This window comes from Blastocatellia bacterium, assembly GCA_025055075.1.
In the GTDB taxonomy this organism is placed as follows: Bacteria; Acidobacteriota; Blastocatellia; order HR10; family HR10; genus HR10.
On sequence record JANWYV010000016.1, the window covers coordinates 1 to 57671 of the forward strand.

Annotated in this window: 51 protein-coding genes and 2 tRNA genes (1 of these 53 running past the window's edge); 26 read left to right on the forward strand and 27 right to left on the reverse strand. The window is 62.1% G+C overall.

Annotation, left to right across the window (positions count from 1 at the left end; genetic code table 11):
* Positions 1–106 precede the first annotated feature (106 nt).
* Both NZ746_04500 and NZ746_04505 read left to right on the forward strand, forming a co-directional pair.
* Positions 107–661 carry a hemerythrin domain-containing protein gene (locus NZ746_04500; protein MCS6816626.1) on the forward strand — a complete coding sequence of 185 codons (555 nt, stop codon included), beginning with the start codon at positions 107–109 and terminating at the stop codon, positions 659–661.
* A 42-nt stretch (positions 662–703) separates the two neighbouring features.
* Entirely contained in the window at positions 704–1501 is a 798-nt protein-coding gene (locus NZ746_04505; protein MCS6816627.1) for a YwiC-like family protein, read from the forward strand.
* A 10-nt stretch (positions 1502–1511) separates the two neighbouring features.
* Here NZ746_04505 and NZ746_04510 read toward each other — a convergent pair whose 3' ends face one another.
* Both NZ746_04510 and NZ746_04515 read right to left on the reverse strand, forming a co-directional pair.
* Complete coding sequence (locus NZ746_04510; protein ID MCS6816628.1) at positions 1512–2597, reverse strand: sugar phosphate nucleotidyltransferase; 1086 nt, start codon at positions 2595–2597, stop codon at positions 1512–1514.
* 31 nt (positions 2598–2628) lie between these two features.
* Positions 2629–2868: a hypothetical protein gene (locus tag NZ746_04515; protein MCS6816629.1), complete on the reverse strand. Its 240-nt coding sequence runs from the start codon at positions 2866–2868 to the stop codon at positions 2629–2631.
* Between the two features lie 77 nt (positions 2869–2945).
* Here NZ746_04515 and NZ746_04520 point away from each other — a divergent pair.
* From NZ746_04520 to NZ746_04535, 4 genes are all read left to right on the forward strand, one after another.
* Positions 2946–3022, forward strand: a tRNA-Arg gene (locus NZ746_04520).
* A gap of 77 nt (positions 3023–3099) precedes the next feature.
* Positions 3100–4452 carry a threonine synthase gene (gene thrC / locus NZ746_04525; GenBank protein ID MCS6816630.1) on the forward strand — a complete coding sequence of 451 codons (1353 nt, stop codon included), beginning with the start codon at positions 3100–3102 and terminating at the stop codon, positions 4450–4452.
* Between the two features lie 15 nt (positions 4453–4467).
* Positions 4468–5295 carry a pyrroline-5-carboxylate reductase gene (gene proC, locus NZ746_04530; GenBank protein MCS6816631.1) on the forward strand — a complete coding sequence of 276 codons (828 nt, stop codon included), beginning with the start codon at positions 4468–4470 and terminating at the stop codon, positions 5293–5295.
* A complete protein-coding gene (locus NZ746_04535; GenBank protein ID MCS6816632.1) occupies positions 5292–6386 on the forward strand; it encodes a M20/M25/M40 family metallo-hydrolase in 1095 nt (364 codons plus the stop codon). The genes proC and NZ746_04535 overlap by 4 nt, the downstream gene beginning before the upstream one ends.
* On the opposite strand, the gene NZ746_04540 is transcribed toward NZ746_04535, so the two are convergent.
* Entirely contained in the window at positions 6374–6910 is a 537-nt protein-coding gene (locus NZ746_04540) for a GNAT family N-acetyltransferase (protein ID MCS6816633.1), read from the reverse strand. The two genes, NZ746_04535 and NZ746_04540, sit on opposite strands and share 13 nt — an antisense overlap.
* Before the next feature lie 193 nt (positions 6911–7103).
* On the opposite strand from NZ746_04540, the gene NZ746_04545 reads away from it, so the two are divergent.
* The 5 genes from NZ746_04545 to NZ746_04565 are packed head-to-tail and all read left to right on the forward strand — an operon-like array spanning position 7104 to position 11175.
* Positions 7104–7325, forward strand: coding sequence for a zinc ribbon domain-containing protein (locus NZ746_04545; GenBank protein MCS6816634.1), 222 nt, complete (start codon positions 7104–7106; stop codon positions 7323–7325).
* Positions 7310–8872, forward strand: a complete 1563-nt coding sequence (locus NZ746_04550) for a methylmalonyl-CoA carboxyltransferase (protein ID MCS6816635.1) — start codon at positions 7310–7312, stop codon at positions 8870–8872. Before NZ746_04545 ends, NZ746_04550 begins: the two co-directional genes overlap by 16 nt.
* Positions 8873–8906: 34 nt before the next feature.
* Positions 8907–9419 (forward strand): hypothetical protein, encoded by a 513-nt coding sequence (locus NZ746_04555; protein MCS6816636.1) that lies wholly within the window; start codon positions 8907–8909, stop codon positions 9417–9419.
* A gap of 3 nt (positions 9420–9422) precedes the next feature.
* Positions 9423–10367, forward strand: coding sequence for an ABC transporter ATP-binding protein (locus NZ746_04560; protein ID MCS6816637.1), 945 nt, complete (start codon positions 9423–9425; stop codon positions 10365–10367).
* Positions 10368–10371: 4 nt separating this feature from the next.
* A complete protein-coding gene (locus NZ746_04565; GenBank protein ID MCS6816638.1) occupies positions 10372–11175 on the forward strand; it encodes an ABC transporter permease subunit in 804 nt (267 codons plus the stop codon).
* A 16-nt stretch (positions 11176–11191) separates the two neighbouring features.
* On the opposite strand, the gene NZ746_04570 is transcribed toward NZ746_04565, so the two are convergent.
* Both NZ746_04570 and NZ746_04575 read right to left on the reverse strand, forming a co-directional pair.
* Complete coding sequence (locus tag NZ746_04570; protein MCS6816639.1) at positions 11192–11644, reverse strand: c-type cytochrome; 453 nt, start codon at positions 11642–11644, stop codon at positions 11192–11194.
* 166 nt (positions 11645–11810) lie between these two features.
* On the reverse strand, positions 11811–12704 hold the full coding sequence (locus tag NZ746_04575; protein MCS6816640.1) for a DUF4968 domain-containing protein: 894 nt from the start codon (positions 12702–12704) through the stop codon (positions 11811–11813).
* Positions 12705–13135: 431 nt separating this feature from the next.
* Here NZ746_04575 and NZ746_04580 point away from each other — a divergent pair, with 431 nt between their 5' ends.
* Entirely contained in the window at positions 13136–13435 is a 300-nt protein-coding gene (locus NZ746_04580; GenBank protein ID MCS6816641.1) for a hypothetical protein, read from the forward strand.
* An 11-nt stretch (positions 13436–13446) separates the two neighbouring features.
* On the opposite strand, the gene NZ746_04585 is transcribed toward NZ746_04580, so the two are convergent.
* From NZ746_04585 to NZ746_04595, 3 genes are all read right to left on the reverse strand, one after another.
* Positions 13447–13818, reverse strand: a complete 372-nt coding sequence (locus NZ746_04585; GenBank protein MCS6816642.1) for a hypothetical protein — start codon at positions 13816–13818, stop codon at positions 13447–13449.
* A 215-nt stretch (positions 13819–14033) separates the two neighbouring features.
* Positions 14034–14110, reverse strand: a tRNA-Arg gene (locus NZ746_04590).
* Positions 14111–14333: 223 nt separating this feature from the next.
* Entirely contained in the window at positions 14334–15719 is a 1386-nt protein-coding gene (locus NZ746_04595) for a TolC family protein (GenBank protein MCS6816643.1), read from the reverse strand.
* A gap of 276 nt (positions 15720–15995) precedes the next feature.
* On the opposite strand from NZ746_04595, the gene NZ746_04600 reads away from it, so the two are divergent.
* The 4 genes from NZ746_04600 to NZ746_04615 all read left to right on the forward strand — a co-directional run bounded on the left by NZ746_04600 (position 15996) and on the right by NZ746_04615 (position 19688).
* Entirely contained in the window at positions 15996–16205 is a 210-nt protein-coding gene (locus NZ746_04600; GenBank protein ID MCS6816644.1) for a hypothetical protein, read from the forward strand.
* A 90-nt stretch (positions 16206–16295) separates the two neighbouring features.
* Entirely contained in the window at positions 16296–16469 is a 174-nt protein-coding gene (locus tag NZ746_04605; GenBank protein MCS6816645.1) for a hypothetical protein, read from the forward strand.
* 19 nt (positions 16470–16488) lie between these two features.
* Positions 16489–17442: a hypothetical protein gene (locus tag NZ746_04610; GenBank protein MCS6816646.1), complete on the forward strand. Its 954-nt coding sequence runs from the start codon at positions 16489–16491 to the stop codon at positions 17440–17442.
* Between the two features lie 185 nt (positions 17443–17627).
* Positions 17628–19688: an MBL fold metallo-hydrolase gene (locus tag NZ746_04615; GenBank protein ID MCS6816647.1), complete on the forward strand. Its 2061-nt coding sequence runs from the start codon at positions 17628–17630 to the stop codon at positions 19686–19688.
* On the opposite strand, the gene NZ746_04620 is transcribed toward NZ746_04615, so the two are convergent.
* The 8 genes from NZ746_04620 to sucD form a co-directional block, all read right to left on the reverse strand.
* Entirely contained in the window at positions 19657–20844 is a 1188-nt protein-coding gene (locus NZ746_04620; GenBank protein ID MCS6816648.1) for a hypothetical protein, read from the reverse strand. The genes NZ746_04615 and NZ746_04620 overlap by 32 nt on opposite strands.
* 17 nt (positions 20845–20861) lie before the next feature.
* Positions 20862–23948 (reverse strand): TonB-dependent receptor, encoded by a 3087-nt coding sequence (locus NZ746_04625; protein ID MCS6816649.1) that lies wholly within the window; start codon positions 23946–23948, stop codon positions 20862–20864.
* 111 nt (positions 23949–24059) lie between these two features.
* Positions 24060–24941 carry an NAD(+)/NADH kinase gene (locus tag NZ746_04630; GenBank protein ID MCS6816650.1) on the reverse strand — a complete coding sequence of 294 codons (882 nt, stop codon included), beginning with the start codon at positions 24939–24941 and terminating at the stop codon, positions 24060–24062.
* 726 nt (positions 24942–25667) lie between these two features.
* Complete coding sequence (locus NZ746_04635; GenBank protein ID MCS6816651.1) at positions 25668–26681, reverse strand: glycosyltransferase; 1014 nt, start codon at positions 26679–26681, stop codon at positions 25668–25670.
* A 44-nt stretch (positions 26682–26725) separates the two neighbouring features.
* The gene (locus tag NZ746_04640; GenBank protein ID MCS6816652.1) at positions 26726–27841 is read right to left on the reverse strand and encodes a D-glycerate dehydrogenase; all 1116 of its coding nucleotides are present in this window, start codon (positions 27839–27841) and stop codon (positions 26726–26728) included.
* A gap of 9 nt (positions 27842–27850) precedes the next feature.
* Positions 27851–28096: a DUF2905 domain-containing protein gene (locus tag NZ746_04645; protein MCS6816653.1), complete on the reverse strand. Its 246-nt coding sequence runs from the start codon at positions 28094–28096 to the stop codon at positions 27851–27853.
* A gap of 3 nt (positions 28097–28099) precedes the next feature.
* On the reverse strand, positions 28100–28519 hold the full coding sequence (gene ndk, locus NZ746_04650) for a nucleoside-diphosphate kinase (protein MCS6816654.1): 420 nt from the start codon (positions 28517–28519) through the stop codon (positions 28100–28102).
* A 41-nt stretch (positions 28520–28560) separates the two neighbouring features.
* Entirely contained in the window at positions 28561–29436 is an 876-nt protein-coding gene (gene sucD / locus NZ746_04655; protein MCS6816655.1) for a succinate--CoA ligase subunit alpha, read from the reverse strand.
* 451 nt (positions 29437–29887) lie between these two features.
* Between sucD and NZ746_04660 the strand changes: the two genes are divergently transcribed.
* Both NZ746_04660 and NZ746_04665 read left to right on the forward strand, forming a co-directional pair.
* The gene (locus NZ746_04660; GenBank protein MCS6816656.1) at positions 29888–30877 is read left to right on the forward strand and encodes a M48 family metallopeptidase; all 990 of its coding nucleotides are present in this window, start codon (positions 29888–29890) and stop codon (positions 30875–30877) included.
* Between the two features lie 15 nt (positions 30878–30892).
* Positions 30893–33001: an O-antigen ligase family protein gene (locus tag NZ746_04665; protein MCS6816657.1), complete on the forward strand. Its 2109-nt coding sequence runs from the start codon at positions 30893–30895 to the stop codon at positions 32999–33001.
* A 58-nt stretch (positions 33002–33059) separates the two neighbouring features.
* Here the strand turns inward: NZ746_04665 and NZ746_04670 are convergent, their stop codons facing one another.
* The 5 genes from NZ746_04670 to cofD all read right to left on the reverse strand — a co-directional run bounded on the left by NZ746_04670 (position 33060) and on the right by cofD (position 38519).
* Positions 33060–35183 (reverse strand): protein kinase, encoded by a 2124-nt coding sequence (locus tag NZ746_04670; GenBank protein ID MCS6816658.1) that lies wholly within the window; start codon positions 35181–35183, stop codon positions 33060–33062.
* A 315-nt stretch (positions 35184–35498) separates the two neighbouring features.
* Positions 35499–36170 (reverse strand): NADPH-dependent F420 reductase, encoded by a 672-nt coding sequence (npdG, locus tag NZ746_04675; protein MCS6816659.1) that lies wholly within the window; start codon positions 36168–36170, stop codon positions 35499–35501.
* A gap of 20 nt (positions 36171–36190) precedes the next feature.
* Positions 36191–36943 (reverse strand): coenzyme F420-0:L-glutamate ligase, encoded by a 753-nt coding sequence (gene cofE, locus NZ746_04680; GenBank protein ID MCS6816660.1) that lies wholly within the window; start codon positions 36941–36943, stop codon positions 36191–36193.
* On the reverse strand, positions 36922–37590 hold the full coding sequence (gene cofC / locus NZ746_04685) for a 2-phospho-L-lactate guanylyltransferase (protein ID MCS6816661.1): 669 nt from the start codon (positions 37588–37590) through the stop codon (positions 36922–36924). The genes cofE and cofC overlap by 22 nt, the downstream gene beginning before the upstream one ends.
* On the reverse strand, positions 37587–38519 hold the full coding sequence (gene cofD / locus NZ746_04690; GenBank protein ID MCS6816662.1) for a 2-phospho-L-lactate transferase: 933 nt from the start codon (positions 38517–38519) through the stop codon (positions 37587–37589). The genes cofC and cofD overlap by 4 nt, the downstream gene beginning before the upstream one ends.
* A 117-nt stretch (positions 38520–38636) precedes the next feature.
* Here cofD and NZ746_04695 point away from each other — a divergent pair, with 117 nt between their 5' ends.
* The 4 genes from NZ746_04695 to NZ746_04710 all read left to right on the forward strand — a co-directional run bounded on the left by NZ746_04695 (position 38637) and on the right by NZ746_04710 (position 44753).
* On the forward strand, positions 38637–39332 hold the full coding sequence (locus NZ746_04695) for a TetR/AcrR family transcriptional regulator (protein MCS6816663.1): 696 nt from the start codon (positions 38637–38639) through the stop codon (positions 39330–39332).
* The gene (locus NZ746_04700; protein ID MCS6816664.1) at positions 39329–40534 is read left to right on the forward strand and encodes an efflux RND transporter periplasmic adaptor subunit; all 1206 of its coding nucleotides are present in this window, start codon (positions 39329–39331) and stop codon (positions 40532–40534) included. Before NZ746_04695 ends, NZ746_04700 begins: the two co-directional genes overlap by 4 nt.
* 21 nt (positions 40535–40555) lie before the next feature.
* On the forward strand, positions 40556–43693 hold the full coding sequence (locus tag NZ746_04705) for an efflux RND transporter permease subunit (GenBank protein MCS6816665.1): 3138 nt from the start codon (positions 40556–40558) through the stop codon (positions 43691–43693).
* Between the two features lie 217 nt (positions 43694–43910).
* Positions 43911–44753, forward strand: a complete 843-nt coding sequence (locus NZ746_04710; GenBank protein ID MCS6816666.1) for a hypothetical protein — start codon at positions 43911–43913, stop codon at positions 44751–44753.
* Between the two features lie 28 nt (positions 44754–44781).
* On the opposite strand, the gene NZ746_04715 is transcribed toward NZ746_04710, so the two are convergent.
* The gene (locus NZ746_04715) at positions 44782–45798 is read right to left on the reverse strand and encodes a flippase-like domain-containing protein (protein ID MCS6816667.1); all 1017 of its coding nucleotides are present in this window, start codon (positions 45796–45798) and stop codon (positions 44782–44784) included.
* 193 nt (positions 45799–45991) lie between these two features.
* On the opposite strand from NZ746_04715, the gene NZ746_04720 reads away from it, so the two are divergent.
* A complete protein-coding gene (locus NZ746_04720; GenBank protein ID MCS6816668.1) occupies positions 45992–46564 on the forward strand; it encodes an isoprenylcysteine carboxylmethyltransferase family protein in 573 nt (190 codons plus the stop codon).
* Positions 46565–46566: 2 nt separating this feature from the next.
* Here the strand turns inward: NZ746_04720 and bamA are convergent, their stop codons facing one another.
* The 5 genes from bamA to NZ746_04745 all read right to left on the reverse strand — a co-directional run bounded on the left by bamA (position 46567) and on the right by NZ746_04745 (position 55397).
* Positions 46567–49572 (reverse strand): outer membrane protein assembly factor BamA, encoded by a 3006-nt coding sequence (bamA, locus tag NZ746_04725; GenBank protein ID MCS6816669.1) that lies wholly within the window; start codon positions 49570–49572, stop codon positions 46567–46569.
* A 125-nt stretch (positions 49573–49697) separates the two neighbouring features.
* Positions 49698–52076 carry an ATP-dependent Clp protease ATP-binding subunit gene (locus tag NZ746_04730; GenBank protein MCS6816670.1) on the reverse strand — a complete coding sequence of 793 codons (2379 nt, stop codon included), beginning with the start codon at positions 52074–52076 and terminating at the stop codon, positions 49698–49700.
* Between the two features lie 17 nt (positions 52077–52093).
* Entirely contained in the window at positions 52094–52825 is a 732-nt protein-coding gene (locus NZ746_04735) for an ABC transporter ATP-binding protein (protein MCS6816671.1), read from the reverse strand.
* A complete protein-coding gene (locus tag NZ746_04740) occupies positions 52818–54083 on the reverse strand; it encodes an ABC transporter permease (GenBank protein MCS6816672.1) in 1266 nt (421 codons plus the stop codon). Before NZ746_04740 ends, NZ746_04735 begins: the two co-directional genes overlap by 8 nt.
* Before the next feature lie 24 nt (positions 54084–54107).
* A complete protein-coding gene (locus NZ746_04745) occupies positions 54108–55397 on the reverse strand; it encodes a glucose-1-phosphate adenylyltransferase (protein ID MCS6816673.1) in 1290 nt (429 codons plus the stop codon).
* Positions 55398–55588: 191 nt separating this feature from the next.
* On the opposite strand from NZ746_04745, the gene NZ746_04750 reads away from it, so the two are divergent.
* The 3 genes in view from NZ746_04750 to NZ746_04760 are tightly spaced (at most 37 nt apart) and all read left to right on the forward strand, a layout consistent with a single transcriptional unit that may run on beyond the window.
* Positions 55589–56005, forward strand: a complete 417-nt coding sequence (locus tag NZ746_04750; protein MCS6816674.1) for a ferritin-like domain-containing protein — start codon at positions 55589–55591, stop codon at positions 56003–56005.
* 37 nt (positions 56006–56042) lie between these two features.
* A complete protein-coding gene (locus NZ746_04755) occupies positions 56043–57407 on the forward strand; it encodes an FAD-dependent oxidoreductase (protein MCS6816675.1) in 1365 nt (454 codons plus the stop codon).
* A gap of 2 nt (positions 57408–57409) precedes the next feature.
* Positions 57410–57671, forward strand: partial view of an SDR family NAD(P)-dependent oxidoreductase gene (locus tag NZ746_04760; protein MCS6816676.1) — the 5' end (the start) only. Its footprint extends 620 nt past the window's final position; 262 of the gene's 882 nt are visible here — the first part of the coding sequence; it begins with the start codon at positions 57410–57412; its stop codon lies off the right edge, out of view.

Consider the following 57671-nt stretch of genomic DNA (forward strand, 5'->3'; position numbering starts at 1 on the left):
GAGCGGCGCGAGTTGCTGCGGCGATGTCTCGATGGGCCTCGGCCGTGAACGCGCGCGGTCTTCGGGGCGATGGGGATGCGACGAATTTCGGAGAAGGAGGCGAGATATGCCTGGACCGGTTGAGATTTTGATGCATGAGCATCGGATCATCGAGCGGGCGCTTCGCGCGCTGCGCGGCGTGTGTCAGCGATTGGCGAGCGGCGCATCGGTTCCCGCCGACGTGCCGCTGCAGCTTGTGGGGTTCTTCCAAACGTTCGCCGATCGCTGCCATCACGGGAAGGAGGAGAAGCATCTCTTCCCGACGCTCGAAGCACACGGCGTGCCGCGCGAGGGCGGACCGATCGGCGTTATGCTCGACGAGCATGAGCTGGGGCGTGGACTCGTGCGCGAGATGGCCGAAGCGGCATCAGCTTACGGGCGTGGGGAGTCGGATGCGGCTTCGCGCTTCGTGAGCGCCGCCGAGCGATACATGGATTTACTGGCGCAGCACATCTACAAGGAGGATAATGTGCTCTTTCGGATCGCCGAGAACGTCCTCGAGGCGCCGACGAAAGCGGCGCTCACGGAAGCGTTCGAGCGCGAGGAAGCGGCGCTCGGGCTCGGGACGCACGAGCACTATGAGGCGCTGGCGAGCGAGCTGGAGAAGACGTGGGCGACGTGAAGCGAAACCGACGCTCGCGCCCCTTGAGGAGGGAAGCCGACGATGGGTTGGCGCGGTCGTCTGAAGCTGCCGAAGGAGCATGGAGCATGGGCGATGCTCTATGTCCCGCTCGCGATCGGGACGCTCGCCGCTGAGGGCGAGCGCCGTCCGGTGCTGTGGTTGGGCTTGGCCGTGACATTTCTCTTCATCGCGCGCGAATCGGTGCTCGCGTGGTGGCGAGCGCGTCGTCGCGGTCAGCGGGCTGAGTCCGCGCGAACGTTGACGCTCATCTACCTCGGGTTGGCGCTCGTCTTCGGCGCCCCGCTGCTTTTGGAATATCGGCTGTTCGGTTTGATCCCGTTGGCGATCGGCGCCATGGGCCTACTGTTTGTGAACGCCGAACAGGCCGTGCGACTGGAAGACCGCACGATCCTCGGAGAGCTGCTCGCGATCCTCGGACTCACGATGACGGCACCGGCGGCGCATTACGCGATCCGGCGGGAGTGGGAACCAATGGCCGTGGGGCTTTGGGGAGTGAGCGCGCTTTATTTCGCGAGCAGCGTCTTCTACGTCAAGCTGCGCGTGCAGGCCGCGTATGGACGATCGCCGGAGCGGCGAGAACGCGCGCGGCGACAGTGCGCGATCTATCACGCGTTCCTGATCATCGCGCTACTGGGGCTGGCCTTCACGCACCGCATGGGCGTGTTTCTGGCGATCGCCTTCGCTCCGGCGCTCGGGCGCGCGCTTCGGCATGTCGTTCGACCGGCCGAGCGCGTTGATCTCCGACGCGTCGGGCTCGCGGAGATTGCTAATGCCCTCGTCTTTCTGATCTTCGCCGCTTTGGCCTTTCGCTCTCTTTGATTCCGAAGCCTCAGCACAGCTTCTCGCGGCCCGCGCGTTTCAACTGTTCCGGAAATTGGCGCACGTCCTGCGAACGGGCGAGATCGGCGACGAGCACGACATCGGGCGTGTCCACGATCATGATGCGCTCCAGCCCAAGCGCGGCGATCAGCCGCCCGGTCTGCGAGTAGATGAGTGAATCCCGCACATCAATGAGCAGCGCATCGCCGAGGATCAAATTTCGCGCCTCGTCATGTTCGCGCGCGCGCAATTCGTAAACGGCTTGCCAACTGCCGACATCGCTCCAACCGAAGGTGACCGGGAGCACGTAGATCGGCTCCTCCGTCTTCTCCATGATGCCGTAGTCGATCGAGATCGCCTCGACTTCACCGTAGACGGCTTCCAAGGTCCGCTCATACGTGCCGCTTTGCAAGCTCTCTTCCAGTTGAGCGAGGGCGCGGGCCAAGCGAGGGAGATACCGCGCGATCTCTCGCCAAATGGTCTCCACCGAGAACGCGAAGATGCCGCTGTTCCACAAATACTGCCGGCTGGCGACGTACTGGTGCGCTGTCTGCAGATCGGGCTTCTCCACGAACCGCTCCGCGCGATAGACGGGATGGCCGAGGACGGGATCGCATGGCGCGCCTTTGAGGATGTAGCCATAGCCAGTCTCTGGGCGCGTGGGGGTGATGCCCAAAGTCGCAATCCCTCCCGAGCGCACGAGCATCGCGGCAGCGCGCAGTGCGTCTCGGAAGGCCTCTTCATCGGCGACGAAGTGATCCGACGGCACGGCGATCAACACGGCCTCACTCGCCTCGCGCTTGACCTGCAGCGCGGCCAAGCCGATGCAAGGAGCCGTATTCCGTCCCTCCGGCTCCACGAGAATCCGCACGGCGCGCTCCTTGAAGATCTCTCGCACGCGAGGCTCGTGCCAACGATTGGTGACGATCAGAATGCGCGAATCGTCCACAAGCGGAGCCACGCGGAGATACGTCTCCTCAATGAGCGGGCGCGAGCCCGTGATGTTGAGGAACTGTTTCGGCAACCGCGCTCGGCTCGCCGGCCAAAAGCGCGTGCCCGATCCTCCGGCCATGATCGCAACGTAGATCGCATCCATACGATGCCTCCTTGTCCCACTGAGCAGCCGATCAGCACGGCCACCCGACGTTCTCGAATGCTTCCTCATCCGCGAGCGATCCGGATAGCGCTAGGACGACTGAGAGCGATTCCCACTGGCCCTGCGCCTGAACAAGCTCCACAACGACATCGGCTCGTCGAGCAATCCCCTCCATCACGATGAACGCTGCGGGGGATCCTCCTGTCCTCGACGTGACCTTCTCACTGTACACGGCTTTCGAGCGGGGAGCAACGGCGGGCCGTCGCTTCACGCGGCATGCGAGGCGCGAACGGGCTGGACAGCTTCAGGCAAGCGTGGTATCTTTCCGAGTGCTCGGACGATGAGCGCGCGCCCGTAGCTCAGTTGGACAGAGCGTCGGCCTCCGGAGCCGAAGGTCGCTGGTTCGAATCCAGTCGGGCGCGCCATTTTCTTTGCGTCGGTTGACAGGGGGCGATGGCGATTCCCCTCAAGCCGAGCGCGGACGATCACGGAGAAAGCACCTATGGATGAGGCCAACATGCGCTCGCTCTGGCGCGAGGCGGCGCTCGAATGCCTCAATGACGCCTGTCGCCGACGCTACCCCCTCACGGAGAAACTCTTCGCGTGCCCCGCTTGCGATGATGTGCTCTCGATCGCCTACGAGCCGACTGGCGAAGCTCCCGATGCCGTGCGAGCCCGCTGGCGCGAGCGTCGGCTCTCGAACGATCCACTCGATCAAAGTGGCGTTTGGCGCTTTCGGGAATGTTTGCCGCCGATCCCGCTTCAGCACGTCGTCACCCTACGGGAGGGGAACACGCCGATTTATCGCGCGCGCTTCTCTGCTCAATACGCTGGCGTTCGCAACCTTCTCTTCAAACACCTCGGCTTCAATCCAACGGGGTCGTTCAAGGATTACGGCATGACGGTGGCCGTCAGTCAGGCCCGAGCGCTCGGCGCGCGCGTGCTCGTTTGCGCCTCCACTGGGAATACGTCGGCTTCGATGGCCGCCTATGCCGCGCGCGCGGGGATGCGGGCTGTCGTCCTCATCCCGAGTGAGAACGTCGCCTTGGGCAAAGTGGCGCAAGCGCTCGAATACGGGGCGGTGACGTTGCGCGTGAAGGGCGCCAATTTCGATGACGTCTTGCGCCTGGTGCGCCAGCTGAGCGCGCGGCCGGACGTCTATCTTTTGAACTCGCTCAATCCCTTTCGGATCGAGGGGCAGAAGGCGATCTTCATTGAGCTGCTCGATCAACTCGGATGGGAAGTGCCAGAGCATCTTGTCGTCCCGGGGGGGAATTTGGGAAATTCCGCGGCGCTCTTCAAGGCGATGGAGGAGTTGCGACGTTTGGGATTCATCGCGCGATGGCCGAAGCTGACCATCGTACAAGCGCAAGGGGCGAGTCCGCTCGCGACGGCCGTCGCTCAGGGCGCCAAGCGGATCACGCCGGTCCCGCAGCCGCGCACGCATGCGACGGCCATTCGCATCGGCCATCCGGTGAATTGGAGACGCGCGCTGCACGCGTTGGAAACGACCGGAGGGTTCTGTGTGGCCGTGAGCGAAGAGGAGATCGCGGAGGCGAAGGCGGCCATCGGACGCGAAGGTCTGGGTTGCGAACCGGCTTCGGCGGCGACGCTCGCCGGCATCAAGAAGCTTCGCGAGGAGGGGAAGCTCGCTCCTTCGGAGACGATCGTGGCCCTGTTGACGGGCCATCTCTTGAAAGACCCCGAATACACGATGCGCTATCACAGCGGTCAGCTCGATGATGCGCTCACCGGACGCCCTCTCCGCGCTCGTTTGGCCAATCCCCCGATCTGCGTAGAGCCGCATCTTGACGCGCTCATCCGATGCCTCTACGATGAGGAGTCTTCATCCTGAGGCGAGGAGGCGAGGATGCTGCGGCACCGAAACTTGGCCGTCCTTGGCGCCGGTAAAATCGGCGAGGCGTTGATTCGAGGCCTGCTCGAATCGGAGCTTTTGGAGCGAGAGAACATCATCGCCACGGCGAAGCATCAGAAGCGGCTCGATTATCTGGCTGAGCATTACGGCGTGCGGACGACGCTCGACAACGCGCTCGCTGTCGAGCAAGCGGATCTGGTGCTCTTGAGCGTCAAGCCGCAGACGATGTGCGAGCTGCTGGAGGAGATCGCGCCGGCCGTCGCTCCCCGGCATCTGCTCATCTCCGTCGCGGCCTCGGTCCCCACGGCATTCATCGAGAGCTTGCTGCCAATCGAAGTCCCCGTCGTTCGCGCCATGCCCAACACGCCGTGCGTCATCCGTGCGGGAATGACGGTGCTTTGCCGCGGCCGCCATGCGACGGAATCGCATTTGCAACTGGCGCGCTCGCTCTTCGATGCCGTCGGACGCACGATGATCTTGGACGAGAGTCAGATGGACGCCGTGACGGGATTGAGCGCGAGCGGCCCAGCGTTCATCTACGTCATCATCGAATCGCTGGCCGAAGCGGGGGTGAAGGTGGGACTCGCGCGCGAGGTGGCCACGGAATTGGCCGCGCAGACGACGCTCGGGGCCGCGAAGATGGTGCTCGTCACCAACGAGCATCCGGCGAAGCTCAAGGATGCCGTGACCACGCCGGCCGGATGCACAATTGATGGCCTCCTGGAGCTGGAAGAGGGAGGCTTGCGCGTCACGTTGATCAAAGCCGTTGTCAAAGCCACGGAGCGCGCGCGCTGCTTGTTCTCGAACGGAGGGCGGACATGAAGAGCGATGCCCTCTCGGAACACGCACGAGCGACGCTTCGCGCACGCGTGCGCGAACTCACCGCCGTGCTCGTGGAAACGCCGACGCCAAGCGGGAATGAAGCCGCGCTCTATCCCTTTCTGACTGCTGTGCTCCAAGCTTGTGGCTTCCATGTGGAGCGGCAGATGACGTCGCTCGGACGCGAGAACCTCGTCGCCCGACGGGGACGAAGCACGCTGCTTTTTTCGGCGCACGTGGACACATATCCGGCTTACACGCATCCGGAGCCTTATCGGCTGCGCGAGGAGAATGGGCGACTCATCGGGCGCGGCGCCGTGGATTGCAAAGGACAAATCGCCGCACTGCTCTGCGCCGTCGAATTGATGGACGCGCCCTGCCAGATCGCCTTCGTCGTGGACGAAGAGCGCACGGCGCTCGGCTCGCGCGAGGTGCAAATTGAAGCCGATGGAGTGATCGTGCTGGAACCGACCGAGCTGCGTCCGGTCGTCGCACATGCCGGGGCGATCGAATTGGAAGTCGCCGTCTACGGGCGAGCGGCCCACGGGAGCATGCCGCACTGCGGAGAGAACGCTGTCCTCAAAGCCATGCGGGTCATCGAGGAGATCGCCCGCCTGCCCTTCCTCGAACAGACGCATCCGCTCTTCCCTCCCGCTCCATGGGTGACGCTGGGGAAGATCGAGGGGGGATTCGACACCATGGTCGTCCCCAATCGCTGTACCTTTCAAATGGACGTGCGCGTGCTACCGGGCGTCTCCATCCGCACGGCATGCGAACAATTGTTCGCCCTGGCGGCGCAATATGGAGCCGAGTTGACGATCCTCGATGTCTCGGAGCCTTCCGAGGTTGATGCGCAGCATCCGGTTGTGCGCGCGCTGATGGCCGCTCATGAGGCGATCACGGGAGAGCGCCCGACTCCTTGCGGCTACTACAGCTTCACCGATGCCACGCACTATCTCCAACGGGGTTTCCCCGCCATCGTCTATGGAGCTGGGAATCTCGGCGTCGCCCACTCCGACCACGAGTGGGTCTCGCTCGACGAGCTGGAGATCATGACCCGCGTCCTCGCTCATATGCTGGCTCACTGGGGATAAGCCTCCTCCTCGATCCGTCGGATCATGCGCACCCATTCGCCGAGCTGCACGCCACACTCTTCAAATCCCAAGCTCTGGTACCACCGGCGCGCATGCCAATTGCGCTCCCCCACCCAGAGGCTGACGTATGAGCGACCGCGCTCCCGGGCATACGCGATAGCCGCTTCGAGGAGCTTTCGCCCTACTCCTCGCCCCTTCCAGTCGGGATGGACGCAGATCTCGTGAATCTCGCCCGTTTCGCCCAAGCGCTTGTCCCACCACTCAGCGTGGATGCTCACGAACCCGATCAATCGCCCCTCGACCTCAGCGACGAAGAACCCTTCGGGTTCGCCGCTGTAGAGCCAGTTCAGATAATTGCGAATGCGGAACGTGGTCGTGTCGGCATATTCCTCCAAACCTCGATACGCCTGCCGATAGACCTCCTCCAACCGATCCAGTTCCTCGACACGCCCCCGTCGCACGATGATTGGCGGTGATGGAATCACGTCCACCATAACGCCCACCGCATTGACCTTCACGCACATATTATCGTCCCTTCGGGAGCTGCGAGGCAATCTACCGCTTCCTCTCGCGCGCTCGGGCGCAAGAGGGCGGATTGCTCGTCAGGCGTTCTGAGTCTTCGCTTGCTTGCCCGGCGGCTGTTTTGATAAAGTGTGCGCTTGAGTGAGCGACGCAATGGAGATCTCCCGCTGGGGGACTCCGAAGGAGGGGAATGCCATGCCGATGTATGAGTACGTCTGCGAGAAATGCGGCGAGAAGTTCGAGAAGCTGGTTCTGTCTCCCGAGACGAAGATCGCCTGTCCGCGGTGCGGCAGCGCTTCGTGCGAACGGATCTACTCCTCGTTCGCCTTCGGCATGGCGCGGAAATTCATCGCGAGCGTTCGCTCCACGAGCGGATGCGGATGCTCGGCCGGAGGGTGCGGATGTCATCGCGGGTGACCATCGTCGAGAAACTCCACCATTTGCGCGAACTGAACCGCGTGGCCGAAGCCGGCGGCGGCCCCGAACGCGTGGCGCGTCAACATGCCGAAGGGAAGATGACGGCGCGCGAGCGGATCGAGTACCTGCTCGATGAAGGCACGTTCGAAGAGTTCGACAAGTTCAAGAAGCATCGGTGCACGGATTTCGGCATGGCCGAGCATCAATATCTCGGCGATGGCGTCGTCGCCGGATGGGGGAAGATTGACGGACGGACGGTCTTCGTCTTCGCGCAAGACTTCACCGTCTTCGGGGGATCGCTCTCGGAGACCAATGCCGAGAAGATTTGCAAGATCATGGACCTGGCGATGAAAGTGGGCGCCCCCGTCATCGGCCTGAACGATTCCGGCGGAGCGCGCATTCAGGAGGGCGTGGCCTCGCTGGCGGGATACGCCGAGATCTTTCTGCGCAATGTGCTCGCCTCCGGAGTTGTGCCACAGATCTCGGCCATCATGGGGCCATGTGCTGGCGGCGCCGTCTACAGCCCGGCGCTCACCGATTTCATCATCATGACCAAGCGCACCAGCTACATGTTCATCACAGGGCCGGACGTCATCCGCGCCGTCACGCACGAAGAGGTGACCAAAGAGGAGCTCGGTGGTGCCATGACGCATAATACCAAGAGCGGCGTCGCGCACTTCGCCGTGGACACGGAAGAAGATTGCCTGAACTTGATCCGCGAATTGCTCTCCTTCCTGCCGTCAAACAATCTGGAGGATCCGCCCCGACGAACCTGCTCAGATCCGGTGGAGCGCATGGAGGAGCGCTTGGATACCCTCGTGCCGACCGAACCGCACATGCCGTATGACATCCGCGACGTCATTCACTTGGTCGTGGACGATGGATATTTCCTGGAGGTGCAGGAGCATTTCGCGCCGAACATCGTCATCGGCTTCGCTCGCCTCAACGGACGGCCCATCGGGATCGTCGCCAACCAACCGGCGTATCTGGCGGGCGTGCTCGACATTGATGCCTCGGTGAAGGCCGCTCGGTTCGTGCGCTTTTGCGACTGCTTCAACATCCCGATCATCACCTTCGAGGATGTGCCGGGTTTTCTGCCCGGCGTGGATCAAGAGCATCGCGGCGTCATCCGACATGGCGCCAAGCTCCTCTACGCTTACGCCGAGGCCACCGTGCCGAAGATCACCGTCATCACGCGGAAGGCCTATGGCGGCGCCTATTGCGTCATGGGCTCGAAGCATCTGCGCACGGACGTGAACTTCGCGTGGCCGACAGCCGAGATCGCCGTCATGGGCCCCGAAGGCGCGGTCAATATCCTCTATCGTCGAGAGATCCAAAGCGCGCGCGATCCGGAGGCCTTTCGCCTCGAGCGCATTCGCGAATACGAGGAGAAGTTCGCCTCCCCATATATCGCTGCCGAACGCGGGTTCATTGACGAAGTGATCGAGCCGCGCGCCACGCGCCCGAAATTGATCCGCGCCTTGGAGATGCTCGACACCAAGCGCGATACGAACCCGCCGCGCAAACACGGCAACATCCCGCTCTGAACGATCGGGAATCGCAAGGAGGGGAGAAGGGATCATGAGCGATGCACCCCAGTCCTCGTCGGCCAATGAGTGGTTGGAGAGGCTGCGCAGTGTTCTCCCGGCATACCGGGGATATGCTGATCAAACCTCTCGACGCGAGCAAGATGCTCTCTATCGTCGGTACTTGAGCGACCGAGTTGGTGGACTGCTTGCACCGTTAGAGCAGCTCATCGGCGAACGGGCTCACGCCGGACAGGTCATCGAGGTCTTGCCCCTGGAGCGCGTGCGCGAGAAGCTGCGCGCGCTCCTTCGCGAGCTGGAGGCTCCCGACTACGGGACGACTGCGTTCTTCAATGAACGCCCCGTGGACGAGACCGTGCTCGATCTGCTCTATCAGTACGATCTCGTGCTCAATGAGCACGTGCAAGACGCCTATGCGCAACTGGAAGGATTGCGCGCGCATCCACCGGAAGGCCTCTTGCTGGCGGCCGAACGTCTGGAGGCGACGGTCCTCGCTCTGGAAGCTGAGTTCGAGAGCCGGTGCGAAGTGATCCGCAACTGGACGTGAGCGATGATCACGACCAACGGGCTGACGAAAGTCTACGATGGGAAAGTCGCCGTCGAAGCGCTCACGATGGAGATTCGGCCCGGAGAGATCTTCGGCTTGCTCGGGCCAAATGGCGCGGGGAAGACGACGACCGTGCGCATGCTCGCGGCGCTCATCGCGCCTACCGCTGGAGAGGCGATCATCGGAGGATACCGCCTGGGGGAACAAGACGCCGCGATCCGACGCCTGGTGGGGATCGTGACCGAAGCCCCTGGCCTCTACGAACGCTTGAGCGCGCGAGAGAATTTGGAAGTGTACGCGCGGCTCTACGGCGTCGCGAACGTCGCGCGACAGGTCGAGAAGTACCTTCGTCTGCTGGACCTCTGGGATCGGCGGGATGAGCCGGTCGGAACGTTCTCCAAAGGCATGAAGCAGAAGTTGGCGCTCGCTCGCGCTCTTGTGCACGAGCCGAAGATCTTGCTCCTGGATGAGCCGACCTCTGGTCTCGATCCGCAGATGACGCGCGTCGTGCGGGAGTTCATCGCCGATCTCCGAAGCCAAGGGCGAACGATCCTCCTCTGCACGCACAATCTGGATGAGGCCGAGCGCTTGTGCGACCGCATCCTCGTGTTGAAGACCCGTCCGATCGCGCTCGACACGCCCGAAGCGTTGCACCGACGGCTCTTCGGACGGCGCATCGTGGTCACGCTCGCTGAAGTGACCGCAGGGATCCTGGAGCGCGTGCGCACCCTCCCGTTTGTGCGCGATCTGCAGTGCAATGGACGGCAGCTCTACATCGCGCTCGCCGATCCGGAGCACGAGAACCCGTACCTTGTGCGCGCGTTGGTCGAAGCAGGGGCGGCCATTCAATTCCTCACTGAGGAGGAGCATTCCCTGGAGGAGATCTACCTCCGCCTCCTCGAGGAGGAGGCCGCAGCCCAGCAGGCGGAAGCGGCGTCAGCGAGATGAGACCATGTCGCCCGTACTCGTCATCTTGAGAAAGGAATGGACCGACCTGCGGCGGCACCGCTTGCTCGTGCTCTCGATGGTCGTGCCAGCTCTCGTCTTCCTCCTGCTGCCGTTCATCCTCACGATCCTCATCCCGCTCTTTGATCCCTCGAGCTTGAGCGATCAGGATTTTCTGCGGATGATCGAAGTGTTGGGACGCGCGGAGCCGGAGTTACGGCGACTGGACCCTTTGGTGGTCCTGCACATCTACATCTTCCGACAGTTCGTCCTCATGCTTTTGCTCGTGCCGATTCTCGGCGCGCTCTCGATTGCGACCTACAGCATCATCGGGGAGAAGCAGAATCGCACGCTCGAGCCGCTTCTCGCGACGCCGATTGCGACGACCGAGCTTCTGTGGGGAAAGAGTCTGGCCGCGGCCATTCCGGCGACGCTGCTGGTGTGGGCCACTTTCGGACTCTACGTGCTGGGGATCCGTGCGTTGAGCCCTCCGGAAGTGCTTCCTCGCGTCGCGAATCCCGTCGGGCTCGGTCTCATCTTCCTCATCGGACCACTGGTCGCGGTCCTCAGTCTGGGACTTGGGGTGATCGTCTCTTCGCGCGCGAAGGATCCACGCACGGCGCAGCAGGTCGGGGTCGTCCTGATCCTCCCCATCATGGCTCTCTTCATCATGCAGATGCGCGGCTTCTTCCTCTTGGACGTCCGATGGCTCTTCGTGGGAGCAGCAGCGCTGCTTGCGCTCGATGTGGTCCTCCTGAAAATCGGCGCGCGCCTCTTCGAGCGAGAGACGATCCTCACTCGCTGGGGCTGAAGTCGGCGCGAGCTATCTATCGCGCGAGCGTGCGCAGGAAGTTCACCAGATGCCAGATCTCCTCCTGACTCAACGTCTTCTCAAAATCCGGCATGGGCGGATTTCCCTTGGCGATCTTCCAAAACAATTCCCCGTCGCTCTGCGCGCGCATCCGAGCGCGGTCGGTCAAATCTTTCGGCTTTATCTCGAGAGCTTCCGCCATAGGGCCATCGCCTTTACCGCTCTCTCCATGGCACATGGCGCATTGTTCGGCAAACAGGCTCTTCCCCTTGCGGATCGAAGCGCTCGTCGCCCGAATCGGATTCTTCATCCGCTTGGCCGATTCGGGAACGTTCCAACGATTGGACTCTTGTTTGGCGATCGGCCCAAGGGGGGCCCAAGAGGCCGACGAATATTCGCGCCCGAGGACCACAAGTGTCCCGATGATCATGATCCCCCAAAGAAGCGGAACCCAATTCTGACCTCGCATCGCTCCCCCTTCTCCGAAATCTCTTCCGAAGGAATTCCATTGTATCGGCTCTCGGAGCCCAGAGGCAAAGCGCGCGCGTCCCCAACCGCTTGCCCGGGCCAAGCGCGAGCTTGCTCGAAGGAAGACCGAAGGGCGTCATCGAATCGCCACGGTCACAGCCCGCCCTTCATCGGGGAACTTCACCCACGCGAGTCGGCGCATCGGCGATCATTTGGCGAAAGCTCGGGAACTTCCGCGCGTCCACGGTGAAGCTCCGAAATCCGTCCATGTAGTCGATGTCCAGGTAGATCACGTCGCACGGGATCTGACGCTGCCGAAACGCGCGGGCGATCTCGCGCACGCGACTTTCGGGCTCATAGCTCCATCGGGATTGTTGATAGCCGAGCGCCCACTTCGGCGGCAGCGGCATGCGTCCCACGAGTTCCGTATAGCGCTCGATGACTTTCCTCGGATCGGGCCCGTAGAAGACGTAGTAGTTCAGCTCGCCCTCCTCTGCGCCGAACGAATACTGATCGCGCCGCGTGCTCCCCAGATCGAAGCTGGAGCGCGAGGGATTGTCGAAGAAAATCCCGTAACTGCGTCCCTGACGCAAAGCCAGCAGGAGGGGGATGGATTGATAGAGCGGATCCGTCCCTCGTTGATACCCATAAGCGTCCGTGTTCCAGTTGACATACACTCGACCGCGATGCTCAAGTGGTCCTGCTCGTTCTCCCAGCCCGTAGTAATATTCGTCGGGCGGCATCACCTTCCACACGCGCACTTCCCGACCCTCCCAGCTCATGCCCGCTCCGGGGGCATCCGCCACGATGACCTCGCCCTGCCGATCGCGAATCGTCACTGCGCAAGGGGATTTGTGAATCTCGACGATCGGCTCCCACGTGCTCAGCCGAACGCTCATCCGATCCTCGCCGATCTCCACGGGGACGGTCGGCCATTCAGTCTTAACCACGGCCCAGCTCTCATTAGGGCCAAATGCCGCCCCTGGCGGCATCCGAACCCGAATGAGATCGGTTGCCAAAACAGTGACCTGAAGCTGCGCGTTCTGACAATCGAGTGTCACCCCGCGCGCCTGGCGCGTGACCAAACGGGCTGAGCCGATTCGTTGCTATTGCCCGACCGTTGGGAAGACTTGGGCCAGAAGTGCAAACGAGACCGCGAGCCCCACGCGTAGAGCTCTCCGATGCCGGGCACCTAAGGCGAATGACCGAAGCATATCCCTCTCCTCAGTGCGAAGAAGCTGACCTTGATCTCGTGCTCTCCTCGTCCAATGATTCTGCGTGCTGAAGATCGGGTGGCATTCTAACTCCTCCCTCGCGTCTCCTCAACAGGCAGGCGAAAGGGGGTAGCACGAGCCTCCCGGCTCGTCGAAGGAGCTGATCGGGCGAAGGGCGCGACCAGCGCTCTTCCGCGGGCGCGCGGTGGGGAACATCTCGGGCTCGATTTTCTCCCCACCTTCGCGCTATGATGCTTCGCTCTCACGGGGACGAGGCGATGAAGACGGTGCAATGGATGGAAGAGCAGCGCGCCCTCCTCGCGCGACGCGCGGATAAGATGGTACGCGTGGCCGCCGCCCTGTTTCTCGTGAGTTGCGCGCTGGCTCTCGGCGTCGTGATCGCGCGGCGATGGGCCGATCATCCGGCGGGCATGTATATCGTGCTCGGCATGGCGTTGCTGTCGGTCGCCTTGATCGTGGCCGCCTTCGGCATGTTGTTGCCGCTTCCCTGGATCATCCATCAGCTCAAACAAATGGATGAGCTCATCGCCGAACAGCGGCGCCGCGAGGGATCGTAATCCGTCGCGCCTCACGGTTCGTAGGCGAGCAAATCTGCCGCCAGCACGTCGCCTTTCTTCGTGAGATGGTGAAGAATGAGATGCACGTCTCGCGATGAACCGTACAACAAAGGGAGCACATCGGCCAGAATCTTCCCATTCCCGGACTCCGGCCCGCCACGCGGATCCACCTCCACGACGAGCGCGTGACGAATAGCAGCGGCTTCTTCGCTCGCGGTCTCGGCTTGCAAAAGCACCATCTCAGGCACATCCACCAAACGCAAGAGCGCTTTGATCGTCGGCTTGTTCGCTTCATTCAAAAGGCGCACGCGAAGCCGATCCCGAGCGAGCAACTCGGCTTCGGTCAATGACGTCGAGAGCACAAGCCGCACGGTCGGTTGCATGACTCCTCTCCCGATGAGCGAATCTCCCGATGGCAAATGTACGCCAGAGACCCACGCGCTGTCGAGCCGAAGCGATGAAGGGTTGATTCCGACAGAGCACGCGCATGCGAGCGCCTGAACTTCGCCCCGAGCGCGCACAGTTGAGGCGAGATTCCCACTTCCTCCGGACAGCGCATCTGGAAAGGGGGGACCTCTCCATGGCAGATCCGATCACCTGGCGCGCCCGGGGGGACTCGAACCCCCAACCCTTGGATCCGAAGTCCAATGCTCTATCCAATTGAGCTACGGGCGCGCGAAATCAGCGAGTGAAGAGAATATCACACCGCATTCCCCATCGTCCAGAGTCGCCACGCGTCCCTTCGGAAGACCCGCTCGTGCAGAATCCGCATCAGCCGTCAGGGTGTGAGGGACGGATCTCTCCCACATGCCCGTCTTTCGCGAGAGGTCATGAGCGCGCCCGCTCCAACAGTCAGTCGAGCGGGGGTGTCGAGACGCGAAGGGTTCGGGGGAATCGTTCATCGAAAGAGCTGACGGATAGTGCCCATAGCGAGGGCTAGCTCCAAGCGAGCCAGATTATGGGCGTAGAGCGCCGCGATGTGGTTCTCTCGCGCGCGTTGCAGGCGGGTTTGGGCATCGGTGACTTCGAGGCTCGTGGTCACGCCGGCTTCGTACCGATGGCGCGCTTGTTCGAGTTCTCGCTCGGCCAGTCGCAGGCCTTCCTCGGCGACTTTCACCTGCTCGTCAGCCAAGCGCACGCTATCCAAAGCGGCCCGCACTTCCAGCTCGATCTGTCGTCGGAGGTCCTCCGTCTGCACCTGCTCTTGCTTCCATGCGGCTTGAGCATCCGCGCGCCGCGCCTGGCGCCGACCACCGTCGAAGAGGGGGAGGCGAAGCGCGACTCCAAAGGTTCGCGTGGGGGCCATGTGCGTGAGGCTTGATCCAATGGTCCCGTAGTCGGCGAATCCCACGAGCGAAGGCAATCGTTCCCACTTCGTCGCACTGTAAGCAAGCTGCGCCGCCGCTTCACGCTCTCGCTGAGCCGCGTAGTCGGCGCGCGAGCGCCACGCCGTCTCCAAGGCATGCGCCAACGTCGGCACCTCCATCGGCCGGTAGGTGAGCGCATCCGTCAAGTGCAATTCCGTCTCCAGCGGAAGCCCGAGCGCCTTGAGCAATTCCAACTGCGTGCGTCGCCATTCGTTCTCGGCGACGAGCAACTGCTGCCGCTCATGCATGAGCTGAACCTGCGCACGCGTGACCTCAATGCCGATGCCCGTGCCCACGGCCTTCTGATCTCGAGCGAGCTCGAGTAAGGCTTCTGCCAAGGTGACATTGGCGCGCGCGGTCGCCAGAGCCGCTTCAGCCCGAAGTGCAGCCAAATACAGGCGGGCGACGTGGCCAGCCACCTGATCGCGCACGCGTTCGAGATCGATTTGGGCGGCCTCCACGCCTGCATTCGCCGCTTGAAGGCGGCGCACCAGCGGGAGATCGAACAACGTCTGCGTAGCCGTCGCGCGCAGATCAAAGGTCATGAACGGTCCCACGAAGGGACGAAATCCGGGGAACGGGATCCGAATGCCCACCGCGTCGAGATTCAGCGTGCGATTTTGCTGACTGAGCGAGGCCTCGACGTGCGGCAGAAAGGCGGCCCGCACCTCGTCTCGTTGTGCCGCTACGCGACGGAGCTGGTGTTCGACCAAACGCACGCGCGCGTTCCCTTCCGGAGCGAGCGCCAAGGCCACAGCCTCTCTCAGGCTGAGGGAGAGAACAGGGCGAACGCTCCGCTCGGGATTCGACACCCTTTCCTGTGCCGCGCCAATGGAAGGAAGGAGAAGGAGAAGGACCAGGGGCACGTATTGCCCTGCATGCGTTTGCCACGCGCTCCTCAGAGATACCTCACGCATCGTATGACCTCCTGAGAAGATGACTTGTGGAAGACACTGTGTCCACGACGCGTGAGATTTTGCCCGAGAGACGACCCAACTGTCAAAAAAGCCAGTCCCCAAGTGAGATCGCGACGTGCATCACAGGACGCTTCTCGGAACCGACCGTGCGCGTATCTCGCTGGAGGGCTCATGAACCTCACTGGGTTCGTCGCACGGAGGAATGATCTTCCCGAGGTCTTCGACGCTAGATAGCGCGCGTTCGGCCGATTAGATTCTCCGCAGGAGGGGGCGGCGATGAAGGCCCGCGCGAAACGAGTCGGAGGCATGATGTGGGTTTTGATCCTCCCTTTGCTCGCCTTCCAAGTAACCTCTCATGATCCTGTGCTGCTCATCCGCATGCCGGATGAGACGGCTCTGGCGAGCGATCCCTCCGATGCCGATATCGCCCGCTTTGTCGCCGAGCGAAGTCCACACTTGCAGATGACCGCGTCCGATCTCATTTGAGATCGGGCTTTCGCCCGTCAAGTGCTCGGGCAGCGACAGATTTTTGAGGAGCTGGCGGCCTTCCAGGCACAAGAGAAGACGAGGGCGCGAGTGCGGTTCATCGCCTGGGCCGATGCCTTTCGCTTTTTCGCCGACTACGTCTCGGACCAGAGTAATCCGCCGATCGTCGCGCAACTGGGCGACACGTGGGCGGCCTACTTTCGTTCGCTCGGCGTCGTGGCCTACGAACGGCGACACACTTGGGACGTGCGCGTGTTGTGGTAAAAGATATGGTCACGGCCCAATGCACGCCAGGACCGGTGCGCGCGAGTGGGGGAGCGAAGTTTCCACAATTGATACCGCGCTGCTTTTGGCCGGCGTGCTCACGGTGCGGCAGTGCTTCGCTTCCGATCCCGAAATCGTCGCGTTAGCCACGACGATCTACGAGCGGGTGGATTTCCCCTGGATGCTCAACGGACACCCGACGTTGCTGTCGCATGGCTGGACGCCGGAGGGAGGATTTCTCTCCGCCCGTTGGGACACTTACAGTGAGCACATGATCCTCTACCTTTTGGCCATCGCCTCGCCGACGCATCCGATCTCGCCCGAGGCCTGGTATGCCTGGCGGCGGAATCCCATCACCTATGCCGGCTACACGTACATCTACGGCGCGCCGCCGCTTTTCATCCATCAGTATTCGCACGCCTGGATAGACTTTCGTGGTCGTCAGGAAGAGCGCGGAATGCGCACTGATTGGTTTGAGAATTCGATCCTGGCCACGCGGGCTCATCGAGAATTTTGCCTTCGACTCGCCCGGGAATTTCCCCTGAGCTACTCGGAGAACGTGTGGGGGATCACGGCTTCCGATTGTCTACGGCAGGGACGGGTGCAATATTGCGACTGGGGTGGGCCGCCGCCACCGGGCTTTCCCCGCGATGGACGCATTGACGGCACGGTCGTCCCGAGCGCCGCCGCCGGTTCGCTCATGTTCACACCGGATATTTCGGTGCCGGCACTTCGCACGATGCGTGAACGATTCTCCACTCAATATGGCGAGCGTTTTTATGGCCGCTATGGCTTCACCGATGCCTTCAACCCCACGACCGGATGGGTGAATGCGGACGTCATCGGCATCAGCGTGGGCATCACGCTGCTCAGCGCTGAGAACCTGCGTGCCGGAACCGTCTGGCGCTTTTTCATGCGCAATCCAGAGATCGAACGCGCCCTCGATCTCATCGGTCTCCGCATCAAGGAGTAATCACGCCCACCGCGTGCGCTCCTCATGAGAGATGCAGTCCTCGCGCCCCTTCCTCGATCACGGTGAAGATGGCTGACAGAGCGGATCTCGGCGAAGGCTCGCCGTCCAGTTTGCTCTGAGCGAGAGTCGGCCCTTGGTTGGCGAGTTTTTGTGGTTCCTGACGCGCGTCTCTTATAATGATCCCCATGAGGCCCTGGAATGCGACCATTCGGAAGTCCATCGCTCTCCTTCTCATCGCTCTCTGGCTCGAAGGATCTCCGCTACGGGCGCAAGAAGCTCCGCTTCGCATCTTCTTCCCCGATGTCGGCCACGGGCATGCCGCGCTCATCATCTCCCCGACGGGACGCACGCTGCTCATTGACGGCGGTCCGGATGGAATGGGGCGCGCTGTCCTCGTGCCGCTCATGCGCGATCTCGGACTCACTCGCCTCGATGTGATGATCGCCACCCATTACGATGCCGATCACATTGGCGGGTTGGATGAAATCGCCGCCATCTTCCCTCCGGCTGTCGCCTATGACAGCGGCGATCTCACAGCTCCGCGTACAGGCCGATTCTTCGCCGAGTATCTCCAAGCCATCGGCGCAGCTCGTCGCACGCTGCGCGCTGGAGACGTCCTCGATCTGGGCGATGGTGTGGTCGCGACCTGTGTGGTCGTCAACGGCGATCTCCTGAGCGGCGGACGCCTCGGCATCTTCGGCCGAAGCGATCCACTCGACCAATTGGACAATAGCGCCTCGATCGGTCTCCTCATCCAATACGGGGATTTCGACCTCTTCATCGGAGGCGATCTCACTGGTGGCGGCTACGGGACGACAGATGTCGAATCCACCGTCGCTCAGCTCGTCGGCGATGTAGACGTCGTGCAACTGAATCATCACGGCAGCGCAACGAGCAACAATGCGACGTTCCTCTCGACGCTCAAAGCCGAGGTGGGAATCGTGCAAGCGGCGACGACGAATACATTTGGTCATCCGAGCGTCGAAGTCGTAGATCGCTTCATCACCGTGACGCCGACGAACGGTCTGACGCCCATTCCCCCCGATGGCGACTTCCCGCCTTCTCGCCCTCCCTTCCTCTTTCAAACGCAAGCGAGTCCCCCCTCGGATGCGCGCGTGAGTCATCAGGGGCATGTCGCCGGAGGGACGATCGAGATCGAGACGGACGGACGCCGGTATACCGTGCGCGGCAGACTGCTGCGACCGCGTACGTTTCCGACCGATGACGCAGAACGTGGTGTGCGCACGGATTTCCCACCGACGGTTATCGTGAGCGCGTCTCCTATCGTTCCGCAGGCCGGGGAAGCTGTTCTCCTCGCCGTGCAAATTGCGGATGATTCCGGGCGAATTCGTTCGACCCGTTTGACCTTCTCCACGAACGAAGAGGAGCCCGCGTCTCTGCCGCTCGTGCGTCTCTCAGAGAAGCTCTTCGCCGGGGAGATCCCCGGGCAGCCAGATGGGACGTTCGTGCGCTATTGCATCACCGCGGAAGATGAGGTGAGGCATACGACGACGGCGTGTGGCGAGTATTTCTCCGGCATCACACCGATTCGCACCGTGCGCGCTGTAGACGCGTGGGGCGTCCCGCGCTACGAAGGCGCGCCCGTTCGCATCATCGGCACGGTGACCGTCGGAAGCGGGACGTTCAACCGAACACAAACGGAGATCTTCGTCGAGGATGAGACCGGCGGAATTCGCGTCTTCGACCTGCGCGCGCAGAGCCAGGTGGTGAATCTCGGAGACCGCGTCATGGTCACCGGGCGCGTGAAAAGCTTCAACGGACTTTTGGAACTCGACATCACCAATCCGCTGCCCATGCCGCCATTCCCTTCCCCGTTCGGCATTCGCGTGCTCGACCGCCCGGATGCAGAGCCCATTCCTCGATCCGTGCGCCTCGCCGATGTGGGCGAGGCTCGCGAGGGACAGCTCGTGCGAATCGAGGGGGTGAGGATCACTCAGGGCGCGATCCCGCCATCTGGGAACGCGAACCTCACAATCACCGACGGAACGGGCATAACGACTATGCGCATCCTCGACTCGACCAATATCCCCGGCTTGCCGACGCCGATCGGCTCCTTCACTCTCGTGGGCATCGTCGGCCAGTTCGACCGCTTTCGTCCCTTCACCCGCGGGTATCAGATCCTCCCCCGCCGTCGCGCCGATCTCATCCCGGCCGCGAGCACTTCCTCCTCTGACCGTAATCCGGAGATGGAGCTTACCTCCCCGCTAGGCGTCGTACGCCGATGATCGCATTGGTCTGCGCCGCCCCAGAGGAATCCACGAAGAAGACCTCTCCGGTCACGAGACTGACCGCGAATCCGGCATTTTGATGAAAGAATCGGGAGACGGGGCTTCCGGCCCTGTTCCGGATCGAAGGATTCGCCAAGATCTCCGCCTCTGAAGCGAAGAGCGTAGCGTCGCCCTTTCCTCCACCGGCATTTCGGATCGCGATGATCCCCCGAGTGGCGGGATGTCCCGACGTCCCAAACGTGTTCAGCAGATAAATGGCATCATCCGATCCCACATCCACGCCGGAGTAGCCGACATCCGGAATCCCCAAGTCTGCTTCGATGTCCGTCGCCGCGACGAGGAGAGAGACCTTTCCCGTCCGGGGATCCACCTCCAAGAGATCATCCGTCGCCTGAGCGCGACCGCTGTTGATGACGACCAACGTTCCTCGCGATGGCCATACCGCGGCATCGTTGAGATCAATGTCCTGCCCGACGCCAATGACCGCTTCTAGCTGCGCTTGAGAGACAAGCTCCGAAGCGGCCGTTCGTCCTCCATCGGGAGCATGGACATCAATCTTCACGATGCTGTCGCCGTTGAAGGCGCCGAACCGGTCGTTCAGCAAAATGTAGGCCGTCGTCCCCAAAACGGCCATCGAGCGGTTCCCCTCGATCGAAGAGATGGGCTGGATGGGCATAAACGGCCGATCCAGACCGGAGATCAAGGCGACCTCTCCGCTTCGGGGATCAACGCGGAAGAGGTACGCCAGCTCATCTCCTCCCCCATCCGTGAGGATGATGATGTGTCCGTCTTCGTCCACCTCCACTGTTTGCAACGTCATCACGGCAGGAGCGGGATCCCCACCATTCTCGGCGTCAACTTTTGCCCTGAGCGTCGCCGTATCCGTGACCTTCGTGATGATCGGAGGAGTCACCGAAACATCGGCGATGAAGACTTCGTTGTTCGCGGCATCGGAGAAATCGGTGAAGATCAACCGACCATCGGGCGTCGCGCTCAACCGTCCGGGGCGTGCTCCTTTCGAGAGCGTCTTCTCCGCGATATGATCCCCTGACACGGCGAGACGCACCACAAGAGCACTGGCTTGCCGTCCCCATACGGGGGGATATATGAGGGCGAGAAAGAGGATCGCAACTGTCCACGTTTTCGCGTTCATGGCCTCCCTCCTAAGCTTCAAAACGTGACCCGCACGCCGAGCTGCAGATCGCGAGCGCGCAGGCCGAAGACCGGCTGCAGGAAATCGGCGCGCGGGCGCAAGGTGAAGACGCGCGAAGTGACGCCGCCGCTGCGCGTGGCGTCGTAAGCATCCACCTGCACGCCGGTGAACTGTGGCCGATTGAAGACATTGAAGGCCTGGATGATGAATTCCAGACGCCGTCGTTCAGCCAGATCAATCCGCTTGCGCAAGCTGAGGTCAATCTGATTCCGCCCTGGGCCGCGGAAGGCCCCGCGTCCCCAGTGCGGCGCGCGATCGTCAGGGACGTTGTCCTCGTTCAGATCCGTGTCCGTGCTCGCTCCGGCGAGATCAGCGGTCACGGCGCGTCCACTGGAGAACGTCGCGATCCCGCTCACGCTCCAATTCCCCAAGGCGTAGCGCAGGATGCGATTAGTGGCGTTCTTGAAGAATGGCATCTGCCAGACACCACTGATGACCAACCGCTGTCGCTCATCCAAGCTGGAGAGCCCGCGATCGCGACGCACGTCGAACGGATCGAGAATGTCGGTGAAGCGCCCATCGAGCGCATTGCGGATGTCATCGGTCGTCTTCGAGAGCGTGTAGGAGACCAGCAGCGACAGGCCGCGATGGAAACGGCGATTGATGCGCACGGCCATCCCGTGATAGATCGAATTGGCCGCGCTCTCGACCATATTGATCTGCCGGAAATTCGGGTTCGGCCGCAGCGATGCCGGCGAGACGACGCCAATGCGCGGGAATTGGAACGTGTGGACAATTCGTCCTTGCTCATCCAACACGCGGATGGTCGCCACGCCCGCCGGTCCTTCAAGCGGCGGTCGCACGTTGATGTTGCGCGAGCGCGAGATCTTCACCCCTCGCGTGAAGAGATAGGCCACCGAGACCGTCGTCTGCGGAAATAGCTCGCGCTCGATCTCCAGATTCGCTTGCTGCGTATAGGGATTCACGCGATCCGGCGCGAAGACCATGATGTCCGAGGACGGGTCGGCGAATCGAATCCCGCCCGGAGGCGTTTCCAGTCGCGGGAACTTCGTCTTCGAGAGATTGAGCGGATCGAGCGCGGTGATCGGTGGAAAGACGATCCCATTAGCCGCCAGGGCCGTCCCCGAGAGGAAGATGTTGATCGAATACGCGTTGTTGTTCGTCAGGACGTCGTTGATCATGAGATTGGGCGTCAGACCATAGAAGATCCCGTATCCGGCGCGAATGACCGTCTTCCCATCCCTGAACGGAGAGAGGGCAATCCCCAAGCGCGGCGCCACATTGTTCGTGTCCTCGTTGATCCGTCCCGTCTCCGGCACAAGCGGGTTTACGACAAGCGGACCTGGCAGCGTCTGCAATTCATACCGCACGCCATAGTAGAGCGTCAGGCGCGAACTAATGCGGAACGTGTCCTGGCCATAGAAGCCATAGACCATCGTGCGCTGCCGCACGAGCGGATCGCCGATGAAAAACCGTTGCGTATAGTTGCTGATCACGCCGTTCAAGAAGTCGGTGACGCTGCCAAAGCTGTAGGTTCCATTGACGTTGCTGGCGAAGAAATTTCGATCCACGATGCGATTGATGTCGAGCCCCGCTTTGATCGTGTGCCGCCCCCGAATGATCGAGACGTTATCAATCCATTGCACGCGGCGCTCGCGGGTGAAACGGCCTGGGAAGTCCCCCGGTCGAGCATGGAGGAACGTCCGACCGCCGAGATTGAATCCGGAGACGGTGATCTGCGGCAGGAAGGGATCGTTCGCGAAATCGCCCGTATCGTCGAAGACGAAGTTGAAGCGAAATTCGTTGAGCAGCGTGGGCGTGAGCACGGAGTTGAGCGCGATGACGCTCGTGTAGCTGTTGGTGAAATTCTTCGCGTTGCCGGTGACATTGGTCGTCGTCGTGGGCGTGGTGAAGACACCGTTTCGGGAATCGAACTGCTGGAAGTTGTGCGTGAGCGTGAGCGTGTGATTGGGCGTGATCTGCCAATCCAGCCGAGGGAAGAAATTGATCTGATCGAAATCGCGCGGGATGGAGCGCACGAGCGGACGGAAGAAGCGTTCGGCCAGCTCACGATCGGGACCGCGCAAGGCGCGAATCTCGCTCTCCAGGCGCGCGCCGAGGGTGACCGTCACCGGCTCGTTGCGAACCTGATGATCGTAGTTGAGGAACCAGAAGAGCTTGTTGCGGATGAGCGGCCCACCGATATTGCCGCCGAACTGTTGGCGGCGTTCAGGTGGCTTGGGCACGTTGTTGGCATTATTGAAGAAGCCGTTAGCGTTCCACGCATCGTCGCGGATGTAGTAGAAGGCCGTGCCGCGCCACTCGTTGGTGCCCGAGCGCGTGATGGCGTTGACGATGCCGCCGGCCGCGCGTCCGAATTCGGCCGAGAAGTTACTGTTGGCCACGCGGAATTCTTGCACCGTCTCCTGGCTGAATTGGAACGGCGCGCGCGTGCGCCCGCGAATCTCGCCGAAGTAGGCGTTGTTGTTATCGGCGCCATCCACTTGGATGTTATTGAAGACGCGATCCACGCCCGTGAAGCTCACGTTGCCGAAGTCGTCGGCTGCCGTCACGCCCGGCGTCAAAAGCACCAACTCCGTCCAATTCCGTCCATTCAGCGGAAGCACATCAATGAGCGCGCGATCAATGACCGTGCCCGGTTGCGTGCGCGTCGTCTCGATGAGCGGGAGCGTCTCGGCCGTGACGAGGACTTCCTCTCGAATGCCCGCCGGCTGCAGTGTGCCGTTCACCGTGAGGGCATCGCCGACGCGCAGCTCGATCCCTTCGAGTTTCAATTCGGCGAATCCCGCTTTGGCGAACGTGACCGTGTATGTCCCGGGAGGCAGAAGCGGGATGACGTAGTAGCCGACGGCGTTCGTCTTCACCGTGCGCGTCAGGCCCGTTCCGGCGTTCACGGCCGTAACGGTGACCTCCGGCACGACGGCTCCGGTGGGATCATACACATACCCCTCCAGCGTGGCCGCCGTCGCCTGCGATTGCGGGAAGGCGCGCAGAGGCGTTAGGGCGATGAGAAGGGCGAGGCCGATGGGGCCAAGGAAGCGAGCGAAATTGACGCATTTCATAAGTCCCTCCCTGAATGCCCGAGGTTCATCCTTCAGCCTACCGCTTAATCTAACACTGCCGCGCGGCCACAAGCAAGCGAAGGTCGGGCGAGACGTGAGGACGCCCGATGCTCATTTCCCCCAATAGAGCTTGTCACGCAGGACTTGAAAGTAGTTCTTGTTCGGCGGGGAGATGAGATCGAACGTCTTTGCGCTCTTGTGGACGATCACCTCATCCCCGACCTGCAGGGCGAAGCCGACTTGCCCGTCCAGCGTCAGCGTGACCTCTTCGCGCGGCGTGCGCAGGATGAGCTTCACGTCCGATTGATCCGAGATGACCAGCGGACGGTTCGTCAACATATGGGGGCAAATCGGCGTGATCACGATCGCGGCGACCGAAGGATGAACGATCGGTCCCCCAGCCGAGAGCGAATACGCCGTGGATCCCGTAGGCGTGGAGACGATGAGGCCATCGGCGCGGAAGGTCGTCACGGGCGCGCCGTCAATCCAGCATTCGATCTGGATGATGCGCGCCAGCGCGCTCTTGTTCACGACAGCATCGTTGAGGACCGAATATTCGGCCACGCACTGGCCGGCGCGATAGACGAAGGCATCGAGCATCATGCGGGAGTCCACGAGCGCCTCCTCCATCAGCGCGCGCTCCAAGGCGGGGAACATCTCCTCCAACGTGAACTCGGTCAGATAGCCGAGCCCGCCGAAGTTGACGCCGAGGACGGGAATACGCCGCCCGCCCATCAAGCGCGCCGCTGCGAGCATGGTCCCATCTCCTCCCATCACGACCAGCAGGTCGATCGTCGAAGGCAGCTTCTCAGGGGGCACGAGCGTGGCCCGACATCCAGGAGCCATTTCCTCGATGATCGGTTCAGCGACAAGCTCAATGCCCCGTTCCGCGAGAAATCGCGAGAGATGCTCGATGATCGACCCCGCCCCCTTGATCTTCGGCTTGACCATGAGGCCGACGCGATGAACGCGAAGTTTTCGTCGCTCGAGCATACCCACGGGGTATTATCCGCGAGGCGGGGTGGGTTTTCAATTCCCGTCCCCTCGGACGGGATGGCGCACTGGTCGGCGCGATGGCCGATGCCCTACAATCGCCAAGGGGGGTACAGCCGATGGAATCGCGCGCGGTGCAACAGCAGGAGATCGCCGCTCTCCTGCACGAGCTGCGTGGGGGGGCATCGCTCGGCGAGCGCATGCGACGCGCGGCTCAACTCTTGCGCGGTCGCCCATATCTTGAGAACCCACTTGGAGGCGGGCCTGATCAGCGCGAGGTCCTCACGCTCTCGCTCGCAGGCTTCGATTGCGTCACCTATGTGGAGACCGTGCTCGCGCTGGCTTTGGCCCGTTCGGTGCGCGACGTCCGACGATGGCTGCGGCGCATCCGTTATAAGGAAGGGCGAATCGCCTGGCGCACGCGCCATCATTACATGGTCGAGTGGATTCGCGAGAACGTTCGTCAGGGCATTCTCACGAACCTCACGCGCGGTTCGGGGACGCGCCTTCTCACGCGGCGAGTGAACGTGGTCCCCGGCCTCCCGCCTCGAACGCTTCGCTTTCGCTGCTTCCCGAAGGACCAGCTCGCGAAGCGGCGCGAGCGCCTTCGCGACGGGGATCTCATCTTCTTCGTCTCCACCAAGCCGAACCTCGATGTCTTTCACATCGGCCTGTTGCTCGTGGAACGAAAATCATCTCGCGCGGAAGACGAGGCCCCGCTCCGCCTCATGCTCTCTCACGCCTCGCGTCGTCGTGGTCGTGTCGTGGAGCAGGAGCTGGAAGCGTTTCTGAAGGAACATCGCATGTCGGGCGTTCTGCTCGTGCGCCCGCGAGAGCCGAATGCGCGCTCCTCCTCGAGGACGCGCGTCTGCTCCGCGCGCGCCAGAGCGCGACGACGGCGCCCGCAAAAAAGACGATGTGACTGACGAGAGCGTAGGCGAAGAAAAGCGGACGACGCACGATGGCCGAGAGCGAAGGTCGCGACGTGGCGAGGAATTGTCGCGGGAACTCCGGATGGCGCGCGAGGAAAAGCCCGTATCCTTGACCGTGCCAGAACTTGCGCCGCATCAGATCCCGCAATCGCAGAGGATACTCGTGCACGATGCGGATATCGCCCAGGAACGCGATCGGGACGCCGGCGCGGGAAAGACGATACCCCAGCTCGATGTCCTCTGCGGCCACCAGTGTCGAATCGAACCCTCCGAGAGCGCGCAACACCTCGACGCGTGCCAGAAAGCCCATGCCGTTCAATCCGCGCACGCTCTCCGACCGAACGTATTGACCGATAGCCCAGCGATCGATCTCGGCCTCATAGCGCGCCCACAACGAGCGCGTGGGAGCAGGTTCGAAATCGAACTGGAAACACGCGATCGAACGATCCTGCGCATCCACCGCGCGTTCTAAGCGCAAGAAGTGATCGGGCGCGAGGAACGTGTCCGAGTCCAAGAAATGCACCCATTCGGTCGCGACGGCGTGGAGTCCCGCATTGCGCAATTCGGCGAGCGTTCGCGCATCGGGGACGTAGAGCGAGCGAATCGGAAAGGGAAAAGCGCGGGAGAGCGCGCTCAAGTGCGTCTCGATGTCGGGGATGTCGCGGCTCACGATGAGGATCTCCACCGGAGAGAAGGCGCTCGGCGCGGTATTGGCGACCGACAGAAGGAGACGCTCGAGCGCCCGCTCCCGTCCGCGGTGCACGGGAATCACGAGAGTCGTGGATCGGGAGAAAGGATCACGATCCACCGCCTGTCGCTCTTCGTCACGCGTTCGGCGCTCGCGCGCGTGCGCTATTGAAACGCCTCTTTGTTCACCACGAAGGGCATCTTCGCCGGATCTCCGCCGTAATTCCCCTCGAGCACATCAATGAGCGCTTGGACGGTTCGTCCCGCCATGCCGCGATCGGGATCGGGCGAGAGGCGCGTGATGCGTCCCCCGCTGGCGAAGTGATGGAAAAGTCGAAGCCGATCTTCCAACTCCGGATCGCGCAAGGGAGAATCCGGCGGCAAAGGTTCGACCTCGAAGACATCCAGCGCCGCTCCGGCGATCACCCCATTCTTCAACGCCCAATACAGCGCGCGCTCATCCACGACCGGCCCACGCGAAGTGTTGATGAGATAGGCCGTCGGTTTCATCTTCCGCAGCGCGTTCTCGTCAATGAGGTGATAGGTCGGTGTCTCGCTCTCACCAGGGCGAAGGAGCGGGACATGAAGGCTCACGTAATCTCCCTGGCTCAAAGCCTCGTCGAAACTCACATAGCGGATCGTGCGCCGTTCGGGCGCGAATCCCAACTCATAGCGCAGATCCAATTCGCGTTGAACCTTGGCGACGAAGTCGTGATCTTGAACGATCGGATCGTAGCAGAGGATATTCATGTCGAAGCCGATGCACTTCTTGATGAACGCCTTCCCGATCCGCCCCGTTCCGATGACCGAGACCGTCTTGCCCGTCACCTCGTCGCCCAGGAAGGGGAGATACGGATGCCACGCTCCCCATCGGTTCTCCCGCACGAGCTTCTCGCTCGGCCAGAGTTTGCGCGAGACGCACCCCAGGATGAAGAGGGCGAATTCGGCCGTCGCCTCGTTCAAGACGTCGGGCGTATGCGTGAAGGGGATCTTCAGTTCGTTGGCCGCTGCGCGATCAATGTTATCGAAGCCGACGGCACATTGGGCGACGACCTTGAGCGTGCCGCGTCCGGCCTCCAGGACCTCGCGATCAATCGGATCGCGCAAGGTGGTGATCAGCCCATCTATCCCCGACTTCACTTTCTCGATGATGAGGCTCTTGGGCGGAGGATCGGGATGCGGATAGACCTCGACTTCATATCCCCGCTGCCGCAGTATATCCAGAGCCTCCTGGCCGATGTCGCAAGTCGCGAATACGCGAAAGCGTTTGGGCGTCGCCATATATCCTCCTCACTTGCGAAGCGAAGAGACCAACGACCAAAGGATCGTCGCGATCAGGCTCAAGATCAGGCTCGTGACCAAGGGGAAGTAGAATCGAACGTTCTCGCGCTCGATGCGGATGTCCCCGGGGAGCCGCCCCAAAGGAATTTGCGGGAAGCGCTCTAAGAGCACGAGCACCAGACCAAAGACGACGAACAAAAGCCCGATCACGATGAAGAGTCGTCCCATGCCGCCCAGACCTTCCCACGGCATCATCGTTCACCCCACGATCTCCAGGGCGTTGAAGAAATAGGCGATCTCAAACTCGGCGGTCTCTGGAGCATCCGAGCCATGGACGACGTTGCGCTCGATCGTCGTGCCGAACTGACGACGGATCGTGCCATCAGCCGCCCGAGCCGGATCGGTCGCCCCCATGACCTCTCGCCACCGGGAGATGGCGGATTCCCCTTCCAGCAGAAGGACGACGCACGGCCCGCTCGACATGAACGTCGTGAGGCTTTCGAAGAATGGCTTATCGCGATGTACAGCGTAAAACCCTTCCGCTTGCGCCTTCGTCAGATGCACCATCTTCAGGCCGCGAATGCGAAATCGTTCCGCCTCGATCCGGCGGATGATCTCTCCCACGAGCCCTCGCTCGACGGCATCCGGTTTGATGATGGCGAGCGTGCGTTCGAGCATGCCTTTTCCCTCCTCACAGTTCGACTTCTGAACGCTGCGCGCTATTCCCGTCCTAAGACGCGCGCGACTGTAGCGCCGATCTCGGCCGGGCTGCGGACGACATGAATGCCGGCTTCCTCCATCGCCCGCATTTTCTCAGCCGCCGTTCCATGGCCTCCAGAGATGATGGCCCCCGCATGGCCCATGCGCCGACCGGGCGGCGCCGTCTGCCCAGCGACGAATCCGATGACGGGCTTGGTCATGTGCGCGCGCACGAAGGCCGCCGCTTCTTCCTCAGCCGTCCCTCCGATCTCCCCAATGAGGACGACCGCCTCCGTTTGCTCGTCCTGCTCGAAGAGGCGCAGCACATCCACGAAGTTCGTACCGACGATGGGATCCCCTCCAATCCCGACGCAGGTGGATTGTCCGAGCCCCCGCTGCGTCAGTTGCCACACGGCCTCATACGTGAGCGTGCCGCTGCGGGAGACAACGCCAATCGTCCCTTCTCGATGAATGTGTCCGGGCATGATGCCCACCTTGCACTTTCCTGGGGAGATCACCCCCGGGCAGTTCGGTCCAATCAACCGCGCCGGCCGATTCTGCAAGAAGGCCATGACTCGAACCATATCGAGCGCGGGAATGCCTTCCGTGATGCAGACGATGAGCGCGATGCCGGCGTCCGCCGCCTCCATGATGGCATCAGCGGCAAAGGCGGCGGGCACGTAGATCACACTTGTATTCGCTCCGGTCTCCCGTACTGCCTGCTCGACCGTATTGAAGACCGGCACCCCTTCGTGAACCGTCCCACCTTTCCCCGGAGTGACACCGGCGACGATCTTCGTCCCATACGCCTTCATTTGCTGCGTATGGAACGTCCCCTCTCGACCCGTGATTCCTTGAACGACGACGCGCGTGTGCTCGTCTACGAGTATGCTCAATGCCCTACACTCCCCACACCAAATGTTGTTCCCAAACGAGGCACTGGAATATACCATAACCCACTGCCTGAGACAAAGCGGATTTCACCCGAACCTCAGGCTTCTACAGAGCAGCGCGGCGAGTGTTAAGACCGCACCGTATCGCGGATTCTAAGCTCGAGAGCCTGCCGGATTCCCGCATCGGGTAGACTCATCACTCTGAGAGGGCACAGCTTGCGGTCGCGCGAATCCCCGCGAGATGATCCGACCGCCGATTTATACTGGAGCGCCACCTCCGCGCATAGCTCGTAAGCGACGTGGCGGTAGCAAAAGGGGACTTGGAAGGAACACATCGCTGAACATGGCTTCGCCGTGTACTCCAGAGTTCGCAACGGCGGATACTCGGAATGCCCCGTGAGACCGCGGGATTGACCTCTTCGGGAATCTCGACTATCCTGGCAGGGGACGGGCTATGAGGGATGGCAACACGAAGCGAAGATGGCGGAGATTCACACTCGTACTGGTCAGTCTCACCTTCGGATCGGTGTTCGGGCTCGCTCATCCCGAGAGTGAGTTCGCGGCGCGCGCGACGGATTCCGCGCGGATCGCGAGCGGAAGTCGGAATCCCTACGACAAGTTTCGAGGAGCGAGCTACAGCAACGAAGGCCTCTACCCGGAACGAGATGAGATTCGCCTGGGGCAGGAGCTGCACAAGCAATTGCAGAAGGAGCAAAAGATCGTACAGGATCCACTGCTCGCTCGATACGTGCAGCAGCTTGGAGAGAAGCTGGCTCGCCTCTCCAAACGTCCGGACCTCGACTACCACTTCTTCATCATTGAGGATCCGACGGTGAATGCCTTCGCGCTGCCGGGCGGATACGTCTACGTGCACACAGGCTTGCTCGCCGCGGTGGCGGACGAAAGCGAACTCGCGTCGGTCCTCGGGCACGAGATCGGACATGTCGTCGCGCGGCATGGGCTGAAGAACTTCAAGCGGGCGCAGAGGTACCAATTCCTCGTCGGCTTGATCAATCTGGGCATTGGCGCGATCGGCGGCGAGAGCACGGCGGCGCGCATCGGGCAAACGGCCTCGCAACTTCTGGCCGCGGGCATTTTCACGAAGCATTCGCGGGATGCTGAGCGGGAGGCCGATTTCCTCGGCTTGCACAACATGTATGCGGCCGGATACGATCCGCGCGGCATGGTCTCGATGTTCGAGAAGCTGGAGCAGATCTCGCGTCGAAATCCCGATCTGCTCGGCGCGGTCTTCCGCACGCATCCGCCGGCATCCGAGCGCATTCGGAACACACAGGCGGAGATCACGGATCATCTCGCGCTCGACCCTCGCCTGGTGCGCGACACGTCAGCCTTTCGCGCGATGAAGCAACGATTGCGAGAGTTAGGATTGGCCGAGGGCTCGGCCTCCTCATCTGTGCGGAGGCGGTTGAGAAGCCGCTCGTGATCGACGCACGTCGGCATGGCCTCGCTTACATCGGATTCGCCCCGAGGACGGATCGCACCGCGAACGCTTGATCTCTGGATCGAGGGCGTATTCGTCCTGCTCCTCTTCGGATCGCCCTTCGCGCTCGGAGCGGTCGAAGCGTGGGGATACGGGGCGATGGAGATGGGCGTCGCCGTGCTCGCGGCTCTCTTCCTCGTGCGCGGATGGCGTCGCGGTCGTTTCGCTTGGTTCGCCTCACCGGTGAATCCGCTCTTGTTCGCGCTCCTTCTACTGGCTCTGCTACAGGGGGTGCCGCTCCCCCTCTCCGCGATCGCCTGGCTCTCGCCCCGCGCGGCCGAGATGGTGCCGGTGGAGGGGCCATCCTCGTGGACCTCGCTCGCCCTCAATCGCACGCTTTGGCGCGAAGAGCTGCTCAAGTGGATCGCCTACGGCGCGACGTTCTTCATCGCCGCGAGTTGGCTCCATGAGCCGCGACGCGTGAAGCGATTTTTCGGCTACTTCGTCGCCGTGGGGGCGAGCCTCACGCTCTTCGCCCTCGTTCAGCTCGCGTTCTGGAACGGGAAGATCTTCTGGCGGATCGAGACGGCCTCGGCCTTTCCCTTCGGTCCGTATGTGAATCACAACCATTTCGCGGGCTTCATCGAACTGGCCTTGGGCGCGACGCTCGGGCTTTTGCTCGCGGAGATTCATCCGGTTGTGAGCGGGCGCGTGCGGCTGCGCGATTACTCCGCCACGCGCGCCATTCTGCTCGCTGGTGTGGGCGCGCTCTTGCTCATCGGTCTTCTGCTCTCCCGCTCACGCGGGGGGATCGTGAGCGTGCTTGGCGCGAGTGCGATCTTACCCCTTTTGCTCCAACGTTCGGAATCCCGACGCGCGCTCGTTTTGGCCCTGCTCGTCCTCGCTCTGCTGGTGGGGGGTGCCCTGGCGCTTGGCTCTGGAATTGCGCTCGAACGCTATCGGTTCGCGGGCGATCCATCGGTGCAGTATCGGCTCGCGACCTGGCGCGACACATTGGCGCTCGGGCGCGATTATTGGCGGTTCGGCTGCGGCCTCGGGAACTTCGCCGAGGCCTTTCCCGCTTACAAGACGGGCTTCCCCGGATTCTTCACGGTTCATCCCGAGAACGATTACCTGCAAGCGCTCGCCGAACTGGGGATCGCGGGATTCGGACTGCTGATGGCGCTCATCGGCATCTACGCGCGCGGCGTCCTCAAGCTTTTGCGCCAACGACGCAATGAAGAGGTGCGGGGCCTGGCTGCGGGCGGAATGTTTGGCCTCATCGCGCTCTCGCTTCACGGCCTCTATGACTTCAACTTCCACATCCCCGCGAATGCTTTCGCCTTCGTCTTGATGGCCGCCATGACCCAAGCGATCGTCGCGCTGCACGTCCGCTCGAACGGCGAGATCGCTTTCCTCATGCCGGTGCGGCAATGGACGCGCGAGCGCTCGACTTCGCTGTTCACGGGCATCGTGCTCGTGGGCCTTGCGGGAGCGATCGGGTATGCCGCGCTCTCTCTTCGCGCCGCGATCCATCACCAGCAATTCCTCGCGTGGTTCCAAACCTATCGTGTGGAGCCTCCCGAACAAGCGCTTCGCGCGATGGATCGCCTCATTCCCGGCCATGAGGCTGAGATGCGCCACTGGCGCGCTCGTCAGCTCTTCGATTACGGGCGTCTTCCGGATCGTCCACGACTGCAGCAGTATGCCTTCTTCGAGCGCGCGGCGGAGTTGGCGCAGGAGGCCGTCTGGGCCCGGCCAGCGCGCGGCCGCTATTGGGCGCTCTGGGCACGCGCGCTGGCCGAATTGGGTGAGCGAGAACGCGCCGTGTGGGCTTTCGAACGCGCCGTGAGGCTCGACCCCATGAACGCCGAGATTCGCTATGACTTCGGTCGCTACGCCGTCTTCCTCGGCGATCGCGAGCGCGCCCTCGCGGAACTCTCTCGCGCCCGACAGTTGAATCCGCAATTGGACCTCGTGCAAACGCTCGACCTGCTCAGTCACGTGATCGCGGACGAACACCTCCTGCGCCGCGTCCTTGTCAGCGAGAACGAAGTGGCAGCCTTCACCGCATGGTACCGGGAGCACTTCGAGCGCGGGAAGACGGCGAGCGATCATCGGAAGTAACAGTTCGAAGCTGGCCGAGGCAGAGGCCAGCTCTGGTGAAAAGCGAGGGCGTGGAGCGCTACGGCTTCCGCCGCTTCTTCTCCAGCATCTTCAGATGATTTCGCGCGACGGCCGCATATGGTCCCGCTGTACATCGTTCGAAAGCCTCGCGCGCCGCATCGTACTCGCCCCGACGTTCATAGACGAGACCGAGCAGATAGTAGACATCGGGATTCGCAGGATCGAGCTGCTGCGCGGCTTGATACTCGCGCAACGCTTCGTCGTATCGTCCCGCATTGAAATTTTCATTCCCTCGACGCACGTGCTCGGCGACGGTAAGTGCGGCGCTCGTCGTCTCCTCCGTGTGAGAAGAGGGCTCTCTCGCGGGCGTCGCCTCTGAAGGCGATTCCGGGAGCGATCCTGGGGAGACCGAGGGCGAAGTTCGAGAATGGGGCCGACGAATGGACGAGGAAGACGAGATGGCGCGCTCGCGCGGGGACTCTGGCCTCGCGAGCGTTTCCGAGGGCGAGGACGAGGATTCAGGCAAGCTGCGCTCCTGCGGCCTTTGGACGACGGATGAGGTCACTTCCGGCGATTTTCTCCATGACCGAAGAGCGAAGATCCCCCCGAGAAGCCCGACACTCACGAGCCCAAGGGCGAGCGCGCGTCGGGAGCGCATCCTCCACGATCGCGTCATCTCCTGGGTCGAAAGAGTGGGAACGATTCCCTGTGTGGCCACATCGGCCACTGTGTCCGGGAGAGTTTCTGGCGAAGGTCGGGTAGCGCGCGTCTCTCCTGACGCGGCGCTCATCGTCTCTCGTTTCCCGAATGCAAGCCATCGGCTAAGGACGTGCCACCGACGCGGACGGAGTGCGAGCATGAGGGAGACCATCTCTCCCTCGATGACCTCGCACGCGGCGTGAGCCGGAACGTACTGCGGATGTCGCACTGTGATCCGATGCCGACCGATGGGGACGCGTTCCAATGCGCAAGTCCCGCGCTCATCGGTCACGCCCACGCGTTCGCCATCCAGGAAGACATCGGCGCCTGCGACGGCACACTGAAGAAATATGCTCCCCAGATGAAGCGGATCGAGCCTCAGCAGGACCACGCTCGCCTTCCCCGACTCCAGGTGAACGGTCCCGCGCCAGCGATGATGACGAGCCGACTCCACTTCGAGGAGATGGGCGCGAGGGCTGAGACCCTCGATCTCACAATTCCCCTCGGCATCGGTTCGCCCCGCATATCGGCCGTCCACGTAGACTAGCGCCGCTGCGACGCCAGCGCGAGTCTCCGCATCCTCGCACCGAAGGCGGAGCTTCCCCACCTCCAGTCCGATCGCTTGTCGAAACGCGCGCGCCATCTCCACGGCCGAAGAGAAACGATCCTCAGGGTTTTTCGCCAGCGCGCGCACGAACACCTCCTCGACGGCCGCGGGCACATCCGGACGAAAGCGCCGCGGCGAAGGAGGCTGCTCATGCAAGTGGGCGTAGATCACTCGCTCGAGCGATTCGGCCTCGAACGGCACGCGCCCGGTGAGCATTTGATACGCGACGATGCCCAAGCTGTAGATGTCCGACCGGTGATCAATGGCCGCTCCAGAGCGGAATTGCTCCGGCGATGCATAATGGAGCGTCCCCATCGGGCGGCTGACGCGCGCGCTTGTGGCTCCCGGGAGCGCTTTCGCGATCCCGAAATCGAGGATCTTCACGATCGGCTCGCCCTTGTAGTCCGTGACGAGCATCAAATTGCTCGGCTTCAAATCCCGATGCACGAGACCGCGCGCGTGAGCGTAAGCGAGCGCCTCAGCGATCTGATCCAGAAACAGCGCCACGCGCTCCAACGACAGAGGCCCGTGTCGCCGAAGCTCTTCCTCCAGCGTGTGTCCGGACAGCCACTCCATGACGAGGAATGGGAGTCCATCGCGCGTCATCGCAGCGTCGGTGACCCGAATGATATACGGATGATCGAGCGCGACCGTCGCTTTCGCCTCCTTGAAGAACACCTCGACCAGGTCGGGACAAGAGAGCGCCAAATCCGGCTTCAGGACCTTTACCGCCACCGTCGCCGTCGTCACCAGGTGGCGAGCGCGATAGACGACGCCCATTCCACCAATCCCGACAAGTTCCTCTACGCGGTACCGATCGGCCAAGACGGTGCCTACGAAGCCGTAGGGATCACGCCGCATCTTCGACTCCACCATCGTTCCTTGTCCTCTCAGGAGGCAGTGGGCGAGGACAACGTCGGCAGCATCCTCATCCCCGCTTCACCACTGACCCCAGGCCTCTCATCCGACAAACGAGCGAGCATACGCCTGTTGATGCCACCGGCTCGGCTGTGGAGACGCGTGCGCGTCCTCCCCGATCACATCATATTGCCGATCGTCCCCGGACGGAGCCTCCGAATCCGCGACGATCAGTTTGATGGCGGGACCCATATTCTTGCCCTCACAGCGTCACAGAGTGTATCACCCGCTCACCGAGAGGACAAGAAGAGGTGTAGGCGCTGCCTGCGCGCGTCACGAGCTTGAGGTCGTTTCCTCAAGGCCCGTGATGCGAATGCCCGCGGATCGCGATCCATAGCGCCGATTCAACGAGATGAGCAAAGGGGTGATCTCCTCGACTGCGCGCGCCATCCGAAGGGACCCGGCATCCCAAGCGCGCAAGCCCAACCGGCGAATGAGGGCGATGACGGCCTCCTTCGCCGCCATATCGTCCCCGCAGACCAGGATGTCGCATTCGACAGCCCGCTCCAGATTCTGCAAAGCGGCGGCTGAGACATTCTGAAAGGCGGCGACAACCCTCACGGCATCGCCCAATAGCCGTTGGGCTTCCTCAGCCGCCGACTGCTCCGAGCGCCGTCGCAGACGCAGCGGATCGTGCGGATCGAGAGGCACGGTCGTGTCCACGAGGATCTTCCCCTGAAGTTCAGGAGCGATCGTCCGCAGCGTCTCTTCATGCGCGGCATAAGGCACGCAGAGGATCGCGAGATCGGCCGCGTGCGCTGCTGCGCGATTCTCCAACCCGACGACTGCCCTTCGACCCAACTGCTGATTCAACGCTTCGGCCTTCGCTTGGGCTTTCTCCGCCTGACGCGAACCGATGAATACCTCATCGGCGCCCGAGGCCGCCAAGCGTAAGACGAGACCTCGCCCTTCCTTCCCCGTTCCTCCGATCACAGCGATTTTCATCCCCACCTCCTTCTGAGCCTTCAGCGAAACAAATCGCGCTCGGGCGGACGCACGAGCGCCGACGCAGTTCCTTCGTGCCGCTCATACGCATAACCACGAATGATCACCGCGGGAATTCCGGCGAGCTTCTCCATCAACAGGCCAGCGGCACACGCCAATTCGTCGGCCACGGCCACGACTGTCGCCTGCAGCGGCACGCCGAAACGATCGTGCTGTCCCCGATAGTCCTTGAGAGCAGCGAGCCCGGCCACGCCAATGGCGACTTCGGTCAACCCCTCGCGCCAGGGCCGACCGAACGTATCGGTGATGAGGACGGCGATTTCAACGCCCACGCGTCGCTTGATCTCGCGCTGAATAGCGCGCGCCGAAGCATCTGGATCCCGAGGCAGAAGCGCCACGCGCCCCTCGCCTACATTCGAACGATCCACGCCCGCATTCGCGCAGACGAATCCATGCGGCGTCTCCACCACGAGCACTTGCCGATCCATGCGCACGATGCGTCGCGCTTCGCGCAAAATCACCTCGAGGAGGCGAGGATCTTTCCCCATGTGATGGGCGATGGTCCGAGCGAAGGCTGATGGCTCGACCTCGCTGAGCACGACGAGCCGTCCTTCTGCTTTGGAGACAATCTTCTGCGTGAGCACCAGAATATCGCCGTCCTGGAGTGCGAGTCCCTCGCTGGCTAACGCCTCAAGCAGCAGCGCCACCAGATCATCGCCCGGTCGCACCTCGGGCACCCCTTCGATGCCGATCACCTGAATCGCGCGAGCCATTGCCGCTCCTCGAAAAGCACAGCCGTCGCCGAGCGAACGGCCAATTCTGGAGTAGTCTCATATTGCCGCGCAAGCTCGCCGAGGTCCTCCGGCGCATCTACATCCAAAGCGACGCGAGGGAGATCGAGGACAACCGTACACAGCGCGGCCTCATGGGCTTTGTGATAGTGGAAGTGAAAGCTGTCCTCGCCAAAGCGAAGCGGGAGCTTGGTGGGCAAGCGGAGCCACATCGCATTCGTCCCTCGACCATCGCGCGAGGGCACGAGCACGACGTCCGCTCGCTCGCCCGCGCGCAGAATCGCCTCGACGTCAGCTGGCGCGATCAGTGGCACATCGCTCGGCAGCGCGAGAACAGCGCTCGCTCCCTGCCGATGCGCTTCCGCGAGCGCGCGCTCGACAGCCGCCGTCTGACCGCGATTCGAGGACTCTGAAAGCACAAAGGCACCGAATCGTCGCGCCAGCGCTACGGCGTGCGGCTCACGGGTGACGAGGACGAGACGATCGAGTTCGTGGACCCGAACGAGCGCTCCGAGCACGTCTTCGAGCATGGCGCGCGCGAGCGCGCGACGTTCGCCCGGAGCGAGCACAGCGTGCAATCGCTGCTTCGCCGTCTGGAAGTCTTTGACCGGAACGACGGCCCAAATCAAGCTTCAGAGTGTAGGCAGGCTAGAGCCTCCCGCGCAAGCCGCACCGCGGCAGCGCGATCGCTCATACGCAGCGGGGCCGTGAACGCGCGAACGCCCATCTGCTCGATGGCTTCCCGACAGTGCGCATCCTGCTCGTCAATGAGGATCCGGCCGATAATTCCGGCGTAAAAGCGCGCCACGCCCAGCGGGGAGACGTCATATCCACACGCCCGCATGAGTTTCCCGGCAGGGCCGCTCACAGCTTCGGTCCCGATGATCGGACTGACGGCGAGCACGCGCTCGCGCCTGCGGGCGAGCGCCTCTCGAATGCCGGGAATCGAGAGGATGGGCCCAACGCTCGTGATGGGATTGCTCGGCGCGATGAGGATTCCTTGTGCCTCGCCGATCGCCTCGAGCACGCCCGGCGCCGGACGCGCCCGCTCGCTCCCGCGATATTCCACCGCCACGACCTCCGGCATCCATCGCTCGCGCACGAAGAACTCTTGAAAGGCGAGCACGCCCGACGGAGTGTGAATGTACGTTCGGACGGGATCATTCGTCATCGGAAGAAGGCGCGCGCGCACGCCCAGCCGCGCGCACAATGCGGCCGTCACCTCCGTGAGCGAATATCCCTGCCGCAACCATTTCGTCCGCACAAGGTGCGTGGCCAAATCCCGATCTCCGAGCCGAAACCATGTGGGCTCGCCGAAGCGACCAATGGCTGCCAAACACGCGAACGTATCTCCTCGAATCCCCCATCCCCGCTCCTCATCCAACATGCCGGCCAGCCCGTACATGAGCGTATCCAAATCCGGCGAGATGTGTAGCCCCCACAGCTCGACGTCATCCCCCGTATTGCCGATGAGCGCGAGCGTTTCCGGCAGGATGACTTCGAGCAATCCACGCACGAATTTCGCGGCACCGGTTCCTCCCGCGAGGACCGCGATCACGATCCCTCCTCGATGGTTCCCGAAATCGGCGAGCGTTCATTCTATCCCGCTGCGCGCCCTTGCGGAAGGGGCTCGAATGTGGTAAGTACTTACTTACTTCGCGAGGAGCGAGTCGTTATGGTCGCAAGCGCGAAATCGGCGAAGGCGATGAGCGCTGAGCTCCGACGGCTCTCGGCCGAGGATCGCCGCCGCCAGATCGTCCAGGCGGCCATCGAGCTTTTCGCCCGCAAGGGCTTCAACGGAACGACGACTAAGGAGATCGCAAGGGCGGCCGGCGTCAGCGAAGCGCTCATCTTCCGCCACTTCCCAACCAAGCAGGATCTCTACTCGGCCATCATTGACCACAAGATGAAGGAATGCCGACGCTCTTTTCAGGAAGAGCTGCGCGAGGCGATGGCGCATCGAGACGATCGGGCATTCTTCACCCGTTTGGCCGAGGAGATCTTGCAGACGCACCGAGAAGATCCGAGCTTCATTCGCCTGATGCTCTTCAGCGCCCTCGAAGGGCATGAATTGAGCCGCATGGTCTACGAGACGTACGTCACGGAGATGTTCGAAGAGTTGGTCGCGTACATCGCGCGTCGAGTCCGCGAGCGCGCTTTTCGCGCTGTGGACCCGCGCGTGGCCGCGCGCGCTTTCGTGGGGATGATCGCCCATCATGCCTTGGCGCGAGCGCTGTTTGATCCGAGCGAACGTTTGCTGAACCTCGACGATACGGCCGCCGCGCGCGCCTTCGCCACCATCTTCCTCGACGGAATCGCTCGGCGAGCGCGTCGAGACCGTTCGTCTTCTCGGAGGGATCACGATCAATGACCCGACGATGGAAAATCCTCGGACTGTGCTTTCTGATGATCGCGAGTTCGGCCTGCCGCGGCCGCGACGAACAAGGCTCATCGTCCCCGGCATTGGCGGATCAGGCTGTGGAGGTGGAGGTCGCGACGGTCGCTGAGCGAACGTTCGATCGCCAGATCGAGATCGTCGGGACGCTCGCCGCCGATGAGGAGGTCGTCGTCTCCACGGAAGTGGAAGGCCAAATCGTCGAGATGCGCGTGGACCTAGGCAGCGTCGTGCGTCGGGGGGATGTCCTGGCTCGGCTGGAGAGCCGCGATTTCGAACTGCGCCTGGCCGAAGCCGAAGCCGCGTTGCAGCAGGTGCGCGCTCGTTTGGGATTGACGCCGGATCGCGATCGGATTGATCCGGAAGAGACGGCAATCGTCCGGCAAGCGCGTGCCGCTTACGAAGATGCCCGCTTGCGCTTCCAACGGATCCGTCAACTCCATGGTCGCGGCATCGTCTCGCAGCAAGAATTGGATCAAGCCGACGCCGCCCTTCGTATCGCTGAGGCGCGATATGAAGCCGCTGTGGAGGAAGTGCGCAGCTTGCTCGCCCAACTGGACCAATGGCGCGCTCGCGTGGCGGCCGCCCGGCGCGATCTGGAGAGGACGGTAATCCGCGCCCCCATCTCTGGAGCAGTCGCCGCGCGTCATGTCTCCCTCGGGGAGTTCCTGCGCCGCAACGATCGCGTGGTGACACTGGTGAAGATTGACCCTCTCCGTTTGCGCGCCGATGTTCCCGAACGCTACGCGGGGAAAATCGCCCTCGGCCGTCGCCTCGCCTTTGTCGTGGATGCCGTTCCCGAGAAGACCTTTCAAGGCATGATCGTGCGCATCAGCCCATCGGCGCGCAGCGAGACGCGCTCGCTCACCATCGAGGCCGAAGTCCGAAATCCGGATGGCGAATTGCGGCCGGGATATTTCGCCCGTGCTCAACTCGTCATCGAACCCGGAGCGAAAGCGATCGTGATCCCCTCTCGCGCAGTCATCTCCTCGGTGGGGCTGACGAAGGTCTTCGTGCTGGACGGCGATCGCGCTCGTGAGCGGTCCATCAAAACGGGCGCTCGAGTGAACACCGACGTCGAAGTCCTTGAAGGCCTGCGATCGAACGAGCGCGTGATCGTCTCCAACTTGGATCGGCTGGGCGATGGGACGCGCGTGCGCGTGGCGCGCTCCCGATGACCTCTGCAAGGAGCATTCACTATGAAGCTCTCAGACACGGCCATTCAGCGCCCCGTCCTCACGACGATGTTCATCGCCGCCTTCCTCATCTTCGGCATCGTGGGGTATCAACGCATCGCCGTTGACCTCTATCCCGAAGTGGAGTTCCCCGTCGTCACCGTCACGACGGTCCTGCGAGGAGCGAGCCCAGAAGTCGTCGAGACCGAGGTCACCGACGTCATCGAAGAGGAGATCAGCACGATCGAAGGTGTGGACGAAATTCGCTCCCAGAGCTTCGAGGGCCTCTCCTCGGTCATTGTGACGTTCGCCCTCGAAAAAGACATTGATGTCGCCGCTCAAGAGGTCCGGGAGAAAGTCGCTGTCGCAACCGCTCGGCTGCCCAGGGACATCGAGCCTCCGGTTGTGCAAAAGCTCGATATCTCGGCTAGCCCCATCATGTGGATCGCGGTGAGCGGCGATCGGCCCTATCGTGAGCTGGCCTATTATGCTGACAAAGTGCTCAAAGAGCGGCTGCAGATGGTGCGCGGCGTCGGTTCGATCCTGCTCGGCGGATTCCGAGATCGAGAGATCCACGTCTGGCTCGATCAAGATCGGCTCGAAGCCTACGGCCTCTCCCCTCTGGACGTCACGCGCGCGATCCAAACCAAGCACGTCGAACTCCCAGCCGGGCGCATCGAGAATCCCGAGCAAGAGCTGATCATCAAAGTGATGGGCGAATATACCTCGGTCGAGGAGCTGAATGATCTCATCGTGGCCTACCGGCAGGGCGTTCCCGTGCGGTTGCGCGATCTCGGACGCGTGGAAGATGGAGAAGAGGATACGCGCACCATCGCGCGTTTCAATCGGAAGCCGGCGATCGGCCTGGGCGTCCGCAAGCAATCGGGGACGAATACGGTCGAGGTCGCCGATCGCGTGAAGACGGCCTTAGCGGAGATTCGGAAAGAGCTGCCGCCGGGGATTGACGCGCAGATCGCTTTCGATGCCTCGGAGTTCATCAAGAAGTCCATGGGCGATGTGCAGTTCGATATCCTCTTTGGCGCCTTGCTCACGTCGGCCGTCATCCTCCTCTTCCTGCGCAACGCCCGCACGACGCTTATTAGCGTCATCGCGATCCCGACGTCGCTCATCGGGACGTTCGCCTTCATGAACGCCCTCGGCTTTACGATCAACAATATGACGATGCTGGCGCTCTCGCTCGCCGTCGGGATCGTCATTGATGATGCTATCGTCGTTTTGGAGAACATCTTCCGCCACATGGAAAAACTGCGGCAGCCGCGTCTGGTGGCCGCTCGCGAGGGAACGCGAGAGATCGCCTTCGCCGTGATCGCTGCGACCTTCAGCATCGTGGCCGTCTTCCTGCCGGTCGCGTTCTTGAAAGGAATCATCGGGCGCTTCTTCATCCAAATGGGCCTGACGGTCGTCATCGCTATCCTCATCTCGCTCGTGATCTCGCTGACGCTCACACCGATGCTCTGCTCGCGTTTCATGCAGCTGGAGGAGCGGCACGGTCGGATCTACGCGGCCCTGGAACGCGGCTTTGGCGCCATCGAACGGGCGTATCGCTCCGCGCTCGCGTTCGCGCTGCATCGTCGCGCTCTCATCGTCACGAGCGCATTGCTGCTTTTCGTCCTCTCGCTCGGCCTCTCTCGCTTCATCGGGCGCGAGTTCTTCACGCAAGCGGATGAGAGCCGCTTCATCGTCCGCTTCGAGACGCCGCTTGGTTGGTCCATCGAACGCATAGATGCCGTCACCCGTCGAGCTGAGGAGATCCTCTTCTCCCATCCTGAGGTGCGAGGCGCCTTCGTGGGAACCGGCTTCTTCGGCAGTGTCAATCAAGGCATCATGTTCGTGAGTCTCTTCCCGAAGAGCGAGCGCACGGTCTCGCAACAGCAACTCATGGACACTCTGCGGAAGCAGTTGAGCGCCATACCCGATCTCACCGTGGCCGTCGACCCCGTTTCTCCTTTCGGATTCGGAGGCGGCCAACGCAATACGGACATTCAGTACATCCTTGAAGGGCCATCGCTGGAGGACCTGGCGGCGCGCTCGCAGCTTCTTGTGCAGCGCCTCAAGCAAACCCCTGGGTTCGTGGACGTGGATACGGACCTGGAGCTGACCAAACCGGAAGTGAAGGTGTACATCAATCGGGAGAAGGCCGAAGATCTGGGTTTGGACATCGTCACGATCACGCAAGCGATCAACATCCTCATGGGGGGCGTCGATGTGGCGAAATTCAAAGAGGGAGGCGAGCGATACGACATCAACGTTCGCGCACTTCCCAGCGACCGCGCGCTGCCGAGCGACCTAGATCGCATCACCGTCGTCTCGCGCGATGGGCGCCGGGTGAAGCTCTCCAATGTCATTGAGGTCGTCGAGAGTGCCGGTCCCAATGTGATCAATCGGTATAACCGACAGCGCGCCGTGACGCTCTATGCGAACCTGCGGGGAAAGCCGCAAGGTGAGGCGCTCGCCGAAGTCGAACGGCTCATCGCCGAAACGCTTCCGAACGCACCGGGATATCGTGCTGAGCTGGCTGGTCGCAGCCGCGAATTCCAACGCTCCTTCCAATACTTGGGCACGGCGCTCGCGCTCTCGATCCTCATCATCTACATGGTCCTGGCCTCGCAATTCGAGAGCTTCATCCATCCGTTCACGATCATGCTCTCGCTGCCGCTGGCCACGGTGGGTGTCTTCGGTCTGCTGCTCGCGACAGGGAAGACGCTCAACATCTTCAGCTATTTGGGCATCATCATGCTCGTCGGCATCGTGACGAAGAATGCCATTCTGCTCGTGGACTTCACCAACCAGCTACGCGCGCAAGGAGTGGATCGTACGAGGGCCATCCTGCAAGCCGGGCCGATTCGCTTGCGTCCCATCTTGATGACGGCGATCACGACGATCGCCGGCATGGTGCCCGTCTCCCTCGCGTTCAGCGAAGGAGGCGAGACGCGCGCGCCCTTGGCCGTGGCCGTCATCGGGGGCATGTTGACCTCGACGTTCCTGACGCTGTTGGTCATCCCCGTCGTTTACACGCTGTTCGACGATCTGGGCCAGTGGCTGAGCCGCCACCTCCTGCGCCGCGAAGAACGGGCTCCAGAGGCCGTCTTGGAACCCGCCCCTCTACTCCATCAGCAAACGGCGAGCGAGAGCGGGGATTGATAAGCGCCCTGGCTGGCGCGAGCGAGTGGATCCCGATGCTTCGCGCAGTGGGAATTTCCCCATGACTCGGGGAAATCCCCCAAAGAGAGTGGCCACGCGATCCAGGCCACGGTCCCGAACCTCCTAACCCTCACTCCCCCGAAGCGTTGGATCTCCCCTTGATCGCTCTCCCTGGCATGCCACTTGCCTATTCTCACGATAGGCAGGGAGAAGCACGATGAAGAACGCGTTGTCTCCCGCGACGCGGAGACGTTCGCGGGCGATCTTCGCGACGCGCCCGAAGGGGTGTCGGTCTTTGCGTCCTTTTGTCCCGAAGGTGCTTCTCGGACTCATCCTGCTTGTGCCCTTTCCCGTCAAGCCCACGTGCGCCGAGCGCACATGGCCCGTGCTGCCGGGCATCTTCAACAGCTCGCAGGAGCGCTATCGCCTCAGTCGCGAGAAGCTCGAGCGAATCTGCGCGAGCCTGGAACGGGTGACCGGATGGCGGGGAGTACATTTCGAGCATGATGCTTGGCTGTGCCTGCAGGAAGCTCACCTCACCACGATCGGATCTCCGACAGCACGAGCCCTCGTCCTCAAAGCGATCCGGGAGACGATCATCGTCCTCGAAGACCGCAGCCGGTCGTTAGATGTCGCTTTCGCAGCGATCCGACACGAGGCCACCTATCACAAAGCCTCGGGAGAGCACCTTCCCCTCTTCTCCCTGTGGGTGGATTTCGAGGATTTCCAACATCTCCGAGGCCATCCCGAAGCTCTCGCCGCTTTTGACCTCGGCCTCGTGCTCTTGCATGAACTGACGCATGCAGCCTTTGATCGGCGCGATCCGCCCAGCTCGCGTGGTGCTTCCGATCCGGGCGAGTGCGAGGCGCTCGTCAACCAAGTGAGAGCGGAACTCGGTCTTCCCCTCCGCGCGCATTATCACTTCGAGCATGTGATCCCTTCGCTGCTCTCCGATCTCTCCTTCGGACGCCTCCGATTCGAGCGAGTGATATATCGCGAGGGGAAGCCCCGACGCGAGATCTATATCATCCAGTGGCCGAAGTCCTTCGTCTCCAACTGAGTGTCTCCCTCCCTTTGCGGGAGACCGCTCACGATCGAGAATGCGACCCGGCGAGCGAACGCCGCCCATAGGCGATGTACACCATCGCGCCGGGGAGGCTGGCGAGGACGACCACCGCAAACCACAGTAGCGCTAGCAACAAGCTCGCTTCGCGCGTCACTCCCAATGAGGAGAAGAAGAGGACGAAGGCATACTCGCGCACGCCGAGGCCATACATCGTGATCGGGAGCATGCTGAGCAGCGAGATGATCGGAATGAAAACGCAAAAAGCGAGAAAATCAAGCGCGAGGCCAAGCGCTCGCGCGTTCGCATAATTGAGGCCGATGAGCATCAGGTGGAAGACGAGCGACACCCCGACGGCCTTCCCGAGCGTGAGCGGAGCGGACCGATAGGCACGGAGCGCGACATGCGCCCGGTCCACCAGCACGACGAGTGGCATCCACCGGACGGCGGAGAAGAAACGATTCAGAAAACGGTACGAGACGTCGGCGAAGAGCACGAGGTTGAGGATGACATAAAGAAGCAGCCCCCCGAGAAGCAGGATGACTAAAGGGCGATCGGCGAATTCCACGCGACCGACGGCGGCGGCCACAAGCGCCACAAGCAGCAGCGCGCCGAGCCCCGTATTTCGATCCATGAACACGGAGGCGAGCGCGCGCACTGAATCTCGTGTCTCGCGCGCCAGATAGTAGGCTTTCACGGCATCCCCTCCGATGACCGTCGGCAAGAAGAAATTGAAGAACATGCCGAGGAAATAGAGTGCAACGAGCTGTCCGTAGGAGGCGGAGATGCCTATGGGCGTCGTGAGGATTTTCCATCGGAAGGCACTCAAAAGTTGGCCGCCAATGTACAGAATCAGCGCGATGGTGAAAAACTCCAGGCGGACTCCAGCGAGCGTACTGAGCATCTGCCCGAGATCTATGCGTTGCAAGAGGATCCACAGGAGGAGCGCGCTGACCGCTCCCTTCGCCCCAAGGGGTAACCATCTCCGCCTCTGATGTTCCCGCGAAGCCCAGAAGGCGCGCGGCTCGACCCGACGATCCACGATGACTCGCCTCCACTGCTGACCGAATCATTGTGCACGATCCCTCGTCGCTTGAAAAGCCAAGTTCTCTTTCGCTTGTGCCTCCCATCGACTCGTCATTGAGTGCCTTCCTCAGATACACTTTGTGAAGGAACCCCTCGCGCCGAACCAGCGGTCGAGGGATTTCCCAAGCGATTCGAGGTGCCGTGCGAACATGACTCCGATTTTCCAATTCTGGTTTTGGACCAGCTTGGTGGCGTGCGGTGTGATGGAACTTCTCGTCTCCCGCCTCCCCCTCGGGCCGAGGAGTCAACGGGACCGCCATTCGCTCCTTTGGCTGGGGATCGTCCAAGCTGTGGGCATCCCATTTGTGGCGCTCACGACGGCGAGTGCCCCCGAGATCTTCTGCCGCTTGCTCTTCGACGGCGTGGGCAACGTCCTTGGTGGGATCATAGCTGCAACGGGGATTTTCATCCGCTGGCGGGCGAAGCGAACCCTCGGACGCTTCTTCACAGCGCGCGTGGCGATCCTGCCCGAGCATCGACTTGTCGAACACGGCCCCTATCGCTACGTGCGGCACCCGGGTTATTTGGGGATTCTGCTCTTCTTCCTGGGCTGGCCGCTCGTGGTTGGACATGTGCTGGCCATTCCACTTGTTTGGCTTCCGACACTGGCAGTCTACCTCTACCGAATCAAGGTGGAGGAAGACGCGCTTCGCGAAGCCTTCGGCGCGCTCTATCGCGACTATGAGCGGCGGACAGCGCGATTGCTCCCCTTCCTCTGGTGACGTCAGAACGTGCGCCCAATGCTGAAGCGGAAGACGGACTTCTCCTCGAAGAAGATTTGATTCGGCCCGGGCGTCGTTTTCGCATTCGGGTTATACGCCCAGATGAAGCGGAAGGGGATATTGACGACAGGCATCTGGAACCGAAACTCAATGCCGAGCGAGGCGCGATAGTCCCGAAGCCCGCGCAATCCGCGAGCGCCCTCCGAGAGCAGGATCTCGCTCCTCGTGTTCCCAAGCCCACGAATCTTCACTTGTGTGAACCCATCGGGCACCTCGTTCGGCAATTTCCCCTGAGCACGCTGCGCGATCCGCACCTCCTCTGGAGTCGCCAAGAATCCGTTCGGGTTGAGCAGGATTTGCTCGAACGAGGCCAGCTCCGTGAGCAATTGATGGCCCAAGGGGATCGTCCGACGGCTGGCGACAAATAAGGGGCTGATGAATTGCGGAAGCGGCGTGCTGACGATCTGCTGATTGGCGTATCTCTTCAGGTTGAAAGCCGATCCGATGTCGAAGAAGGCAGCGACCGAGAACGGTCCAGCGAGCGGAATACGATACTCGAAGTTGTAAAGGAGTTGCGTGTCCCCACCCACAGGGACGAGCGTGCGCGTCAGGAGTTCGTCGGTGAAGACGAATTTCTCCAGGACGCTCTGTCGAATGAAGGGGCGCTGCGCCGGAGCCGGCGCCGTGTCCGGAACGACCGGAAGCGTCCGCGTCGTCTTGAACGGATCGGGATCGTCGGCGAAGATCGCTTCGACGTTTCGCGAGGTGAAGCGCTGCGACACAGGGACGACGGGAGAGACCGAGCGGATGCCGAATCCGCGGATCGAGTCCTCTCCGCCGAGGAAGAATCGGCTGAAGATGGGGATCCCGCCGACGAAGGCCAAGGAATTGGAATCAAACGGCGCGCCATAGTTCGTGATATGGGAAGCTAGCGCGCGCATGCCGATGACCGTGTCTTTTCCGAGGAACTTGATCCCCGTCGGACGGAAGTACTTGAACTCGACGGTCGGCTGAATGAGGCGGACGTTGCCCCCCAAGAACCCGCCGCTGATGCCGAGCGAGATATAGAGGCTCTTGCCGGACGTCGGATCAATGGGATGGTTGAGGGTGTTATAAGTGAACGATGGCACGAGCATGCTCGTGCGGATATTCGGCTGACGGAATGTGACCGGGATGTCGTTGTTCGGATCAGCATCGCGATTGACGGGCGGATCCTCGATCGAATTCGCGCTGTAAGAATACGAGAGACCGACGCGCGAGAATTGCCCGAAGCGCCACCATCGCTTGGTGAGCGTGATCAGTGGCGTGCTCATGAAGATGCTGAACCCCGCCGTCTTATCCTTGAAGAGGGATTCCCCGCGCAACCCGAAGAGCCCGGGGCTCAGGAATCCTCCACTCAAGATCCCCAGACCGCCGCCGAAGAAGTCATAGCTGCGGGCGAAGATGCTGAACCCGAGAGAGACGTTTCGATCCAGGACGTACGGCTCGGTGAAGGAGAAGAGGAAATAGCGCATGAGATTCCCCTGCGCGAGGCTGAACGTAAGGGACTCGCCATATCCAAAGAGGTTGTTCGTCGAGTAATCAATCCCGATGTAGCTTCCGCCGATGCCGCTCGCCCCTCCCGTGAATTGGATCTGATTCCGGCCTTTCTCCTTCACGTTCAGCTCGATGTCGAGCAAGCCCTCGCGGTCATTGGTGCGGAAGGTGGCATGTTCCTCCTTGATCTCCTCGAAATAACCGAGCTGATTGAGCCGCAACAGGCTCTGCTTCCAGAGATACTGATTGAAGACCTCGCCTTCGGAGACGAGCATCTCGCGGCGCAGGACCTTATCGCGCGTGTTCGTGTTGCCGGTGAACTCCAACCGATTGAGGATGAACTGACGGCCCTCCTCGATCTCGATGGTGAAATCGGCGATCCCCTTCTTCGGATCATCGGGATCGTCGCGCAACTCGTGGCGAGGATGCGCCACCATCTGGATATAGCCATTCGCCCCGTAGAGATCCTTGAGGGTCTCGAAGACGCCCTTTTGGATGACCGTCGAGCGCACGATGTCTCCGGTCTTCAAGCCGATGATGCGGAGGATTTGCTCGTCGGTATAGAGCGTGTTCCCCTCGACCTCGATCTTCCCGAACCGATATTGCTTGCCCTCGCTGATCGGGATCGTGATCTTCAACCCTCGTTTCGGCTTGCGGAAGAGCGGCAGGGGGATGCCGCTGCCTTGGGTGATCATCTCGACCTTCGGCTCGCCGATCTGTGCATCAATGTAGCCGTTGTCGGCCAGCACGAAGAAGCGGGTCCGTTCGAGGCTGCGCTTGAGGGCCTCGGGATGATAGATGTCGCGCGAGGTGAAGCGGGTGAGGAAGCTCGCCTGACGGACCTCCTTCATCGCCTTGCGGAGTTTCTTGTCAGAGAAGACCGTGTTCCCCTCGAACTCGATCTTGACGACGCGCACGCGCGGCCCCTCGTTGATCTTGAAGGTCACGGCGACGGCGGCTGTCGAAAGCTCTTCGACCTCGATGTCCACGGTCGCTTCGGGCTTCCCTTTCTCGGCGAGCAGATCCTTGAGGACGCGCCGGGCGACCTGTCCCCGAGCCGGGTCCCACATCGCCTCCTTACTCACGCCCACGCGCCGCTCCCGAAAGCGTTGCAGCACATCGCTCTCTTGCACCGACTTCAAGCCGACGAACTTCAGGTCGCGGATGATCGGATTCTCCTCGACCTCGAACGTGACGATCTTTCCCCCCTCGGGACCATCCTGCACGTAGACGCGAATGTTGCGGAAGAGGTTCTGCGCCCAGAGCGCTTGAAGATCGCGCTCGATCTGGGCGGGATTATAAGGATCGCCCCGACGGGTCTGGATGTAGTAACGGATCGAATCGGCCGTCAGGCGGCGATTCCCGCGAATCAGGACGTCCTCGACCGTCACCTGCGAACGGGCGAGTCCAGAGGTGCCCACGCTCGCGATAAGTGACCAAGCGCCGAGAACGGCAATGAGGGATCGCCTCATAACGCTCCTCCTGCTCTCACGGCTTACGCCATGCGCGGATCCCGAGAATCAAAGAAGCCGGACTTGCGCTCCCCTCTCGTGCGATCCGCGGCATCCGGCCTCACGAGAACGCCTCGCCGAACCCTTCATCGCACGAGCACCGCATCGTCCGGCTTTTCGACAGATGCCGGCCGATAGGCCAGCGAATCCCCTTCGAGATAGACTTCCACGACCGAGCCCGGACCGAAGTGTCTCCGGATGATGGCTTCCGAGAGCGGATCCTCCACGTATTTCTGCAAGGCGCGTCGCAGGGGTCGCGCGCCGAAGGTGCGATCCGAACACGTCTTCTGAACGATCCACTGCTTCGCCTCATCGGTCAGGCGGATCTCGATGCCCACATGCGCCATCGTGCGATTCAATTGCGAGACGAGCAGGTCCACGATCTTCAGCAAGTCCTCATCCGTGAGCGGATCGAAGATGATGATTTCGTCGAGCCGATTGAGGAATTCGGGATTGAACGTCTGCCGGACAGCATGCATGACTTCCTCTTCGATCTTCGCCTGCGCCTGATCGGGCGTAGCTTGGAAGCCCACATGACCGCGCTTCTGGATGAAGCGGGCGCCGATATTCGACGTCATGATGATGATGGCGTTTTTGAAATCCACCGTATTGCCGAGGCTATCGGTGAGATGCCCGTCCTCCAACACCTGCAGGAGGATATTGAAGATGTCCGGATGCGCCTTCTCGATCTCATCGAGCAGGATCACGCAATAGGGATTCCGCTTGACGCGCTCGGTGAGCTGTCCGCCCTCCTCATGGCCGACATATCCAGGCGGCGATCCGATGAGTTTGGAGACCGAGTGCTTCTCCATGAACTCCGACATGTCGAAGCGGATCAAAGCGCGTTCGCTGCCAAAGAGGAACTCGGCCAGAGTGCGCGCGACTTCGGTCTTGCCGACGCCCGTGGGGCCGAGGAAGAGGAAACTGCCAACCGGACGATTCGGATTCTTCAATCCCGCGCGCGAGCGCCGGATGGCGCGGGCCACGGCCGAGATGGCCTTGTCTTGGCTGACGACGCGCTTGTGCAGCTCCTCCTCGATCCGAAGCAGCTTCTGTTGCTCCTCCTCCTTGATCGAGGTCACTGGGATGCCCGTCCACCGCGAGATGACATCCTCGACGTCCTCGCGCACAACGTCAACAACGGGCTCATCCTCCAGGAGGTCGGGCTCCCATTCGTCCGTGTAGAATCGCGAACGGGAGCGGAAGAGGAAGTGACCGATGTCCGAGGAAGAGCCGCGCGATCGCCGATTCATGAGCGCCGCGGCCTGTCGCAGCTTCACGCGGGCTCCGGCCTCATCCAAAACGTCAATCGCCTTATCGGGGAGGAAACGATCGGTGATGTACCGATTCGAGTAGTAGACGGCCGCCCAAATGGCTTCCTCCGTGTAGCGGACGCGGTGATAGGCCTCATAGCGATCCTTGATGCCCATGAGGATGCGGATTGTCTCTTCCTCGGTGGGCGGCGCGACCTTCACGGCTTGGAAGCGGCGCTCCAGCGAGCGATCCTTTTCGATCGTTCGTCGGAATTCGGCCGGCGTCGTCGCACCGATGCATTGAATCTCCCCACGCGAGAGCGCCGGTTTGAGAATATTCGCCGCATCGAGGGAACCTTCAGCACTGCCAGCTCCCACGAGCGTATGCAATTCATCAATGAAGACGATGTACTGCGGGTTCTCGATCAACTCGCGCATGATGGCCTTCAGGCGCTCCTCGAACTGCCCCCGATATTTCGTCCCGGCGACGATGAGGCTGAGATCGAGGGCGACGATCCGCTTATTCCGAAGGAATGGGGGCACGTCTCCGGCCACGATCCGTTGTGCGAGCCCCTCGACGATAGCCGTTTTACCGACCCCCGGCTCGCCGATCAAGCAAGGATTGTTCTTCGTCCGGCGACAGAGGATTTGGATGACGCGCTCCAGCTCGGCTTCGCGTCCGATCAAGGGGTCAAGCTTATCGGCCAGGGCCATCTCCGTCAGGTCGCGACTGAATTCGGCCAGATGGGGCGTCTCCTTCTTAGTCTGTTGCAGGCGCTCGACGCTGCTGCGCATCAGCTCTTCGCGCACATGCTGCAAGCGCAGCCCGCGCTCGTAGAGCAACTCGGCCGCTAAACTGCTCTCCTCTCGCAGAATGCCCAGCAACAGATGTTCCGTCCCCACATACCGATGGCCCAAGCGCTCCGATTCCTCATCGGCATATTTCAAGACGCGCCGAGCCTCCTGACTGAGGGGCAAATCCACTGACGAAGTCGAAACCTTCTCCCGCACGACGGATCGGCTCTCGATCTCCTTCCGAATCGCCTCCACGGCCGAGGATGACCGCAAGAACCGCGCTGCCAACGTCTTATCCTCTCGGAGCAGTCCCAACAAGATATGCTCGGCTTCGATGGCCGAGGCCCCCATCTGGCTGGCTTCGTAGCGGGCGAAGAAGATGGCGCGTCGCGCTTTTTCCGTATATCGTTCAAACATCGCCCCCTCGCTTTCGCTCAAAATTCCTCTCGCAACGTCCCGTCATGTAAGTGTAGCACGCGATCACAGCGACGGGCTATAGATTCGTTGTGAGTGGCGATGATCGCCGTCAACTGTCGGGCCCGATGCAGGTCTTGAAGCAGCGCGAACACAAGGGCTCCAGTTCGAACATCGAGGTTTCCCGTGGGTTCGTCCGCCAGCAGCAGACGCGGCTCATGGACGAGCGCCCGCGCCAAGGCGACCCGCTGTTGCTCCCCTCCGGAGAGTTGCGCGGGCCTATGCGCGAGCCGATGCCCCAATCCCACCTGCTCCAGCATCGCCGCCGCCCTCCGCGCGGCCTCCGTCCGCGTCATGCCGCCGATCAACAGCGGCAGCATCACGTTCTCAAGCGCCGTGAATTCCGGCAGCAGCCCGTGAAACTGAAAGACGAAACCGATCATCTGCTGCCGGAACCGAGCTAAATCTACCTCACTCCCAGAAAAGATGTCAAACCCCTGGAAAATCACTCGACCCGAGGTCGGGCGATCGAGCCCACCCAGCAGATGCAGCAACGTGGATTTCCCCGAGCCCGATGCGCCGACGATGGCCACCATCTCGCCTTCGACAACGCTCAAGTCCACCCCTCGCAGTACCGGCACGGGCTCCGGTCCATCGGTGTAGGTCTTGCAGAGCCCTTCGGCACGGAGCAGAACGTGCGGACGCGCCGCGCGCCGATCGCGTTCGATCGCTTGCGGGCGCACGTCACTCATACCGCAGCCCCTCGACGGGATTCAAGCGCGCGGCTTGCCGGGCCGGATAGATCGTCGCCAGGAAGCTGATCAACAGAGCGATCCCCGCGACGATCGCCGCGTCCCCCACGCGCGGACGAAATGGCGCATAGGCGATCGAGAAGACCGTCTCCGGCAATCGAATCCATTGATACCGATCGGCGAGCCACGATAACAAAACGCCCGCGCCGAGCCCCAGCGCCGTGCCGATCACTCCGACGAGGACGCCTTGCCAGATGAAGATGCGCATGATCGAGATTGAGCGCGCGCCCATCGCCCGCAAGATCGAAATATCCCGCGTCTTCTCAATGACCATCATCACGAGCGATGTGATGATGTTCAACGCCGCGATGAAGATCATCAGCGTGAGGACGACGACGACGACGATCCGCTGAATCTGCAAGGCCGCGAACACCGGTTGATTCAGCTCCTGCCAATCCGTCGTTGTGTACTCCGGCCCGGCGATCTCGCGGACGCGTCGCGCGATCTCCTTCACAGCATAGATATCCGTGACCTTCATCTGCAACACGGTGGCGGGTTGCTCCGTGCCCAGCAACCGTCGCAACGCGTCCAAAGAGACGTAGCCCCAGGAGGAATCGTATTCGTAGAGCCCTGACGAGAAAAGGCCCACGACGCGCAGCCGTCCCAGACGGGGGATCACGCCCAGGGGGGTCAACCTTCCATCCGGTGGGATGATCGTGAGCACATCTCCCACCTTCACGCCCAATTCTTCGGCGATGACACGCCCCAGCAGTATGCCGGGCACTCCATCGGCTTCTTCAGCTAATCGCTCGACCGCTCCCTGAACGACGATGCCCCACACCTCGTTCGCTTCTCGTGGAGCCCCGAGGTCAACGCCTTTCAGAATGAGTCCCACGCCGTGTCCCGCGTGCGACGCGAAGACCTGTTCGTAATGCGTCGGCGCCACCGCGCGAATTCCCGGCACGCGGGCGATCTTCTCCTGCAGCTCAGCGGGAATCGCTCGGCCATCTTTCCGCAAGAGATTCAGGTGCGCTGTGCCCGCCAGCAGCTTCCCCTGAATGTCTTCATTGAATCCGTTCACGAGCGAGAGCGCGATCAGCAGCACGGCCACCCCCGCGGCGATCCCCAAGATCGCGATCAAGCTGATGACGGCGATGACCGCTTGCTTTCGCTTCGCCGTCAGATAGCGCAGGGCGATGAGCAGCTCGAACGGACGCACGCTCACGGCCTCCCGCACCGCTTCAATGACCGATCGCATGCTCATTCCTCCACTGGCGCGCCCTCAGATGACCGTCCCGTCCGGGATGATGGCATGGCGAGGGATGACGACGATCCCGTCCCGGATGTACCAATTCTCGCCATCGGCGTGCTGCCGTCCTTCCACGTTCACGATCCGGACATTGGCCCCGATGCGCGCGTTCTTGTCAATGATCGCGCCCACGATCTCCGCGTTCTCGCCGATCCCCACAATGGGAATGCCCCGCGCGCGATCGGCCTCCATCTCCTCGAGCGTCTGGTAGAAATCCGCCCCCATGACGATCGTGCGCACGAGCCGTGCGCCTCGCTCGATGCGCGATCGGACGCCGATGACGCAGTGGATCAATTCCGCCCCGTTGAGGATGGAGCCGTCGGCGATGAGGCAATCGTGAATGCGACATTCTCGAATCTTAGCCGGTGGCAGATAGCGCGGATGCGTGTAAATCGGCGCATCCGGATCATAGAGGTTGAATTTCGGAAGTGGAAGGGTCAGGCCGATGTTCGCCTCATAGAACGCGCGGATCGTGCCGATGTCCTCCCAGTAGCCATCGAAGAGATATGCCTGAACGTGATAGCGCTGGATCGCCGCGGGAATGATCTCGCGTCCGAAATCCACGTACTGCGGATACTCATCGAGCAAGGTCCTGAGCACCGACTTGCGAAACACGTAAATCCCCATCGAGGCCAGATACGGACGGCGCACGGCCTCTTCAGGTGCGAGGCCAATCCGCGCCGTATCGGTGCGCATCTCTTGGAGAGCTGTGCCTTTTGGCTTCTCGCGGAACTCGATGACTCGTCCCCGATCGTCAATCTTCATGAGCCCGAACTCCGATGCGCGCTCTTCTTCGACGGCGACGACCGAGAGCGTGACATCCGCTCGCGTTCGCTCATGATGAGCGATGAAATCCCGGTAATCCATCCGATAGAGGTGGTCGCCGGCCAAGATCAAATATGTCTCCGCGCGCCATTGCTCGAAATGGCGCCAGCCACGACGCACAGCGTCGGCCGTCCCTTGAAACCAATTCCGGTTCTCCAGCGTCTGCTCGGCCGCCAAAATATCCACGAAGCCCTCGGTGAACGGCCCGAATTGATACGTTCGCGAGATATGCCGATTGAGCGAGGCGGAATTGAACTGCGTGAGGACGTAAATACGCGTGATCCCCGAATTGATGCAATTGCTCACGGAGATGTCCACCAAGCGATACTTCCCAGCTAGGGGGACCGCCGGTTTGGCCCGATCTTTGGTGAGCGGAAAGAGCCGCGTCCCCTGTCCTCCACCGAGGATGATCGCTAAGACATCGTCTCGACGCGCCATGGGTCCTCCCCCCGCTTCTCGCAGCGCACGCAAGCGCTCGACGTTCGTGCCATCGGGCATTTAGTGTAGTACAGCCCCCCGAGAAATCCAAGCACGCGCTCATCCGCCCCGGCTGTTGACCGACTTGACCGAATATCCGCTGATGAGCTACCCTTACGCGGCTCATCGCTCATGAGAAAGGAGACCGCAGAATGGACCGAGAGAAGATCCTGAACGCTCTCAACAAAGCGCTCGCTCAGGAATACGCCTGTTTCATCCGCTACAAGACGCATGCGGCCGTCATCACCGGCCCTTACGCTAAGCCCATCAGTGAGCAACTGGATGAGATCGCCGAGGATGAGGAGAGCCACGCTCGCGATTTGCGCGATCGCATCACGGGATTAGGAGGCACGCCGACGATGGCGGTCACCACCGAGGACCTCATCCCGGCCACGACGCTCGAGGAGATCCTACGCGTTAATATCGAGGAGGAGAAGAAGGCCATCGCCCTCTATCAGGAGATCCTCAACATAATTCCGCGCGAGCAACATCTGCTCTACGAGACGATCCAGGACATCCTCGAAGACGAATTCGAACACTTGGAGGAGCTGCAGCGGCTTCAGTCCTGATCGTCCGTCGGCGAGGCCTCGGGAGAAGGAGACGGACATGCCGGAACCTGCTCGGCGCCTTGTGGTTATCGGCGGAGTCGCTGGTGGCATGTCGGCAGCCGCGCGCGCCAAGCGCGTCAATCCCGATCTGGAGGTGATCGTCCTCGAGCGCGATCCCCACGTCTCTTATGGCGCCTGTGGAATCCCGTACTTTCTCGCTGGTCTCGTGCCCGATCCCGAGAAACTCATCGTCTATACGCCCGAGTACTTCCGCCGCGAACGGGGCATTGACGTGCGCACGAATACCGAAGCCGTGGAGCTTCGGCCGGACGAACGTACTGTCCTCGCGCGCGATCGCGGGAGCGGCGCGGTGGAGAAGATCCCCTACGATCGGCTCATCATCGCCACCGGCGCCATCCCTGTTCGTCCCTCCCTGCCTGGCATCGAGCTCGATCACATCTTCGTGCTGCGCAGCCTGAACGATGGCTTGCGAATTCATCGCGCGCTCGTCGAAGCGCATCCGCAACGTGCCGTCATCTTGGGAGCCGGATACATCGGCCTCGAGATGGCCGAAGCGCTCCGGATGCGCGGACTGCAGGTGACGGTCATCGAGGCGCTCGATCACGTCCTCGGCCAAACCGAGCCGGAGATCAGCCGGATCGTCGAGCAGGAGCTGGCCGCTCACGGTGTGCGCCTGCTGCTGACGACGCGCGCGGTTGGTTTCGAGGGCGATGCGCGCGGGCGAGTTCGCGAGGTCATCACCGATGCGGGCGAACGACTCGCCGCGGATCTCGCCCTGATCGGCATCGGCATTCGCCCGAACGTGCATCTGGCCGAAGCGGCCGGGATTGCGCTCGGCCCCACCGGGGCCATCGCCGTAGACGAGCGACAGGAAACGAATATCACGGGCATCTTCGCCGCCGGCGATTGCTGCGAGGCGAGGCATCTGGTCACCGAACGCCCGACATGGATTCCGCTCGGCCCGGCGGCTAATAAGCAAGGGAGAGTCGCGGGAGATAATGCGGCCGGACGGCACGCGACGTTTGCAGGCGTCGTTGGAACAGCTGTCGTCAAGGTCTTCGATCTCGAAGTCGCGCGCACCGGGCTCTCGCTTCAGGAAGCGCTCGCAGCTGGGTTCAAAGCGAAGAAGGTCTCGACCACGGCTTCTTCGCGCGCCGGATACTATCCAGGCGCGCATCCCATTACCCTCGTCCTCATCTTCGACGAAGCGACGCATCGGCTGCTCGGTGCCCAGATGGTCGGGCGCGAAGGCGTGGCCAAACGCATTGATGTATTCGCGACCGCCCTGCACGCCCGGATGACGTTGGAAGAGATGAGCCAGCTCGATCTGAGTTATGCGCCACCTTTCGCACCGGTGTGGGATCCGATCCTGATTGCCGTCAATGCGGCGCTGAAGGTGTGATCATGGGCGCGGCGGGGAGCGACCTGCAGAATCGCATCGTCATCATCACGGGGGCTTCCTCGGGAATCGGCGAAGCGACAGCGCGGCGCTTGGCGCGCGAAGGCGCTGTGGTCGTCCTCGCGGCGCGACGACGAGAGCGCTTGGAACGCCTCGCCGAAGAGATCGCGGCCTCCGGAGGACACGCGCTCGCCATTCCCACGGATATCACCGTAGAGGCCGACCGGCGTCGCCTTGTCGAGCGCACGATGGAGACGTATGGACGCG

Bases quoted from the DNA above. Each gene is read 5' to 3' on its own strand.
- NZ746_04500 (MCS6816626.1), top strand. From the start codon at position 107: ATGCCTGGACCGGTTGAGATTTTGATGCATGAGCATCGGATCATCGAG.
- NZ746_04505 (MCS6816627.1), top strand. From the start codon at position 704: ATGGGTTGGCGCGGTCGTCTGAAGCTGCCGAAGGAGCATGGAGCATGG.
- NZ746_04510 (MCS6816628.1), bottom strand. From the start codon at position 2,597: ATGGATGCGATCTACGTTGCGATCATGGCCGGAGGATCGGGCACGCGC.
- thrC (MCS6816630.1), top strand. From the start codon at position 3,100: ATGGATGAGGCCAACATGCGCTCGCTCTGGCGCGAGGCGGCGCTCGAA.
- proC (MCS6816631.1), top strand. From the start codon at position 4,468: ATGCTGCGGCACCGAAACTTGGCCGTCCTTGGCGCCGGTAAAATCGGC.
- NZ746_04535 (MCS6816632.1), top strand. From the start codon at position 5,292: ATGAAGAGCGATGCCCTCTCGGAACACGCACGAGCGACGCTTCGCGCA.
- NZ746_04540 (MCS6816633.1), bottom strand. From the start codon at position 6,910: ATGTGCGTGAAGGTCAATGCGGTGGGCGTTATGGTGGACGTGATTCCA.
- NZ746_04545 (MCS6816634.1), top strand. From the start codon at position 7,104: ATGCCGATGTATGAGTACGTCTGCGAGAAATGCGGCGAGAAGTTCGAG.
- NZ746_04550 (MCS6816635.1), top strand. From the start codon at position 7,310: ATGTCATCGCGGGTGACCATCGTCGAGAAACTCCACCATTTGCGCGAA.
- NZ746_04555 (MCS6816636.1), top strand. From the start codon at position 8,907: ATGAGCGATGCACCCCAGTCCTCGTCGGCCAATGAGTGGTTGGAGAGG.
- NZ746_04560 (MCS6816637.1), top strand. From the start codon at position 9,423: ATGATCACGACCAACGGGCTGACGAAAGTCTACGATGGGAAAGTCGCC.
- NZ746_04565 (MCS6816638.1), top strand. From the start codon at position 10,372: ATGTCGCCCGTACTCGTCATCTTGAGAAAGGAATGGACCGACCTGCGG.
- NZ746_04570 (MCS6816639.1), bottom strand. From the start codon at position 11,644: ATGCGAGGTCAGAATTGGGTTCCGCTTCTTTGGGGGATCATGATCATC.
- NZ746_04580 (MCS6816641.1), top strand. From the start codon at position 13,136: ATGAAGACGGTGCAATGGATGGAAGAGCAGCGCGCCCTCCTCGCGCGA.
- NZ746_04585 (MCS6816642.1), bottom strand. From the start codon at position 13,818: ATGCAACCGACCGTGCGGCTTGTGCTCTCGACGTCATTGACCGAAGCC.
- NZ746_04595 (MCS6816643.1), bottom strand. From the start codon at position 15,719: ATGCGTGAGGTATCTCTGAGGAGCGCGTGGCAAACGCATGCAGGGCAA.
- NZ746_04600 (MCS6816644.1), top strand. From the start codon at position 15,996: ATGAAGGCCCGCGCGAAACGAGTCGGAGGCATGATGTGGGTTTTGATC.
- NZ746_04610 (MCS6816646.1), top strand. From the start codon at position 16,489: ATGCACGCCAGGACCGGTGCGCGCGAGTGGGGGAGCGAAGTTTCCACA.
- NZ746_04615 (MCS6816647.1), top strand. From the start codon at position 17,628: ATGAGGCCCTGGAATGCGACCATTCGGAAGTCCATCGCTCTCCTTCTC.
- NZ746_04620 (MCS6816648.1), bottom strand. From the start codon at position 20,844: ATGAACGCGAAAACGTGGACAGTTGCGATCCTCTTTCTCGCCCTCATA.
- NZ746_04625 (MCS6816649.1), bottom strand. From the start codon at position 23,948: ATGAAATGCGTCAATTTCGCTCGCTTCCTTGGCCCCATCGGCCTCGCC.
- NZ746_04630 (MCS6816650.1), bottom strand. From the start codon at position 24,941: ATGCTCGAGCGACGAAAACTTCGCGTTCATCGCGTCGGCCTCATGGTC.
- NZ746_04640 (MCS6816652.1), bottom strand. From the start codon at position 27,841: ATGGCGACGCCCAAACGCTTTCGCGTATTCGCGACTTGCGACATCGGC.
- NZ746_04645 (MCS6816653.1), bottom strand. From the start codon at position 28,096: ATGATGCCGTGGGAAGGTCTGGGCGGCATGGGACGACTCTTCATCGTG.
- ndk (MCS6816654.1), bottom strand. From the start codon at position 28,519: ATGCTCGAACGCACGCTCGCCATCATCAAACCGGATGCCGTCGAGCGA.
- NZ746_04660 (MCS6816656.1), top strand. From the start codon at position 29,888: ATGAGGGATGGCAACACGAAGCGAAGATGGCGGAGATTCACACTCGTA.
- NZ746_04665 (MCS6816657.1), top strand. From the start codon at position 30,893: ATGGCCTCGCTTACATCGGATTCGCCCCGAGGACGGATCGCACCGCGA.
- NZ746_04670 (MCS6816658.1), bottom strand. From the start codon at position 35,183: ATGGTGGAGTCGAAGATGCGGCGTGATCCCTACGGCTTCGTAGGCACC.
- npdG (MCS6816659.1), bottom strand. From the start codon at position 36,170: ATGAAAATCGCTGTGATCGGAGGAACGGGGAAGGAAGGGCGAGGTCTC.
- cofE (MCS6816660.1), bottom strand. From the start codon at position 36,943: ATGGCTCGCGCGATTCAGGTGATCGGCATCGAAGGGGTGCCCGAGGTG.
- NZ746_04695 (MCS6816663.1), top strand. From the start codon at position 38,637: ATGGTCGCAAGCGCGAAATCGGCGAAGGCGATGAGCGCTGAGCTCCGA.
- NZ746_04700 (MCS6816664.1), top strand. From the start codon at position 39,329: ATGACCCGACGATGGAAAATCCTCGGACTGTGCTTTCTGATGATCGCG.
- NZ746_04705 (MCS6816665.1), top strand. From the start codon at position 40,556: ATGAAGCTCTCAGACACGGCCATTCAGCGCCCCGTCCTCACGACGATG.
- NZ746_04710 (MCS6816666.1), top strand. From the start codon at position 43,911: ATGAAGAACGCGTTGTCTCCCGCGACGCGGAGACGTTCGCGGGCGATC.
- NZ746_04720 (MCS6816668.1), top strand. From the start codon at position 45,992: ATGACTCCGATTTTCCAATTCTGGTTTTGGACCAGCTTGGTGGCGTGC.
- bamA (MCS6816669.1), bottom strand. From the start codon at position 49,572: ATGAGGCGATCCCTCATTGCCGTTCTCGGCGCTTGGTCACTTATCGCG.
- NZ746_04730 (MCS6816670.1), bottom strand. From the start codon at position 52,076: ATGTTTGAACGATATACGGAAAAAGCGCGACGCGCCATCTTCTTCGCC.
- NZ746_04735 (MCS6816671.1), bottom strand. From the start codon at position 52,825: ATGAGTGACGTGCGCCCGCAAGCGATCGAACGCGATCGGCGCGCGGCG.
- NZ746_04740 (MCS6816672.1), bottom strand. From the start codon at position 54,083: ATGCGATCGGTCATTGAAGCGGTGCGGGAGGCCGTGAGCGTGCGTCCG.
- NZ746_04745 (MCS6816673.1), bottom strand. From the start codon at position 55,397: ATGGCGCGTCGAGACGATGTCTTAGCGATCATCCTCGGTGGAGGACAG.
- NZ746_04750 (MCS6816674.1), top strand. From the start codon at position 55,589: ATGGACCGAGAGAAGATCCTGAACGCTCTCAACAAAGCGCTCGCTCAG.
- NZ746_04755 (MCS6816675.1), top strand. From the start codon at position 56,043: ATGCCGGAACCTGCTCGGCGCCTTGTGGTTATCGGCGGAGTCGCTGGT.